Genomic DNA, 57,671 nt, shown 5'->3' with positions numbered 1-57,671 from the left:
TTTTGAATTCATTGCAGCAAAAAACGCTTGGCGACCACCTGGGTAAGTACGCGCTAAAGCTGCTGCAGCTGGATTTTCAGATTTCATCAATGCCACAAGTAACATTTCAGCACGATTCATGGTATCGCCAACTTTTAAAGTTGAACTTGAATTCTTACCACCAGCACCCGCAAAATCGATTTGTTGCAAAGTAATGTCTTCAGACATATTTAAACGGGCATCTGCGGTAATCACTGCTGTCATCAACTTGGTAATTGATGCGATAGGCAATGCCATATTGGTATTTTTACTAAACAGGACTTCACCTGTTTTTGCATCCATCACCAACGCAGCACGCGCATTTACCGATGGCTGGCTATTATAGGTATTGGTGTCATAAATCTGTACAGACTTATTGGTCAATGTTGTTGGTGCAGCATTTGATGCACGAATTGTTGTGGTTAACGTTGTTGAGCCTTTTGGAGAAATATCTTCGCCATCATCATCCAGAGAGTCACCATTGAGTAACTGGCTCGCATCTGAAGAAGACCAATTTACAGTTGCTTGTCCGCTCCCCCCCGATGAGTTCATAATGATTTCAGCAAAAGCTGTAGAACTCAAACTGAGTAGTACTGACAAACTCAGCACATGCATTAACGTTTTTTTTGGTTTTTTCACGATAACTTACTCACCTCAAGGAGGTATTCACAAACTTGCTAATTACCTCAAATATGACTTACATTTACACTCAAACGTGACTATATTAAAACAAATATTTCAATCACGCCGTATTATGCGTAAATATTGAATGGATATTAGGAATAGGATTGCCAATTTTGTTATGTCTTTGCAAGTCTTTTTTGCTTTATGTAACAAAAATGTCGATATTGAGAAATTTAAGGAGGTGTAAGTGATTACTGTTTTAGTGGTAGATGACCATGAATTAGTAAGAACCGGCATCTGCAGAATGTTAGAAGATCAGACCGATATTCAAGTCATTGGACAAGCAGAATCTGGTGAAGAAGCAATTACGATTGTAAGGCAACAACATCCCAATGTGGTTTTATTGGATGTCAACATGCCTGGAATTGGTGGTGTAGAAACTACCCGTCGTTTGTTACAAACCGCACCTGATACCAAAGTACTCGCTGTGAGTGGTTTGGCTGAAGAACCCTATCCATCGCTGTTATTGAAAGCTGGAGCTCGTGGTTACATTACCAAGGGTGCACCGATCACTGAAATGGTTCGTGCAATCAAAAAAGTCATGCAAGGCGGTAAATATTTTAGTGCCGATATTGCTGAACAACTTGCAAGTTCTTATCTGTCTGATACACAAACCTCACCTTTTGACGCACTATCAGAGCGTGAAATGCAAGTCGCCATGATGGTGGTAAATTGTGTCAGTGCACAAGAAATTTCTGACAAACTCTTTGTCAGTGTAAAAACAGTCAATACTTATCGTTATCGTATCTTTGAAAAATTAGGACTTGATAGTGATGTAAAACTCACCCACCTTGCGATACGTTATGGTCTAATTAAGCCATAAATTGATTAAAACAATAATTTATCTTGAGTACGATTTATGTCGCCTACGGTAACGGTTCCTATTTATCAAACAATTTACCGTCTAGGCACACTGTATTCAGGCTATAGATTGGTTATTGCCTTTTGCTTAGTCATTATTTTTCTGATTACCCTTGAACACCAACCCGTACATTACGAATATCCCAGCTTATATTTTTATTCTCTAACCGCATTTACGCTGGTCGCAGCATTACAAATGATGCTGCTCAAGTTCTACCCGCATGGGGTTGGACGGCAATTTATCGGTTTTTTTATTGTTGATATTCCCTTTCTAAGTACCTTGGTATTTGCCCTCAATGGGCCAAATTTAGCCATCAGTATTTTGTTCGTGATTGCCGTTTTTACCGCAAATTTTCTGCTGAGTAAAAATAAAGCGCTATTCGTAACACTGGTTTCTGTGATTGCAATTATTTACCAACAGTTTTTAGGCAGCTTCTTCGATTTTTCAAATTTAAATAATATTAGTAACAGTGCCTTATTGGCTTTTTTATTTTTTATGGTCTATGGCATTGGACAGATTGCAATTAATCGCTTCCAAGTTTTAGAGTCGTTAAATACCTATCAATCTCTTGAATTATTTAAGTTACAGAACATTAACCGCTATATTTTAGAACAGATTGAAGTCGGTTATTTGGTGCTCGATGAAAAATGCAAAATTATCGTCAGTAACCCAGCTGCCTGTTTACTTTTGGGTATTTCACCACTTTACGCACATGAGCAATATCATTTATCCAGCTTTCAACCGGACTTATATGAAATCTTAAAAGATGCCTTGTTACGTGATGGCGAACGCTTCCAATTTGAATCCCAACAGTCCTCGTATACAGTCGATATTCGCGTACAAAAATTGATTGTTCCGCATCAAGCACTCACGCTTTTAGTCCTCGAAGATGCACAAAAAATTAATCAAAAGGTACAACAACTCAAACTTGCCGCACTTGGTCAATTATCGGCCAGTATTGCCCATGAAATTCGCAATCCGCTTGCCGCCATTGCGCAGGCCAATGATCTCTTTATCAGCAGTGATCCAGAACAACAAATTATTTTAAATCAAATGATTACCAAACAGACCATCCGTATCAATAATATTATTAAAGATACCTTAGATATGGCAAAAAATAAAAAGATCCATACCTCAAAAATTAATTTTCAAGAATTTGTTGATGACTTATTACGCCATGATTTAGGGGATGCTCAGGAAAAAATCAAATTAGAAATTCAAGCTGATGTTTGGATCTATTTTGATGACTCCCACCTGCGACAAGTTTTAATCAATTTAGTGCGTAATGCATTACGTCATAATGATCAAAATGCTGAACACATTTTAGTGCAAACGTTTAAAAATGAATCACATGTATATATCGATGTGATTGATTATGGGAAAGGCGTCACAAAACAAGATCTTTCGCAATTATTTCAGCCATTTTTTAGTACCGAAATCAATGGAACTGGTTTAGGATTGTACCTATCGCAGACGATATGCGAAGCGAATCAAGCGAAACTAATTTACGTAGAGCAAAAACAACAAGGGGCGTGCTTCCGTATCGAATGCCCACTCATGGATTAGATTAGGTTTTTGGGGATATGACTACACGACAACCATTGGTTTTACTTGTAGATGATGAACAAGATTTATGTATGTTAATGCAAATGAGCCTTTCTCGAATGGGCATCAAAACGCATATGGCACACCATTTACAACAAGCCAAATATTTTTTTAGTGAATATAAATATGATGCCTGTATTACCGATTTAAACCTCCCTGATGGCAGTGGTTTAGATTTGGTTAAGCATGTATCACAGCATTATCCTAAAACGCCTATTGCAGTCTTAACTGCATATGGAAATATGGAAATTGCGATTGCCTCGCTGAAAGCAGGTGCTTTTGATTTTGTCAGCAAACCGATTAACCAATTACATCTGCAACAGCTTTTACAAAAAGCTTTGCATGTACCACAGTTAAGAGAAACTATCAGCGATGCGCCGCTTGAGGAATCAATGCTCATCGGTGATTCACAGGTCATTCGTAAGTTAAGAGAATCGATTAAAAAAATTGCTCGTTCACAAGCACCAGTATTTATCACGGGTGAATCTGGAACAGGTAAAGAAGTAGTTGCCAATCTCATCCATCTACTCAGCAACCGCAGTGATAGCCCTTTTGTTGCGATTAATTGTGGTGCAATTTCTGAAGAGTTGATGGAGAGTGAGCTATTTGGGCATAAGAAAGGCTGTTTTTCAGGTGCAACTCAAGACAAACAAGGCCTTATTCAAGCTGCCAATGGTGGCACCCTGTTTTTAGATGAAATTGCAGAACTTTCTTTGGCCATGCAAGCCAAACTGTTACGAGCTTTACAAGAAAAGAAAATTCGTCCTCTAGGCAGTGATACCGAAATCGAAGTTGATTTTCGTATTATCAGTGCAACACATCAAGATATTGAAGCATTCGTTGAACAAGGCAAATTCCGTCATGATCTGTTCTTTAGAATTCATGTGATGGATATTGTGCTCCCGCCATTGCGCGAACGTGATTGTGATATTTTGATTTTAGCCAATCATTTTCTTCAGCAAATTTGTACAGAGTGGCGTATTTCAACCAAGTCATTCACTGAACAAGCCAAAGCTTTTCTTTTGCAACAACATTACTCAGGCAATGTTCGTGAATTACGCAATATCATTGAAAAAGCCATTACCATGAGTGATGAAGACTATATTGATATTCAACAGCTACAACCAGCTCCACATCGTGGTATCAATAAAGTCGAACAGCATGATTTGATGCAAATTAAAGCCTTGCCTATCGTCATGCCGAATAAAGCACAAAACATTCCAGAAGAAGGTTTGGAGCAATATTTGGAAAAAGTCGAAAAAGAGGTGCTGTTATCTGCGTTAAATCAAACCCATTGGAATCGTACTTTAGCTGCGAAGAAATTGGGCATGACGTTTCGTTCTTTACGCTACCGTTTGAAAAAGTTTGGTTTAGATACCGATGATGATGAATAAAGGCAACCTATATTCTTCATCATAATATCAATTCAAACGCTTTTGCTTTTTACATGGTTACAGCGTGGCGATATGGATGTTGTCGTTGGGGAGGGAGGGTAGAACGCCTCCTTGCCCAACACAACATGATTTAACTGCCGAATGTCAGATGTAGCAGCATAAACTGCTACAGTGTTATAAATTCACTTTTCTGCACTCAACTTTATCTATCACGATGTTTTAATAATTGATCTGCAACATTATTTAAATAAGTTTCTTCTTTTTGATCCAAAGCCCATGGATATTCCAAATTAGGGCGAATGCCTTGTCCGTCAATCATATTGCCATTAGGCGTATAATAATGCGAAACCGTCATTTGTAATGCAGCGCCATTTGGCAATGGAAATAACTTCTGCACAACGCCTTTGCCATAGCTTTTTTCACCAATGACCCAAGCACGCTGATGCTCTTTCATTGCAGCCGTAAAAACTTCTGCTGCAGATGCCGAACGACCATTAATCAAAATACCTAATTTGGTATTGGACGACTCATCACCCGGTAAGGCTTGGAATTGTTGATTGCCTTCTGAACGGCTTTTGGTAGAAACAATCGTTCCCTGAGTTAAAAACAGATCAGCCGTTTCAACAGCCGCTGAGAGTAAACCACCGGGGTTATTGCGCAAATCGAACAACACGGCTTTTACTTTTTGAGTGCTATATTCTTCAATTAAACGTTTAATTTCATTGGCCGTATCTTGTTGAAAGACTTTGACTTTAAGAACCAAAACCTGATTATGCAACATAACCGGCTCTATATCCGCCACTTCCAATTTTCGATTTCTGACCACAGTGATTGCTGGACTTTTTTCATTCAGTTGCAACTGAAAAGTTGAACCAATTGAGCCATGTAATAAATCTTCGACTTGTTGGGCATTTAAATTTTTAAGTTCTTGATTTTCAATTTTAAAAATAGTGAAGCCATTTTTTAAACCGAGTTTAAATGAGTCTGAATTATCGCGTAAATTCTTCACTTTCCATTGATGAATATGACTATCAAAAGCCAATTCAAAGTCAGCAGTCGCAAGGTCACTTTCCGTATATTGCATCAACTGTTTATATTCTTCAGGACTTAGATAACGTGAATAGCGATCTAAACCACCTACCAGCCCTTTGATTGCCTGTAAAAACAAAACATCATCAGGTTTTTCCTGAACATAATTGTCTTTAACGATACCGTAAATTTGCACAAACTGCTCAATCGATTCAATTGGCACTTCCGCAATACTTTCTTCGACATCACCATCAAAATCAAGTGCGGCAGCATTTTCTGCCGCCCAAACTGAATGGCTCCCACAGGTCAACAATCCTGTTAATACAGCAATATATTTCCAAGCTTGAGCCATTCACACACCTAGTTCAGTTCTTAATAGAGATAATTTTATGCTTTCAATGTAATTAGATTACGGCCTTGCATTTCTGTCGGTACAGGGAGATGCATTAAACTTAAAATAGTCGGTGCAACATCTGCTAAAACTCCACCTTCAGCAATCGTCGCTGAGGTTGGTCCAACATAAATGAAAGGTACAAGTTCAGTGGTATGCTGGGTATGGACTTGACCACTCACATAATCCTGCATTTGCTCGACATTACCATGATCAGCGGTAATCAGCATGTGACCATGCTTTGCCATTACAGCTTCATATAAACGACCAAGGCTTGTATCAACCGCTTCAACTGCTTTCACTGCTGCATCAAACACGCCAGTATGACCCACCATATCACCATTGGCATAGTTCACCACCAAAAGGTCAAACTCGCCTGAATTGATCGCATCAACCAGCTTGTCGGTAACTTCTGGTGCGCTCATTTCTGGTTGTAAATCATAGGTCGCCACTTTAGGTGATGGGATTAGGATCCGTTTTTCACCTGGATATTCATCTTCACGACCACCACTAAAGAAGAAAGTCACATGAGCGTATTTTTCTGTTTCAGCAATACGTAACTGCGTTTTGCCTAAAGAAGATAAGTATTCACCAATTGAATTTTTTAAACCTTCTGGCATATATGCCACTGGTGCATCTATCGTCGCTTGATAACGCGTTAACATTACAAATTTAGATAGATGTGGTACTACTTTACGCTCAAAACCTGCAAAGTCTTGCTCTACAAATGCTTTGGTAATTTCACGGGCACGGTCTGCACGGAAATTCATAAAGACCACACTGTCGCCATCTTGGATTTTTGCAATTTCACCAATACGGGTTGCTTTAACAAATTCATCATTTTCATTGGCTGAATAAGCTTGCTCTAAACCTTCAACAGCTGAATCAACAACACGTAAAGCTTCTCCTTCAGTCATCAGACGGTAAGCTTGTTCCACACGATCCCAACGATTATCACGATCCATGGCAAAGTAACGTCCAATCATCGTGGCAATACGGCCTTGATTTGGATATTGTGCAAATACCGCATCGAGTTTTTCTAAAGAAGGTTTTGCACTCCGTGGTGGTGTATCACGACCATCTAAGAACGCATGTAAATAGACTTTTACCCCACGCTTCAAGGCAAGCTCACACATCGCAATAATATGGTCTTGATGAGAGTGGACACCACCCTCTGACAACAATCCCATGATGTGTAATGCACCATTGGCCGCTTTGGCTTTTTCTACCGCATCAATCAAAACTTCATGCTCGAAAAAATCGCCTGTACGGATGTCTTTGGTAATACGAGTAAAATCTTGATACAGCACACGACCTGCACCCAAGTTCATATGACCAACTTCTGAGTTACCCATTTGCCCATCTGGCAAACCGACATCTTCACCTGAACCTGAAATTAAACTATGCGGATGCTTTTCTTGCATCATGGTTAGATTTGGCGTTTTTGCTGCTAAAAACGCATTATCTTCGACCGCTTCACGATGACCCACACCATCCATAATCACCAGAACGTGAGGGATTTTGCCAGCAGTTGCATCCGTCATGATTTACACTCTTTACTGTTTACAAATTAATCGTTACATCTTACCGTTTTTTTACGGCAGACTCTATGCTATGACCATGGCAAAAACGGGTTGCCATCATCTAAATTTCTAATCTAGTTAAAATCCTACTAAACTAAGCGATTGATTCATCAGATTATCTTGCTCTATACAACAAATAACTGCCGATACCAAACATCAATACAATTGGCAAAAATACAAACCAAGCTGGCGATGGTGCATAGACCAAACTCGCATAACCCAAGAAGTCTTGTATGTAATAGAAGCCCAAACCAACAAATAATGCGATCACTAAACGAAAACCCATAGATTGTTGACGCAAAGGCCCAAAAATAAATGAACAGGCAATCAAGACCAAAGCAAGCAATGCAAATGGTGAACCGATATTTTTCCAGAAAGCCAACAGATACGTCTTAGGTACTTGGCTATATTCATGCATATATTGCATAAAACTCAATAACTGCGTAGGTGCTAAGTCCTCAGGATTGATGGTCACCATATGCACATATTTCGGTTGCAATGCGAGCGCTAGATCCTGTTGGTTTTTATTGACAACCTGAGCTTGACCATTGGCCAATAAATTGACTTGGGCACTTTGTTTTAAATTCCATTGACCTTCTTTTAAGAACTGCCCTTCTTCCGAATTTAACAATGATTTCATTCGATAATTTTCGTCAAAATCGACAACTTGAACTTGTTTTAACGTTCCTTGTGAATTGGCATAATCAATATAAATAAAGCGTTGCCCTTCACGTGTCCAATAGCCTTTAACTTCCCCAAGCGCCGCAACACTGCGATGGCTTTTAATACTTTTCGCCTGCTCATTGGTATAAGGAATCACAAATTGCGTCAATAAAAATGAAAGCACCACCAAAAGCATAGCAGAACGCATCACCCAACCGACAATACGCCAGAGACTAATACCCGCTGCTCGCATCACAATCAATTCACTGTTGGAAGCCATTGAGCCTAAGCCCAATACAGCGCCGATCAAGGCAGCAATTGGAAGAATCTCATACAAATAACGAGGTGCACCCCATAAAACATATTGCAATGCATTCCAAGCGGTATAGCCTTGTTTTAGATCACTTAACTCACCCAAATAGGTGAATAAGATCTGTAAGCTGGCAAGAACTGCTGTCGCACCTAACATGGCGAGCAAGGTGGTTTTCGTCACATGTTTTGCGACAATTCTACGTGCTAACATTATGATTTTACTCGCTGTATTTGCTTTTTAATCTTAGGTGCTAATTTCTGTTTTCTTGAAAATAGAGCGGCAGCAACAGCATAGAATAATAACACTGCAGGATATGCCCAAACACCCACCTCATCCTTACTGATACGAGTTCGTATTGCCATAAGTGCCACAATTAAACTGGCAAAAATCAATAATGCAGGGAAAAGTTTGAGATAGCGACCTTGTCTAGGGCTGACTTCACATAGTGCTGTTGCCAGCATTAAGGCGACAATAATAGAAAATGGAACAAATAAACGCCATCCCAATTCACTTGCCACAACGGGGTCATTTCTATTTTCAAGCAATTTGCCAAATGATAGCCCCTCGACTTCATCACTTTCAAACTTGGCTTCTTTATTATTTTCTAAACGCAAACGATATGATTGGAATTCAGTTTGACTATATTTGGGTGTTCCAGGATAAATTTCATAACGACGGCCTTGGACTAAATCGACAACACTGGCAGTTTCATTGGCAATTTCAATCCGTGTTGCTTCCTTTGCCAAAATCATGACATCAGGTTTACCTTCTTTTTCAGCACGTTGATAAAAGAAAATATCTTTTAGATTTTTACGATCTTCAGATAAAGAGCCAGCATAAATCGTATAAGCTCCCGAAGAAATAAACTCACGTGGCCGAACTAAATCAAAGCCCGTTCGTACCGCTTGTGTAGAGATCAGTTGCTCATATTGACGAATTCCCCATGGAGACATCCAGATCATTAAGACACTTTGTACACACAAGTAAATAACGGTCAGTGGGATCAATAATCTGGCGACTTGAATACGGCTAATACCACTCCCGTTCAGTACCGCCATTTCATGATCGACATATAAACGACCAAAAACCAGCATCAACCCAATAAAGAAACCCAAAGGAAGAATTAAAGTCAAAAACTCAGGTAAACGAAAACCGATAATACTCAATAGAATACTCGGATCTACACGCCCCATAGCAGCTTGGCCAAATCGTTTAATCAATTGCCCACCCATCATAATGACTGTCAGTAATGTGACAACCACAAGAGAGGTCGAAACGACTTGTTTGACAAGGTAACGTCGAATAATCAAATTAATCTTCCAAATAAGGGTAATATCGTGATGTAGCGCTAGTTTACCCGAAGTTAAAATTATAAAACTAGATTGAAATTCTACCATTTGAAGTGGTTCAATGGTTTAATGATTTGAAATGTACAAAAGGCACAAAGACAACACATGAAACTTACGATCAATACGTCATTTTCAGCGTCTACATCTAGCCAGTCGTTATTTATTCTGGTGGATTCTGAAAACGCTAAGCAAGCTCAAGAAACATATAAAATCAATGACTTGAGCAGCATAATTGAAGACACTCAATTCAAAGCAAGTTTAAACGAAACTCTACCACTTATCGGAAAGCTAACTCAAGTTACGCAATGTACTTTAGTCGGCATAGATAAAGCCTCCGAAATTAAAGCCGCGAAATTAGCAAAAATCGCACAAACCATTATCAAAGCTTCACAAAAAAAATTCCAAAAAATTAGCATTGATATTTCGGCTTTGCCGTCTGAGTTACATTATTTATTTGCATTAAATTTGACGCAAGCTGCGTATGCTTATGATGAATTCAAATCGAAGAAGAATGAATTTACTTTAGAAAATATTGAATTTATTGCAACGCAATCGAGTCTGAGTGCAGAGCAGATCACGCTTATTGAAGCTGTTCAAAAAGGACAAAACTTTGCTCGTGACTTAGGTAACTGCCCTCCTAATATTTGCTTCCCTGAATATTTAGCAGAACAAGCACATGCTTTAGCAGCTGAATTCCCTGAGCTTTTACAAGTGACTGTGCTTGAAGAACAACAACTTGCTGATCTAGGCATGCATGCTTTTCTTGCGGTAAGCAAAGGTTCTGATCGTCCAGGGCGTGTGATTACGCTTGAATATAAAGCCAATCCTGATCAAGCACCGATCGTGCTCGTGGGTAAAGGTGTGACTTTTGATACAGGTGGTATTTCATTAAAACCAGGCTTAGGCATGGATGAAATGAAATTTGATATGTGTGGTTCAGCATCTGTACTGGGTACGATTCGTGCACTCTGTGAAGCGAAACTCCCGATTCATGTTGTCGGTGCAATTGCCGCCGCTGAAAATATGCCTTCTGGTCATGCAACTCGCCCTGGTGATATTGTAACCACCATGAGTGGGCAAACGGTTGAAATCCTGAATACTGATGCCGAAGGTCGTTTAGTCCTTTGTGATACCTTAACCTATATTAAGCGCTTTAATCCTGCATTAGTGATTGATATTGCAACACTGACTGGTGCTTGTGTGGTCGCTTTAGGTTCAGTGGTTTCTGGTTTATTTACACCAGATGATGAACTTGCAGAAGAAATTACAGCAGCAGGACACACTGCATTTGACCGTGTATGGCGTATGCCCGTATATGACGATTATCAAGAACAACTTGATTCGCCATTTGCCGATATTGCCAATATTGGTGGCCCAAAAGCTGGTGCAGTTACAGCGGCCTGTTTCTTACAACGCTTTACCCGTGACTATCGTTGGGCACACTTAGATATCGCAGGTACAGCGTGGAATTCTGGTGCAAATAAAGGTGCAACCGGCCGTCCAGTACCATTATTGATGCAGTTAATCGCCAACCGTGTACAAAAGAATGGCTAAAATTAGCTTTTATTTGTTTGAAAAAAGCCCTGAACGGCAGGTCGAAAGTGCCTGTCGTTTATGTCGTAAAATTTTACGAAATGCAGCCAAAGTTTGGTTGCATTGCCCTGATGTAGACATGCAGCAACAACTGGATGAACGTTTATGGAGTTTTGATCCGACCAGTTTTATTGCGCATGGAATTGATCAAATTGATGCACCGATCTGTATTTCTTCAAGATTACCTGAGTCTTTAGACTGGATTGTGTTTAATTTTAACAATCAAGCACTTGAACAAGTGACACAATTTAGTCACATTATAGAAATTATTGAAAATGCTGAGTCAGCAAAACAAATTGGTCGAGAGAAGTATAAAGCCTATCGACGAATGGGTGTTTCGCCTCAAACATTTAAACTTTAATTCTTCATTCTCATTTTATATCAAGGAGATGCGTGGTGACATTAAATGTCGGTCAAGATTTTAAAAAGCGCTGGTTAGATACGCCTGAAGCGGTACGCCAAACTTTTGTAGATGACCTCAACCGCATCTGTGACCTTCTCAGCCCGACAACAAATGTACAGGACTGGCTAAGTAACGACCAACGCCAAATGCAAGTGGCGCAACTCCAAGTTGAACACGCCTATGCTGAGCTAAAAGCCCAGCTGATTGAAGAAGCGCGAATCCGTAGACAATTGGCTCTTGAAAAATCTTTAGCTGAAAAACGAGCATTACAGCACGCATATAATTTAGAACTACAACAAGATGAAATTCAGCAGTTTGAACATCAACAATTGACCTTACAAAATTTACGTCAACAAATTGATATTGAAATTTCAGAATATAGTGAAAAATACTCTAAAAATCCTGATTATCCAGCAATAGATTATGCCAATGGGCAATTCCGCATCACAGATGCGCAAATGACTTCAGAGTTGGAAAGTGTTCGCCTACGTCTTGAGTTAGAAGCAGAAACGCTCATCGAACAGAGCCTAAATGCTTTACGTAGCAAACTACAAACTGCGGCAAAAGAAGAGATTGAATATATTTTGGCAAATTCGAATTTTTCGGCAGAGAAAAAATAAAGTTTATTTATTTTAATCGGATATCCATGTTTACTTGTCACGAAAATGCAATATTAATGTCACATGATAGTCATCTCGGATGGCTTTAAAGCTTATGTGTACAGGTTAAAAATATTTTAAGTGATCAACTCAGTGAGTTTTTATTTTCAAGATAAAAATTTCCAATCACTTGCATCAGGATGAATAAAATGGATCTGCTTAACCACATTTCGAACCAAATTGCGCGACTACATTCAGGTGAAAAATGGACTGTTTCTATACAAGATTTACTGATTAGCCGTGTAGATTTTCAATCGCTTTCAGTATTTCTTTCTCGGGAATCTGAAAAAGGGACGTTCTCACTGACAGATACAGACAAACTAAAATCGCGCTTTGAACATACCTCTTTGACGATTATCAAAAACTAATTAAGCCTGATATTTTGTCTCCTTCTCAAAGCAATTTCTTAGATAAACCAAAGTCTCATTTCGGCTTTGGTTTATCTAAATGTAGTGTGGAAACACAAAACCTCAACAGATAATTTTTGAAATTAGCTTTGCTTCAACCCGCAAGGTCTCATTGTTGTTTTGATCAATTTCAACCAAATATTTTCCATTGGAATAAAAAATAGAATTGTCTTTTAAAGCAAAACTCATCACGCCCTTTTTTAATACGATCATCTCACCAGAAGCTGTCATCTTGATCAACTCCCAAGAGTTTGGAATCATCCCTGGATATTTTTCGCCCGCCTTCTGATTACGTTCTAAATTTTGCTGAGCCTTAATCAAATTACCTTCAACAAATAACTCTTCTTCTGACTTTTGTTGCGATTTGGCTGGATTATTTCCAGACGTTGTTTTTAACGATTCACCCGTATAGCGTTGAGTAAAGAAATCCAACCACCCCACAATCGCACGAATAATTTTAAAAGGCGCAAAAATAATATCTTTAAACGTTGTTAAAGGAGATTGGTGAGAACCATCACGGGAATATGGGCGCTTAATAAAGTACAAATTGCCCAGCCCATCCATTTTCGGTTTAAAGAAATCAAACTTTGGATTTGAAGCGATTGTTTGCAACTCGCCTGTTCCCATATCCAAATGAAAAATTTCTTTGGGACTATAGGCAATACGATGTTCACCATAGGCTAAACCACACGAATCATAATATAACTGCGCGGTATCTCGCGGATCAAAACATGGATTTGAATCCTGACAATCCCCTTCGGTCAAATACTGTGTTCGATTGGCGTCTAAAGGTAAAATACAAATATGTCGTTCATAGCCCTGTGTGTTGACGGATAGTGCTAAACGCTTTTTAGACTCATCATAAGCCATGTCCTGCACCACAAAATCATTCTTTCGTAATACTAAGCCTTCGGTTTCGTGTAAATCTGTCAATGATTTGATATTGATCGAAGTGCCTTCTTGCAAACAAGCGGTATAAATCATTTTACGATCAGTAGTCAGAGCAACATCTGTTGGGAAAATATGGGTTAAATCGACTTCATCATCTTGTGAAGATGTTCGCATGAACTGTGCACCCGTACCTTTGGTTTTCCAATCTTTACGTTGTTGAATCTCAACTAAATTCTTTTTATATAAGTCAATTGCTTGGCAAGGAACCGTAATACTTTTATTCCCATCCAATAAATACAGATTTTGATTCGATAAATAAAGCAATGCTGCCATGTGTATTCCTTAATTTTACCTGCAATGGCGTGTTTCTCAATATTCCAGTTACAGTGTTTCTTGTAATTTGATTGATTTTCAATATAGCACAAGATGGTGTTCAACGATTTGTATCGGTGTTCATCAATTCTCCCATTGTACTGACTTTCAAGCACAAAAAAAGCCTTTCACGAGAGAAAGGCTTTGATCTGTATACTGCTTTCTATTGCGCAGATTAAGGCTGTTTTAAATAAGGCCACGCTGCTTTTAAATAAATAAACATCGACCAGAGTGTCAAGATGACCGCGGTATATAGCAAAGCATAAGCCAGTATTTCAAGCGGCTGCCAATTCAATAAAAACACCGTGATTGCAATCATCTGAAAGGCTGTTTTATATTTACCCACCGTGGAGACGGCCACATTGGTACGCGCACCTAATTCAGCCATCCATTCACGTAGTGCTGAAACTGTAATTTCACGTGAAATAATCACAATTGCAGCAAATGCCATAGTGATTGATGGTTGCCACTGCACTAAAACAATCAGTGCTGCTGCCACCATTAATTTATCTGCAACTGGATCTAAAAACCGCCCAAAAGCTGAGGTTTGATTTAAAGTTCGTGCCAGATAACCATCAAACCAATCTGTGACTGCTGCAACAACAAAAATTGCAGTCAAGATAATATGACGCGTCATACCACCTGTATGTCCAGCCACACCAATTGCAGGTGGCCAATAGGCAATAATTAAAAAAACAGGAATTAACGCGATTCGAGCAAGCGTCAAGATATTTGGAATATTCAGGATACGACCTGTAGTCATAGACACCGCCAGTGAGTCCCCTACTTACCCGAATGAAGGTAAATAATAATTTAGAGTGAAGCTCTATTTCCTTAGTACTTTAAACGATTCACATGAAACTGTCGACTAGGTAAATACCGTAACCGTCTGTCTTGCAATCGCAATGAGTCGATTTTGTTCATCCCAAAGATAGGCATGTTCTGTTGCATATCCATGCTCAGCAAAGTCTGTAATCACTTTATACTTAAACCAATCATTCAACTGATTTTGTAAAGGATGGATAAATGTCACTTGCCACGTCAGTGTACTTGCAGGTGCTGGCAGTTTAAACATCGGCAATACACCGGGTGGCCAAACATCCATTAATGTCATGATATCTGAGACATTCATTGCTCGATTGGCATGTAGCTCAGGGTCAAAACGACACCAACCTGAAAAATCAGGTTGTTTACTGCCTGACATTGGATAATTCCCTTCAGTCCATGCCAGTTGGAAATTTTTTACACACTCTGGAAAAGGTAAATATTTAGGGACAATATTAATCTGATCAAGTGGCGGAAAATCAGGGGCTTGAGGTTCTAAAGACACTTGAATTTTAGAATCCCGTTGGCTACCAAAACTTGCAATTAAAATACTTTGCACAGCCTCATTTTGCCACAATCTGACTTCAATCGTCGTGACTGATTTACCCTGTCTCAGGATTTCAGCAGTCAATTTCACTGGCGTTTCTTCAACAGGCCCAACAAAAGTGACACTACAACTTAACAACTTTTTAACTGGATCATGAATGGTTGCAATTGCTTTATGAACCAACATACCTGCAACGAGACCACCAAAGATGGTACGCCCCTGCAACCATCCTTGAGGAATATCAATCCATTCTTCCTGTTCAATCTGCTGAAATAGCGATTCTAATGACATGATCTGTCCAATTTTTCGATCTTTGCTGTACTGTTTCATATTTGACACGAGATGAAAATGATCAGTGACTCATGCGTCAATGGTTGTTTTGGCAAATGCTACTCATCATCGAGAACAATAACGGCTTTACTCATGCAACACTTTATAAATCATTCGTGCCATAACATCGCCTAGACCGGGAACATTTTTTAAGTCATGTTCAGAGGCTTTAAGTACCCCTTGAATACCACCGAAATGGGTCAGTAAATCACGGCGACGTTTTGGACCCAAGCCCGGAATAGCCTCAAGTACCGACCCTCCACGACGTTTATCCCGCTTGGCTCTATGCTTGGTAATTGCAAAGCGATGTGCCTCATCACGGACTTGCTGAATCAAATGCAGAGCTTTATGGTCTTCAGGAAGCTGAATCTTCGTGCCATCGGTAAAATGCAGTGTTTCTAAACCGGGTTTACGCCCTTCACCTTTGGAAACACCCACCATAAATGCATCTAAACCAAGCTCTTGCATAACTTCCATCGCCATATGAAGTTGCCCTTTACCCCCATCAATCAGTAATAAATCGGGTAACATGGCTTTTTTATAACGGCGTGTTAAGGCTTGGCGCATTGCGGCATAATCATCACCGCCGATAATATCTTCAATCGCAAATTGGCGATAATCACGTTTACGTGCGCCACCTGCATCAAAAACCACACACGATGCAATAGTCGCTTCGCCCATAGTATGAGAGATATCAAAGCATTCAATACGATCAACAGGTCGCCCACAGACTTGTTCCAATTGATGAAAACGCTCATTTAATTCTAAATGATTGGCTAATTTTCCTTTAATCGCATGCTGAACATTCATTTCAGCCAACTCAAGCCATTCAGCACGAGTTTCACGAACATTGTGTTTAATCTGAATTTTCTTTTCAAACTGTTGATGTAAAGCTTCTTCTAGTTCTTTTCGGTCTGTCACATTTACATTGACAATCAGTTCAGCAGGAACTTCATCTGCGACCTGAAAATAAAAATTGGCGATAAAATCAGATAACATTTGCCCCAAATCATCATCCAACATATCGGGAAAATAACTTTTCCCACCCAGCATTTTCCCATTACGCACATGCATGATCTGTACACAGGTCACACCCGCTTGATAGGCAATGGCAAGAATATCAGCTTCGCCTTTGACTTTATAAATGGCTTGCTGTGCTTGGACATCACGCAGTAAGGCCATGCGATCACGGTAAAATACTGCTTTCTCAAATTCTAGATTTTCTGCCGCCTGCTCCATTTTTTGAATCAATTCCTGATTCAGTTCTTTGGTATCACCATTTAAAAAACGGATCGAGTTTTGGACATCTTCGTTATAGGCTTCAGCTGAAATCAACCCCACACAAGGCGCAGTACAACGCTTGATCTGATATTGCAGGCAAGGACGTTTACGCTGTGAAAAATAGCTGTTTTCACATTGGCGGACATTAAATAATTTTTGTAGAACTAAAAGTGTATCTCTTGCATTATAAGCACTTGGATAGGGGCCAAAAAATTTACCCACTTGATGTTTGCCTTTGCCTCGTCCTGAAGCAATACGTGGATAAGGTTTATCTGCGGAGACAAAAATATAGACATAGGATTTATCATCGCGCAACATAATGTTATACGGTGGGCGATGCAGTTTTATTAGATTCTGTTCGAGTAATAAAGCTTCCGTTTCAGAACGGACGACAAGGGTTTCAATATTATAAATACGTGCAACCAAAGCCTGTGTTTTCGGATGTTCAATGGTTTTGACAAAATAACTCAGTACGCGATTTTTTAGATTTTTGGCTTTTCCGACATATAATAATTCGCCCTCTTTTCCCAGCATTTTATACACACCAGGTAAAGTCGTCATATTGGCTAGAATCTTTTCGATATTTTCACGTGCGTTTTCGTTCACAGTAGACTTTTAACTTTGGACTATAAATGGATGATGTAGTTAGATCACCCATTTTTCAAGTCTACTTGAGTGAATTACTTGCGCTTTCAATTGGAAAATATCTTGATTTTTCATTTTTCATTTTTCATTTTTCATTTTTCAAAGGGCTGATTAACAGCTTTATAAGCGGTATGGTTCATCCAATTACACGCCAACTCATCAGATTTATGATAAAAAAATTCATTTTGAGGATGATATTTTCCTTGATAGTCTTTTCCATCTATTGTTAACTTTACATTGCTATATAGGGTGTTTTCCTTATCTTTGAATCGAGTCCAAACCACATTACTCCAATTTCCTGTTGCTTCTATTTCTAAATCTGCAAATACCTTTGCATCAACGATATACGGTAAGAACTCAATATATTCCTGATTACTATTGGCTGACAAACTTTGCCAACAAATAGAGCCTTTGGGAAATACTTCATTTGGCGAATAACCTAACCCTAAGATTGCAACTAAAATCTGACCTGCCGCACTACTATTCATTTGACGGATTGGATTATAAATATCATTAGTGATCAATTGCCCTGAGACATCAATTTTCTTATATTGATAAGATAAAACCAAAGGTCGTTCAGCAATATAATTACTCACTGAATATTGTAATTTCTTTCCATCAAATGTTGCAGACTCACTCAGCAAGTATGTATTTTGATCTAATTGTGGTGAGCTAAATGTCGAAATCGCATTTTGAGTTAGATAATATTTTGAAGTTTCTTCTATAGAGGCATCTTGAACCAAAAGATTTTTATTCTCCTTTATATGGTAAGTTTTTGCTTTCGGTAGTAAGTTAGAACCTCCACCTTGAAATGAATATAGGGTATCAAATTTATCTGATTCGCTTTTTGAATCATCCGATCCACCACCACACGCTGTTAAAATTAAAGCATTGATTATAAAAAATATTGTTTTTTTCATTATAGCGGTTCACTCGACTATTTATTTTGAATCATTATTAACCAATATTTGATAAAATCACAAGTGTAAATCGCTTAAATTTCGACTGTTTTTTATTTTCACTTAGTTGATTATTAAAGTAAATTTCAAGAGACTCTCGTCTCAGTTAGGCCTTGTACTTTAAGCTTCTTTTATAAATCCCTTTTAAAACCATAAATCAACATAAAAGCCCCTCATCCTAGCCTTCTCCCAATGGGAGAAAGAACTTTCAATAGCAGTATGATTCACTTCTTATGATGATTCTGAAATATTTATCACACAGGATCGCTATTATCTGTTTATTTAAATCTGAGAACTATTTACTTCTACTGCCTGACGAAAGGCCTGCTGATCTCTTGGAGAAACCAAGACCTGTTTGATTTTTCCGTCTTTCATATATTCGATTTTCAAACGATCTAAAGATAATGCAGGTGATGAAATTGAATTATTGGTTTTGCTGATCTTTTGAATATTTGCCAATGGGATACGCCATTTTAAAAATAGACTATGAATGATCAAAGCTTCATCTTCAACGATATAGCGTGTATTGAAAACTGGCCACCAAATCACCGCAATAGTTAAAATATACACCGCTGTATGCTCAGGATATTCAACCATAGTGCCTTTTGCATACATGGTATAAAGCAATTGAATCAGCAGACCTGTCATTGCGATTAAAAAGCCTAAAATCCACCAATCAATTTTAGTATGAAATTTTTGCATCACGCTCTTCAAAGTTTCCCCATACAAAATATTATTCTATCTGAATTTCGAGTTAAATATGACTATAAAATCATCAATTTACATAATAAAAAACGCCCTTTCGAGCGTTTTAATTTTTGACTAAATGTCTAAACATCAATTTTTTAAATAGCGATCAAAAATTTCAGAAAAATCATAATTCTCAATTTGTCGAATACGCTGGTTGGCATAATCTTCAACTTGTTGCGCAGTCTGATTGATGATTTCAGGTAAATTTAAAATTGCCTGTTCACTGAGCTCTCGTAAGTTAAACATTTTCTGCACATTGTCAGTGCTTTGTAATAGCACATTACGTTTACGATTGATCTCTTTGCAGGTTTCACCAATGGTAAATAATGCTTTATAGAGATCGCGAATTTTCTCGATTTGTTTTTTATCAATATCGATAGAGAAATGCTGTTCACCTAATTGGAACTTGATTTCAGCATCTAAATCCACGGTACCAGCGGTTTCTAAAAGTACATTTTTAATTGGGTTGTGCTTATACAAGTAGCGGTACAACATGCGTTTTTTACTGATCGCACTTTTACCATCTAGGTGCATAAAGGCCACATTGGTGAAGCAATATTCATCTGTTTTGCTTTTGATGACAAAGAAAATTTTCTCGTTATCTTCATGAAAAATATAATCATCAATATCTGTTTTATTGAAATCATGCGGCTCAATAATTGTTCCAATATCACTCATACCCATCATTTCTGAAGCTAAATTTTTAAACATTTTGTGTTTTCCAGCGCTTTTATAAATTATGAAAGTAAATTAAAAAAATCGAGCGTTAAACTCAAGTCAAAATTTGTTATTAAAAAAAACGCCCTGACGGGCGCTTTAAATCAAATCATTTTTTCAAAAAATGCAATGATCTGTGACATATATGGTCGAATAAAAATCAGGAAGAAAATCCCTAACATCAAGAACCACTTTAAAAAGTAATACAACTGCCGATTGGTTTTTTTCAAGGCTTTGGCTTTAATACGGATTTGGTACACATAACCAAAAACTTTGTTTAACCCCCCTGTTTGATCGCCCGCCTCATTTGGAGAGCTGGCAGCTGTCATCACTTTTTTACCAAACCAGTGGTTAAAGCGCTGCATAAACCTTGTTTTTAATGGGCGCTCTACATCAGCAAAGAAGATAATACGATTTTGGTCTGTGGTATTTTCAGCATAATGAATATAGGTTTCATCAAAAACCACGCTTTCACCATCTCGCCATGAATAACGCTGACCATCTACGTCAATAAAGCAACGATCATCATTTGGTGTAATGAGCCCCAAGTGATAACGCAATGAACCTGCATAAGGATCACGATGGCGCACTAATCGACTATCAGGTGCAAGCTCTGTAAACATTGCCGCCTTAATACTTGGCAAATTTTTCAGCAATTCAGTTGTTTTTGGGCAAAGTTCTGCTGCTGATGGATGCGCTGAGTCATACCATTTTAGGTAAAACCGTTTCCAACCTGTTTTAAAGAATGAATTAAAGCCTAAGTCATCATATGTACTTGAAGCCTTAATTCCACCTTTGGCATATAACGCTTGCGCCTCTTCACGAATCATTTCCCAGTTTTCATCTAACACTTTTAAATCTTTAAAATGTTGTGTGTCGATATACGGCTGATTCGGCACTTTTGAAAACATATACATGAGAAAGTTAATTGGCGCGAGTATCGTTGAATGGTCAAAAAATTGACGATAAAACGAATGTCGCACTTTACCGCGATTTTGGATATACAAAGCAGAAATCACAAAAATCGCCAATATGATCCATTTAATCATACAGCACTCTTTTCATTAATCAGGTTAATCAAGCAACATGTGCTGATAGAATTTTAAATCTCAAAAGGGAGAATGTTTCTACAAATTATAACAAATCTATAAATCAAAAAGCCACAATGATCTAATTATATGTTTTTATTAATTATTATTAAAAAACCAAATTTGTAGAGGTGACTACAAATTTGGTTCAAGTTTTATTTACAAGCTTTTAAGTTATTTTCTTAATTATTCCAATCAATAAGTCTTAAAGAAGCCAAAGCTGATGCAGCCTTTGAATTATATACAGCGCACCCTTTCTTAAGCTGTTCAATATTTAACTTTGCTGTTCTTGTTTGTTTATCTGTTGTGGCTATTCCGAGCAATTTTTCCCATTGTTTTATGCCTTTGGCATTCGTCCATTCAATTTCACTATTGTAATCGGCCAAATATGTTTTATTTTGATATTTAACTGCAACATAATCATCATTAGCTGCACCTGTATCAGTTTCATAAACAGTCGTCCACGGAATATTCTGCCAACTACCGCTTGAATAACGATAAGTTACGCCCAATGGTTTAAGTTGTTGATTTAAATAATCGACATAGTCAGAACTCGTTTCTTTGAAATCTTCAAATGTTTGATTAAATTCGTTATCTGTCTTAAAGCTAAAATAGTCTTGGTTATTCTTTCGAGAAATAAAACGATAACAGTTACTTCCTTGTGGGAAACTATCCTTGCCATATGAAGCTAGTAATTTTCGTGCTTCATCATAACTATTTTCACTATCGAAACCTAAACTACGATAACCAGGTAAAACCGTATCAAAAATATTTTTCCCTGAAATATCAATTTTTTCTAATTTAAGATCAGTTTTAACATTACCAATTAAGGTTGAGGTCCATGAAGTCATAGAATTCAATACTACTGTATTCACAGCAATTTCACGCGGAGTATACAATTTGTTGGCTGTTAATATATATTCACCTAGAAACTTGTTAGCTTCAGAATTCTTAAATTGTTTATTGAATATTTCAAAATATTCCATAGTCAAATTATCAGAGCCATCATCTAATTCATAGTCAACAAAGTAATAGCGTGTTCCATTATCCAAACTGTCTTGTGTTGTTGAAGTGTTCGAATTATCTGATGAAGAGTCACCACCGCCTCCGCACCCAATCAAAGAGAGGGATAAAAAAATAGCTGTAAATGCGAGTTTTTTGTTTTGTATAGTCATAACGGGTTCTTTTTGTGATTAAATACCAACCAAATATTACATATATAATACAAAACATTCAATAGATTATAAAGATTTTCTAAACAGATAATTAAACTTCACACCAATTGACCTAAATGACAAAAAAAATGAATCACTATGGATGGCTATTCTTATTCATTTTTCTAAAGAAAGGCACAACGAAATTTACATTAAATCAATAAATTTCAAACATTTATATAATTAACCTATAAAATTCTTTAAATTTAAAAGCTTAATTTAATCTTCTACTCAAAAAAAATTGATGACCCTTGCGTCACGGCTTGATACAACTTGTTAGGTTATTTTTAGATATAGTTATCGTAAGATTAGTGAAGTCGAAATGTGTGCGGGAATTGCATACACACTTCAAAACATCAACTTAAGAAGTCCTCCAAAAAAGGAGATCAGGGCATGATCCACGCTGGCAATGCCATTACCGTCCAATTGCTTTCGGACGGAATTGCAGAATTCCGCTTTGACTTACAAGGTGAGTCGGTTAACAAATTCAACCGTGCAACGATTGAAGACTTTAAAGCTGCTATTGAAGCTGTAAAAAATAACAGTGAAGTGAAAGGTCTCATCGTTACCTCTGGTAAATCAACATTTATCGTTGGTGCAGACATTACTGAATTTGGTGAAAACTTTAAGCAAGGTGAAAGTGCGATTGTAGAATGGGCAATGCCTGTTCACGAGATTTTTAACGCTTTTGAAGATCTAGAGATTCCTAAAGTTGCTGCGATCAATGGTATTGCATTGGGCGGCGGTTTTGAAATGTGTTTGGTATGTGACTACCGCGTAATGTCAAATGCTGCAACAGTAGGCTTACCAGAAGTTAAACTGGGTATCATTCCTGGTTTCGGTGGTACTGTTCGTCTAAGCCGTTTGATTGGTATTGACAATGCAGTTGAATGGATTGCGACTTCAGCAAACAAACGTCCAGATGCTGCGCTGAAAGACGGTGCTGTAGATGCAGTTGTTGCGGCTGACAAACTCCAAGAAGCTGCGATTGATCTTGTTAAACAAGCAATCTCTGGTCGTTTAGACTGGAAAGCAAAACGTCAAGAAAAATTAGAGCCTGTTAAATTAGACATGCTTGAACAAATGATGGCGTTTAACTCATCTAAAGGTGTGGTCCTTGCGAAAGCAAACCCTGCTCAATACCCTGCGCCAAAACTTCTGCTTGATTCACTTCAAGCAGGTGTAAGCCAAAAACGTGATGAAGCGTTAAAAATTGAAGCTGAAGCATTTGCTAAAGCTGCGATTACACCACAAGCAGGTGCATTGATCGGTTTATTCATCAATGACCAAGTTGTGAAAAAAGCCTCTAAAAAACATGAGAAAGGTGCTCACCCTGTTAACCAAGCAGCTGTTTTAGGTGCGGGTATTATGGGTGGCGGTATTGCTTACCAAGCGGCAAGCAAAGGTACACCAATCATCATGAAAGACATTGGTAACCCACAGCTTGCTTTGGGTATGTCTGAAGCGAATGGCTTGTTGACTAAACAAGTTGAACGTAAAAAGATGACGCCTGCAAAAATGGGTGAAACACTTGCACGCATCCGTCCTACTTTAAGCTATGACGAGTTTAAAGAAGTTGACATCGTGATTGAAGCAGTCACAGAGAATCCTAAAATCAAGGAAGCTGTGTTACGTGATACAGAAACAAAAGTTCGTGACAACACAATCATTGCTTCAAATACCTCTACGATTTCAATCACGCGTCTTGCAAATGCATTGACTCGTCCTGAAAACTTCGTGGGTATGCACTTCTTTAACCCAGTTCACATGATGCCTTTGGTTGAAGTGATCCGTGGTGAGAAAACATCTGAAGAAGCAATTGCGACAACTGTTGTTCTTGCTCAGAAAATGGGTAAAACACCAATCGTTGTAAACGACTGCCCTGGCTTCCTTGTAAACCGTGTATTGTTCCCTTACTTTGGTGCGTTTGACCTTCTGCTTAAAGATGGCGCAGACTTCCAACAAGTTGACAAAGTCATGGAAAAATTCGGCTGGCCTATGGGACCTGCTTATTTGATCGACGTTGTGGGTATCGACACTGGTGTACATGGTGCTGAAGTTATGGCTGAAGGTTTCCCAGACCGCATGAAGCCTGACTATAAAGGCGCGATCGAAATCATGTACGAAAACAAACGTCTTGGTCAAAAAAATGACATCGGTTTCTATAAATACGAGCTTGATCGTAAAGGTAAGAAAGCGAAATCTATTGATCCAACTGCGTATGAGCTTGTTGCAACGATGGCAACCACTGAAAAGCACGAGTTTGATGCTCAAGAAATTATTGACCGTATGATGCTCGCGTTCTGTAACGAGACTGTTCGTTGCTTAGAGGACAACATTGTTTCTACTGCTTCTGAAGCAGATATGGCAATGATCATGGGTGTAGGTTTCCCTCCATTCCGTGGTGGTCCAGCGCGTTACATCGACCAAACAGGTGTTGCTGAATATGTTGCGCTTTGCGACAAATATGCACACTTAGGTAAGGCTTATGAAGCGCCACAAATGTTGCGTGACATGGCTGCAAACAACAAAAAATTCTACGGTTAAGGAGCAACGTGAATGGCTACTTTAAATCCACGTGACGTTGTCATCGTTGATGGCGTACGTTCTGCAATGGGTAAAACCAAAAACGGTATGTTCCGCAATGTACGTGCTGACAGCTTATCTGCTGAATTGGTTCGTGCTTTAGTTGCTCGTAACCAGTTTGATGTCAATGAAGTTGAAGATTTGATCTGGGGTTGTGTTAACCAAACCCTAGAACAAGGTATGAACATTGGCCGTAACATCGTGTTATTGGCTGACTTGCCGAAGACTGTTGGTGGTCAAACTGTAAACCGCCTCTGTGGTTCTTCTATGCAGTCAATCCATACTGCTGCGGCGCAAATTGCAACCAACCAAGGTGATGTATTCATCATCGGTGGTGTAGAGCACATGGGTCACGTTGGTATGATGCACGGCATCGACCTTAACCCAGAAGCATCTAAGCATTATGCGAAAGCATCTAACATGATGGGCTTAACTGCTGAAATGTTAGGTCGTATGAACGGCATTAGCCGTGACGAACAAGATGCGTTTGGTGTTGAATCTCATCGTCGCGCTTGGGCTGCAACTCAGGAAGGTCGTTTCAAAAACGAAATCGTGGGTGTTGAAGGTCATGACGCCAATGGCTTCAAAATCCTTTGCGACATCGACGAAGTAATCCGTCCAGATGCAAACCTTGAAGCATTCAAAGCATTACGTCCAGTATTTGATCCTAAAGGTGGTACTGTAACTGCTGCGACTTCTTCTGCATTGTCTGATGGTGCATCGGCAATGTTGTTAATGTCTGCTGAACGTGCTCAAGCTTTAGGTCTTAAGCCACGTGCTGTGATTCGCTCTATGGCGATTGCAGGCTGTGATGCTGCGATCATGGGTTATGGTCCTGTTCCTGCAACACAGAAAGCGCTTAAACGTGCTGGCTTAACGATGGAAGACATCCAAACCATCGAGTTAAACGAAGCATTTGCTGCTCAAGGTCTTTCTGTAATGAAAGGCTTGAACATCTATGACAAGCAAGACAAGATCAACTTAAACGGCGGTGCGATTGCATTGGGTCACCCATTGGGTTGTTCTGGCGCACGTATCACCACTACATTGCTGAACGTAATGGAACAACAAGATACTCAAATCGGTCTTGCAACGATGTGTATCGGTCTTGGCCAAGGTATCGCGACAATTATTGAACGTGTTTAAGTTTTAAATACGTAAAAAAAGAACCCCGCTTAGTGCGGGGTTTTTTACCTTAAGAATTTACTTCTAAAATTTAATTCATCAATTTTTTTATCAATCAAATTCGAAAAAATTTTATACTCATGCTCTATTAAATCTAAATTAGTTTCATCTTTATAATAACCAATAAAATTTATTAAGGATTTTAAATCCGTATATTGTAGAAAACCATTTTGATTAAATTGATATGGGCTAATAATTTTTTTCTTACCCTCGAAATAAATAAATATATTTTTAAAATTACTTATCAAATCTATATTATCAAAAAATAAATATGATTTTTTCTTACTATTCAATAATTCAATATGAGAATTTAGTGTTACACCAATAGGATCATTTTCATTCAATTCTTCATCAATATACTCTTTAATATGTACCTTATTCCAACTATATATATATTCTTCAAATTCATCTATAGGTTTAGAACCATTTGTTGAAATAAATAATATATCAAAATATTCTGTATTATGTGCTTCAGTATCAACACATTCATCCAAAGTATATATTTCAACATTTTCATTAAGTTCGTAAAAGTATTCTGAAAGTTTTTCAATTTGCCTATAAGTATGATTATTCACTTGTAATATTGATTTACCGTCTACACCATCAAAATATATTCTTAACATATAGTCTGATGTTTTTCTATAAATATAAATTTCACCAAATTCCAACATATCACGACATGAAATTTTTTTATTATTTATATCAAATTTGAAACCTCCCCATTTTTTATTTTTAGTTTTGTTTTTTAGCAACATCTTTTCAAAGACACTTTTCTCATAAGTTTCATCACTTCCTGATTTAATATAACTTAATAGAATTTCATTTATATCGCTAACAATACTGCTTCTAAAATCTCCCCTCCAATTATCTCTGTTTATTTCTAATGACTTATTAGCTTTTAAACCATAATAATCCAAAGCCATATAAAATGGGAAATTTCTCCAATCAGAAATAATAGAATTCTTTGCATTCTGCCCTCTAAAGCCAATTATTTCTTGGTAGTCACTAGGTTTATTTAAAGAAAATCGATATGCTATATTTTTAGTCTCATACCAATCCATCTTCTGTCTACTATTATTAGAATCTTTTAAAAAAATTGGTGAGTTATTACATATATTAAATAATGAATCTTGTAAAAAATATTCTTTAGCTTTTTCAAATCTAAAGTCAATATTCCAAATTCTATTAAACTCTTCAGTTCCACATATTTCCTTTTTTAGTAATAATTCATCATCTTGAATAAAAAACGATAATTCCGTTCCAATTTTTTCTTGTACATCATCTATTTTTGTAATAAAACAATAACCATTTTTCATACCAAGTGGAGAATTCATCTGTATTTCTAGACAGTCATTGGAAAGTAAACTTCTAGTTTTAAAATTTATACTTCTATACTCTTCAGGCAAATTTTCTGTTAATAAAAAAACACTATGTAGTCCTATTCCAAACTCTCCAGAAGGTCTCATCCAAAGAGGCATATTATTGATAATTCTTTTCTTTACTAAATTTTTGTTAGAACCTGCCATATAAGTCATATAAGTAAGATCATTACAGCTTATACCTACCCCACTATCAGATAATACAAATCGCCAAATTTTTTTTGGAGAACACTCACTTTTTATTTGTTCAATAGAAAGGGATAAAGGGTATTTTTTTAAAATTTTTTTAAAGTCTTCATGATAAGGATTTAAACCTCTTAATTTTTCTTGATCTTCTTCTAACCAAATTCGGAGCATGGTTGCATCAATAGAGTTTTGGATCAATTCTCGATAAATACTTAAATGGCTACTGTATAAATTTGCTCCTTGTAATAATTCCATACCATTTTTTTCATCAATAGTGAATTTCATTGGTTTATTATTTAAAAGTATTTTTTCTTTTTTTACACCATCTTGATACTTCACCTCCATTCTTACATCTAATTGTTCAATAGTAGGTAATGAGCCAAATTTCAAACTTGGCACAATTAAATTCCATTGAGACATTTGATTTTGGAATTCTTCACGTATCCAACCAAACCAGTTTTGGGTTTCTACATAAGACATTTCATCAGGACATTCTGCTACAAGTTTCACTGTCCGCTTATCTAGCTGAAATTCACGTAAAGATAAATGCTTATCATGATGGTGTTTACTTACAGAAGGCATATTACTGACGTGCTTCGCCATGACAGGGCAAAAACGATTGTCATCTAAATCAAACAAATCACCTAAACGGAGTAAACATCCTATAAACCTTGGATGGCAATCTTCTGTACCTAAACCAGTTTGCTTATAAGGAAGTGTTCCCATTAAAGTATCAAAATTCATCCCATGAGAAACACAAATTTGTCCTAAATAACGATAAATTCGATTTGGTAAAAGTTCTGTTCTTGGTGAAGTTATTCCTAAATCTTTAAAAGGATCTTCTACGATTTTACCAACACGCTTGTCATGCCCACGTCTAAACCACTCAGCCACTAATTGACGATACTTTTCAATACCATCAAAAGGGTGACTTTCAGTACCAACAGCCGATAACCAATTTTGCTCAACATAGGCTTGGCAAAATTTTTGCAGATCATGTCCTTTTTCATTCGCTATAGTTTGAATCATGAAATTGAAATCAGAATTTGTATGCACTGCTTTGGCATTTTTAGCATCAACCAACATGCCTACATCATGCCAATACGCTGCCTCAAGAATTAACCATGTATCAGTAGCACTGAGTAAATCAATATCATTACCTAAAATACGCTCAATATTGACTAAAATTTGCTGTGAATGTGAAGCGTTATGATTACTAAAATGTGGATAAAAACCACCAATATTTTCTAATGCCTTGCCTACAAGTTTCTGATCAAACTCCCATTGTGCAAATAGAATTGCTACGTTTCCATCTTCTTCACATTTCTTTTTTAAATGCGCAATTAAGTTCGTACTCATAAGCATTCATCAATTATTATAAAGTTATTGATATAATAACAAATTTTTATTGTTAGCCAAGTTACTTATTTTCTTACCTATTATTCCTCATTACTTCATTAGCCATTTATTATCTGTTAACTGTTTCAATAAATTGGGATCTACATTCAATTTAATTGTTCCATTACGAAGAGCATCGACATTATTACGATCAATATCAAATTGTTTAAGCATCTCAAAAATACCACTGGTTGGGTCTGAAGATTGCAAACCAGTCGCAACTGCTAAGACATATTGTTGCAACGCAGGCGAAAGCTGGGTCATGTCAGGTATAGGCGCTGGTGGTTGAATCTCAACCACAGAAAAATTATCACCAATAACAGTATTCTGTATATCTTGCTCACTTTTAATCATTTGATGCTGCAATGCTTCACGCACATTTTTATCTTCTTGATAAGGAACAACACCTACAGCTTCTTGACGCAGTTCAGAATCCGCCATCACTTTAATGGTAGGCAATGAGGCAACTTCTTCTGCCTGTACAGTGGGTAACCAAACAGAAAGAGCCGTTGCAAGTATCGAAACTTTGATAAAGTTCATACATTTCACCTAAAAAATAAATCATCCTATAAATTCAATAAAATGATTCAATACATTTAATATTGTCTATTAAATAGGCTATAACAAATTATAGCGAGATTCACTAAAGCTCAGATAAACGGTAAATACTGTTAAAATTCTGAAATAAAGATTAAATAGGTTTTGCTCATTCAACAGCTTGAATAGAGCCACCGATAAATTTTTTCAACTGATCCATTTCAGTTTATAAGAGGTCTATTATGAATCTTGCTAAAGTTGCTGAAATAACTCAAGTCAGCCCGCGTATGCTCCGTTATTATGAAGAGCTAGGATTAATTCGTCCGCAACGAACAGCGAATCACTATCGAGATTATAATCAAGCAAACATCGAGGATATTCAAAAAATTAAAGTTCTCAATGATGCCGGCATGCATTTAAAAGACATTAAATTATTATTGCCATGTTTCGATTTGGCTGAGGAAAAACTTACCTTATGCCCAGTTGCCAAAGAGACATTAGAAATGGAGTTAGAACATATTTCAGAAAAGTTAGTCAAACTCAAAAAATCTCAAAGCTTATTAGCATCTTTTTTAATGCAAGGAAAAATTGAAGAAACCAAGCGCTAATCGAGATCAACCTCATTGAAGCGCTTTGACTCGCTCTTTTTCTTCACTATTCATATCCTTCCAAGCTTTTCGATCATTCCAAAACCAATAGCCATTTTTATCCTGTGCAATACATCCCGCATCAGATTTAGTTTTAAAACTTGCATAATCAGCATCGTCAAGTTTGCCAAAACGTTCTTCATAAATATTGTGTTTGTCTTTTGCATAGCAATCTCCGAGCAACTCAAAACTACTGGCATCTGCACCCTCTAAAATAGAAAAACTGCCCCCATCCAGCATGCTAAAGTAGCGATAAACATGCCGTTTATCTTTATACAAATTAGAAGGGTTTAACTGCTTGAAGCTCGCTAAATCTATAGTGTCATTCAAAGAAGGCCCATCTTCACCACCAAAACCCAAATGTCGATAAAAACGCTCACCCATGATCGACAGGCTTTTGCTGGGCAGAACATGTTCAGATAGAAACATGCTACAACGATTTGCATAAGGAAACTTTAAAGCCAATTCTCGTTGAGGATTGATATATAAATTGTCCCGCACAAGGCTCCATTGCTGTTTTTCCTGCTCAGCATTTAAAGCCGCTTGCTTTTCCTCCACGACACATTGGTCATACTCAATTTGTTCAGCACATAAAATAGGGGCTAAGCCTAAAAAATGCTTCCATCCATAAACCTTTTTATAAGTATCGGCATCCAGAATTGTGTCTTGATCAATTTGATAAACACCAAAATGATAGCGATATAAAGCAACACTTTTACAATCCTGCTGAACGAGAATTGGCGTCTGGTAGACATAGCCAATCCCACCCAGCAATAGCAGTATAAACATTGTAAAAAACAACCATATTTTTATATTTTTCATTCATCTACTTCTAAAATTTACAAGGCTTCTTCTAATACTTCCGCATTTTGCTCTTTTTTCTGATTGATTTGGCTATTCAATTTCAGTACATCCTGAAACAACTGGTTAAACTGTTTTACTTGAGCATCTTCCTTAAACAAAATTTGATTGCCCTGCTTCTGCCACTCATATTTTTTTAACAAATCAAACATGGTTTCAGCTTTACCTAAAATTTGTAGCTCATTTAAGATTAAGGTATTTTCAGGGTCAAGTTCAGCATTCTGTTCAAGCTTATCCTGTAAGGGTTTCTTGAGGTCTTTACGCAAATCTATTTTTTTTAATTCGTTTAAAGCCTCGGTTTTATTTTGTCTATTTTTTTGCTGATATTGCTGCATTGCTTGTCGTACAGTCACCAGCATCTGTGTTGTTTCTACATAGTTCTGTTTACGGTCTGCATCCAAACGATTTACATCTAAAAAATGATCCCATTTGGCCGCTGCGAGCTGATTTAAATAAGTGTTTCGTGTATCAACATTCTTGGCCCAATATTTCAATAAAAACTCAGACATGGTTTTGTAATCACCTTTGAGCCGATTATCATGGATATCAATATTTACTGGTTTAGAACGGTCTTGAGCTTGTTCAGAAAGTTGCCGCATTTTTTCAGTCATCACCAAATCAAATGCTTGGCGATTGGCTTCTTCATTCTTTATTGAACTATGGTCATAGTAGAAAAATCCAATAACAGCCAGAAAAATGATACCGAAAACAATCAAAAGTCGACGCATACCAAACCCCGAACATCCTTATAGATTACTTAGAATATCCTAAGCAACTCTTTTTTGTATATTAATTATGCAAAATAACAATAAATAACCTTCGCTGAATAAGCTTAAAATGAGCATCGCTTAAAAGTTTCACTTTAAATTTATGCAAACAAACCCCATCATAATCCAGAATTAGATTGTAGAGATTTCCCATGCGCGTAGATATTTGGTCAGATGTGGTTTGCCCTTTTTGCTATATCGGTAAAAAACGTTTAGAAGCTGCTGCTGAACAAGCAGGTATTGAACTTGAAGTCCATTGGCACAGTTTTGAACTTGATCCTGAAGCACCTACGCGTCAAGAAGTTTCAAATTCTGAACGTCTTGCGCAGAAATATGGACGTAGCATCCCTGAAGTTGAAGATATGCAACGCAATATTGCAGCAATGGCAAAAGAAGAAGGCATCCAATTTAACTGGGAAAATGCCAACTCAGGAAATACCTTTAATGCCCATCGTATCATTCACCTTGCACAAAGTAAGGGTTTAGGTTCAGAAGCAGAAGAAGCTTTTTTCTATAGCTATATGACACAAGGTCTACCGATTGGTGAGCGTGAAACAATTGAAGATGTCGCATCTCGTATTGGTTTAAATCCAATAGAAGTTGATGATGTTCTAGACTCTGAAGAATATGCTGACTTTGTAAAATTCGATGAACAAGTTGCTCATGAACAATTAAAAGTAACAGGTGTACCATTCTTTGTCTTTGATCAGCGGGTGGCTTTAGCAGGTGCTCAACCACGTGAAGTCTTTGTACAAGTGTTAGAAAAAGCCCTTGAAACTGCGAATGATGCTGAAATCGAGCAACAGGATGGCCCTGTTTGTGCTGATAACTCTTGTGAAGTTCCCAACAAATAAAATCAGCTACTGGAGAAATTCCTTGAAGGAGTTTCTTCAGTATTCAATAAGCATAGTAATATTTAAGAAAATGGTTAAAAAACCAACATAAACTGATCATAAAAATATATTGAATGATTTCTATGCCTTATTTTTAATAGGTCATTTTTTAAAATTTTACGTGCCATTTTTGCAATACAGCGTTGCAGAAAAGGAACTATTCATCGTGTTTTTCTTAGACTAAGATCTGTAAATATTTTTCGTTCCCACGAAATTCATGCGCTGTAGTTTCTTTTTTTAATTTTCTTATTTTTTAAGACACAACACCTCCTCTTTTGGAGGTGTTTTTGTTTATGCTACAATAAAATCGGCCTTGAGGATAAAATTAAAGTTATCCACAACAGCGTATAATTTTTCTTCATTCTCGATTTTCAAACGTGCATGACAGCTATAGTCAAACCACCTAATTATTAATACAAGTGATTTGCATCAAGTGATTGATCAGAAATGAAGCTTATATTTTTGTATGAGCTTTTTAAAACTATTAGTTATCAATTCTTTTTTTGTGCTTTTGAATCATAGATGGTTATCCTATCGTGGGGCGACAGGGATGTCGCTGTTGGGCGGGGGTATAGGACGTACCCCTCGCCCAGCAAAAGATTTAAACTTTGAATGTAAGGTGTGGCATTGCAAGCTTTTTATAATCAAAAAATTTTCCATTCAATTGATTTTACTAAAAATATTAATTAAGAGAAATTATATTCTTTTGTGTAAATTTTTTGATAGATTGACTATATTAGGCTTCTTTCATAAGTCCTTTTTAAAACTATAAATCAACATAAAATCCCCCTCATCCTAGCCTTCTCCCAGAGGGAGAAGGAACTTTCAATACGCAAAAGAATTTTTAGCTTAAAAGCTTTACTACAATTGGGCTGTGGATAATAAAAGCACTGATCTATTAAAAAACAGCTTAAACTGCGCTTTGGTTCGCGATATCGCTGATAGAATGCGTTTCATTTTAAATAAATTTATGTTTTTTGTACTTAAAATAGCGATTCCATTGAAATTCAGTGTTTTTTTAAGGCATAGTTATACTGAAAATTAAAAACTGAATGATTCAAAGTTTAAGAAGTGTGCATATGAATAAAATATCAATCTTCTCAAAACTACCTTATGTCTTAATATTAGGCGGTTTTTTTGGGAACGCTGCATTTGCAGAAGTAAATAGCAGTCTTGAAGCGAATGCTAAAACGGGGAAAGTCGATCAGCAACCTTCTTTAGCCACCACCAAAGACAATGAGATCGGCTTGCTCAACTATATTCCAAAAATTGTTGACTCAACACCGACCATTTTCCCAGAACAATCTAATCAGGTTATTGTTCCTCCAACTGATGCAACAGAAGATCAAACCTGGGCCGACAAAAAGCAGAAAAAAATTAGCAACTGGGCAGACCGTACAGCCAATAAAATGGACAACTGGTTTGGAAAAACTGATCCTGCACATCCAGCATCAGCAACGTTGCGGATCATTGTTGATAATCAATGGAACAAACATGATGGTTATGATGTCAATCCACGTATCCGAGGCAAAGTAAAATTACCCACACTTGAAAACCGTTTAAGTGTGGTCTTTGGTGATGATTCATTAGATGATGAAATTTCCAATAATATTGCGATCAATAATAATCATGCTGATGGTGATCCAGATAAACGAGTGGATGGTAAACAAATTCGTGATGATAACAGCTCGATTGCTTTACGTTGGTCACAGCTTTCTAAACGCTTACCTTTTGACTTAGATGCAGATCTTGGTATTCGTTCAGGCGATGATATTTATGCACGTTTAAAGGCTCAAAAAGATTGGAAACTGGGGAATGATTTTACTTTTCATGCAGAACAAATTTATCGCTATGGAATCGACAGTGAAAACTATTTAAGAACCAACTTAGAGCTAACCCATGCTCGCCCCAATCAGCCCTTTATTTCTAACCAATTCTATGTGACGTATGCAGATGAACAAGACGATGATTTAACTTGGGATAACCGTACTTATCGTCAACATCAGTTCTTTAAAAACAATCGCTTTAACTACGGTATCTACACTGGCGGTTATTATAATGATAATGATCTTAAATTAAACAGTTGGGGGCCTTTTGTGTCTTGGCGACAACCTGTTTGGCGTGAATGGTTTTACGTACAAGGTGATTTAAATTATTTTAATGATCGTCGTGAAGATCGTAGCCATTTCCCAAGTGCTTTGGTCCGTTTAGAAGCGTTATTTTAAGCATAAGCTGAATCTTTAAGCTGAACTGTGGATAAGTTTCGACTTATCCACTGCTGTTTATAAAACGCCTGCTATATCCTTTTAATTCAATGAGGCAATTGAAAAAAATTCAAAAGTAAAACTATAAGCGGGACCAAAGTCGCTTGAATTTGGCATATACATTGTTTCGTAAGTCATTCGCCCAATCGCCCTAACTTCTTTATCGACTAAAGCATCGTCTATTTTAAGGCTTGGATGTACTGCTATAGGTAGCGCCATTCCCCCTTTCCCATCGCTAGCTGCAAGTTCATAGTTCTGACCATTTTTTTTCAATATACCAATCACAGCTGCCTGTGTGTTTTGTCGTAAGAACATGGCGTTATGTACTGAAAGATCTGTGGTATTTGCATTGCGCTTTTCAACAGCTGGAAGTTCATATGCCATCACTACTGTTGTAGCTAAACTGAGTAATACAGAACAGCCTATACATTGAATTCTTTTAAATTTATTCATTTAATCTTATTAATAAAAAAGCCTATCTCTAAGATAGGCTCTGTTAAAACAAATGACGACTTATTTAAGCAATAAATTGTTAATACGTTTTACATATTCCGCAGGATCATCAGGTAAACCACCCTCAGCAATTACGGCCTGATCAAAGATCACATTGGCTAAATCATCAAACTGTGCCGAACCTTCCAATTTTTTCACTAAAGGATGTTCTGGGTTAATTTCCAGAATTGGCTTAGATTCAGGTACAGCCTGACCCGCTTGTTTTAACATACGAATCAATTGTGGAGAAAGCTCACCATCGCTGGTCACTAGACATGCTGGTGAGTCCACCAAACGCGTTGTCACACGCACTTCTTTGGTCTTGGCTTTTAATGAATCAGAGAGTTTTTCAACCACAGGTTTAAACTGTTCTGCGGCAGCTTCAAGTGCTTTTTTCTCTTCAGCATCTTGTAAATCACCAAGATCGACTGCACCCTTTGCGACATTTTGCATAGGTGTACCATCAAAGTCATGCACAAACTCCATCGCCCATTCATCAACACGGTCTGCCATAAGCAAAACTTCAATGTCTTTTTTACGGAACAATTCAAGTTGTGGTGAGTTTTTTGCAGCCGCTAAGCTATCGGCAGTCACATAATAGATGGCTTTTTGCCCTTCTTTCATGCGTGCTTTATACGCTTCCAATGATGTTGAAACTTCATCATTGCTCGAAGTAGAGAAGCGTAAAAGTTTTAGAATACGTTCACGATTACCAAAGTCTTCACCTAAACCTTCCTTGATTACTGAACCAAACTCAGCATAGAAGGTTTTAAATTTGTCTTGGTCAGCCTGATCTTCTGATTTTGCTAAAGCATCCAATGTTGTCAATACACGACGTGCATTTCCTTCACGAATGGTTTTCACATCACGGCTTTCTTGTAAAATCTCACGGCTTACGTTAAGCGGCAGATCAGCACTATCCACCACACCTTGTACAAAACGTAGATAATTTGGAATCAGATTGTCTGCATCATCCATAATAAATACACGTTTTACATAAAGTTTGATGCCTGCTTTAGCTTCACGTGTGAAAATATTACTTGGTGCTTTACTTGGAATATAAAGCAATTGGGTATATTCAGTGCTGCCTTCAACTCGGTTATGTGCCCAAGCCAATGGTGCATCAAAGTCATGAGTTAAATTCTTATAGAATTCTACATACTGCTCTTCAGTAATTTCGCCTTTGCTACGTGTCCACAAAGCACTTGCTGAGTTAATCGCTTCCCATTCATCTGTTTTAACATAATGACCTGGTTTTTTCTCTTCGCCTTCAGCAGCTTCTTCTTCCTGCCAAACTTCCTTCTGCATTTCGATAGGTAAGCTGATATGGTCAGAGTATTTATTGATAATTTGTTTAACTTTATAAGATTCTAAATAATCCAGCGCATCATCACGTAAATGCAAAATAATCGATGTTCCACGTGAAGTCTTCTCAATTTGTTCAACTTCAAAATCACCTGTACCGCCACTGATCCAACGTACACCTTCTGAGGCATCTAAACCTGCACGACGAGATTCAACGGTAATCTTATCAGCAACGATAAAACCAGAATAAAAACCTACACCAAACTGACCAATCAGTTGCGCATCTGCTTTTTGGTCACCAGATAGCTTTGACATAAAGTCTTTGGTGCCTGATTTAGCAATCGTCCCTAAGTTATCAATTGCTTCCTGTTGGCTTAAACCAATACCATTATCTGAGATGGTGATTGTTTTAGCATCTTTATCTAGGCTTACACGAACATGTAAGTCTGGATCATTCTCATAATATTCAGGATGGTTAATTCCTTCAAAACGCAACTTATCACATGCATCTGAAGCATTTGAAATCAGCTCGCGTAGGAAAATTTCAGGGTTAGAATAAAGTGAATGCGTCACTAAATGTAAAAGCTGAGCCACTTCTGCTTGAAAGCTATGCTTTTTTGAACTGTGTTGTACGTTCTGTTCACTCATAAAATCACTCCGTAAATTCATAACGCTTTTTTATTGAATGCATTAGAAATGGAGTGGTTTAAGCATATTTCAATAGGCAAATTTATTTTTTTTTAAAATGGGCCTTGTTGGTAAACTCGATTCATATAAATCTCTAGTTTTTGCTGGCGCATCTGATACGCATCGGTTAAACAACGTAGATTGTCCTGACATTGATTGCGCAGTTGTAACCATTTCACTTGCTGATCCTGTATCACGCCCCGTGTTCCCATCGGAACGAGTTTACGGATAATGGTATAGGTGGTCGCCATTTTGACATCTGCATCGTTTAAACTGCGATGCTCACAAATGGCATGTTCGCTTTTGGTCTGGGCACGCTCACAATTAAAACTTGCAGCATTGGCTATAGTGCTACTGCTTAACCCTACAAATATTATAAAAATTAAATTTTTCATATCATGTCAAAGTCTTATTGATGTTCTGATAGATTAAATGGATTTAATCGGCGCTTATATAGCTAAAAATAACTATTTTTTATTGCTTCTTGTTTCAATATATAAGGCTCTGTAAAAATAAAAAAACTCGGTAAATTTACCGAGTTTTTTATGATTCTAAAGCGAACTTAGAATCTATAGCTATAACCCAAAGTATAGATAACTGGATCAATATCTAAATCAAATTTTGCAGCAGTGGTATTACCCGCTTTAACAGTCACTTCTGGGCTTAATTGAGCATAACGGGCATCAAAGAAAACACCCCAATTTTTTGCATCAGCAGGTTGGAAGTTAAAACCGATTTGACCAGCAAAACCAAAATCTTCTTTAACTTTAACCTTAGTGCCCGCCAATGCCCCAGATGATTCCTCATCCCATGCAAGGAATGCTGTACCACCAACACCAATATACGGTGTAAAACGTGTAGAGTTTTTAAAGTTATATTTAAACGTTACAGTTGGTGGTAAGTGTTTAAGGTTAACTGCTTTTTCACCATCTAATTTCACATCGTGGCTAATTGGTGTAGCTAATAAAACTTCCGCAGAGAAAGGTGTTTCACCAAAGATATATTCTACAGAAGGTGTAAAAGCATATTCATGGTCTGCCTTCACAGTCCCAACACCAGCAACTTTGGTGTCTTGTGTTGGTGCAATCACCGAACCACCAACTTTGACTTGCCAATCTGCAAATGAAGCAGAAGAAATTGCCATTAATGCAATAAGAGCAGTTTGCTTTAACATTATAAATACCCCAGCGTTGTTATTAATAAGCATTAAACATAGGTATTAATAATATTGCAACATTTATTTAAATCAAAAATTATCATATATTTTCAAATAATTGTTATATAAGTAAATTTATTTTAACCATATCAATATGGTTGGTTTTTAAACCCAACTTAATTAATCAAGTTTATTTAATTAAAACCAAGTATTTTAATCAAGATAATATTATCAATTGGTTAGTTATTTTAAATAAATAAAATCATAACTATTATTTTATTTTTTAATATTTATAGGAAATTTCTCGCAAACACAAGTTATTTCAGACTAAATAACCATAAAAAAAGGAGATTCATCAATCATTTAATGAATCTCCTTATGTTTGATCAATGCCGGCTTATAAAACCATCGCTGCAATCCAGCCAAACACCAATAATGGAATATTAAAATGGATAAATGTTGGAACAACTGTATCCCAAATATGATCATGTTGCCCATCTACACCCAAACCAGCAGTAGGTCCTAAGGTCGAATCTGAAGCTGGTGAACCCGCATCTCCTAGTGCTGCCGCAGTACCAATTAAGGCAACAGTTGCAAGCGGAGAGAAGCCGAATTGTACACATAAAGGAACATAAATGACTGCAAGTACAGGCACACTTGAAAATGATGAACCAATTCCAATCGTCACAAATAATCCAATAAATAACATCAAGAAAGCAGCCAGCGCTTTATTGTCACCAATCAAATGAACAACACCGTTAACCAACTGATTTATGTCCCCAGTATGGGTCATCACAGATGCAAAACCCGCGGCAGAGATCATAATAAAACCGACCAATGCCATCATACGCATCCCTTGTACAAAAACATCATCCGCTTCTTGCCATTTAAAAATCCCTGCGGCAGAAAGAACAGAGAATCCAACCAATCCACCAAGAATCATCGAGCCTGAATACAATTGAGAGATCAGGGTTAAAATGATTGCCAGCAATGCCATAAGAATAGTTTTCTTGGCAATCACAGGAGCTTCTTGTTTGGCTTCTTGCTCTAAGGCAATGCCATCAGCTTTTAATACCTCAACATTTACCGCACGAAGTGGTTTATCTAAATCAATCGTGGTAATTGGCGCAACATTACGATCAACATAAATACGCGGTTTACGATAACTGACAAAAACGGCAAATAAAGTACCAATCACCATACCCAATACAGGAATAGCCATTCCCATAGGCATCATGCTTCTTTCAACATGCAAATGATAAGCAGCGCCAATTTTGTTGATATTCCCCATCAGAATTTGTTCAAGAAAAATTGCACCAAAGCCTACAGGCAAGAAGATATATGTGCCGACCAAACCTAAGGTCAGTACACATGCTGCGGCACGACGGTCGAGTTTCAAGTGATTCATCACTTTTAATAACGGTGGAACAAGCACAGGAATAAACGCAATATGCACAGGGATTAAGTTTTGTGAACAAATCGCGGCAATCAGTAAAATACCCAATAATAAGAATTTTACTTTGGTTGCTTGTTTCTGCGTGGCTTCCATACCGAGTAAGCCAATCAGTTTATATGCCAATAAATCGGGCAAGCCTGACTTTGAAAGTGCCAAAGCGAAAGCGCCTAATACCGCATATGCCAAGGCAACTTCTGCACCATCACCTAAGCCCGCATTAAATGCTGTAACTGTATCTGACAGACTTAAACCTGCAACCAACCCACCTATAATTGCTGAAATAACCAATGTTAAAACAACAGAAACTCGTGCCAGTGACAAGATAAACATCACGGCAATCGCAATAACGACAGCATTCATGGAGAAATTTACGAAAATTTGAAAGCCGATATTTTATCAGATTCACTACAATGAAGCTGTAATTTAGTCGAACTGGTCATAAAATGAATAGGCCATGTGAAAACATGGCCTATTTTTATAAGAGCTCACATCATTTTAAGCGAATCAACTCTCACTATTTTTGAGTGCAAATGTTTGAATATATTGTGCAATGTCTTGTGGTTGGCTAAGTACTGCCCAATGGTTTGCATCAACTTCTACACGTTCAAAATCTGTTGCCCATTTAGGCACTTCATCAATCAATTCTGGGCTTACAAATTTATCTCTTAACAGTACAACAGCCTGTACAGGACATACTGCATAACGCTCACGTGGTCGAGTTAAACGTGGAAGAAAGTTAGCACGGTATAGTCCGATACCATGTTCACCATCTTTTGCAATATTTTGGTTTAACGGTAAGCCTTTCTTTTTCTCAAGTTGCGTTAAAATTGCGCCCCAGCGTTGTGGACTAAAGAAATGCCAAACGGTCGGTGCAAGAAATGGTAACTGGAATGCAACGATATACCAAGATTTAAATAACTGCTTAAAAAATTTAGGCTTTTCATGCAAGAACTGTTCGCGCATCCAAAAAGCAGCATGATCTAAGCAAGGTCCAGACATGGTGGTATAAGACAAAATACGATTTTTAAATTTAGGTTCAGTCACAGATTCCCACGACTGAATCGAGCCCCAGTCATGCGCTGCAAGATGAAAATTACGATTGGGCAGTAGCTCATTTACCACGCACTCTAAATCCAGAGATAAGCGTGCTAAGCCATAATCACGAATTCGTTTCGGTACAGAAGACTGTCCTGCCCCACGCACATCATAAGTAATGATGTAAAATTTTGAGATCAATTGTTCAATAATCGGTTCCCAAACTTCCTGATTATCAGGATAGCCATGCACCAAAACCAATGCAGGGTTTTCAGCATTACCCCATGTTTTTGCATAAAGTTTTTGCTTATCTTGTGTGGATATCCAATAAGTTTGCACTTGCATTGAGTCACCTTTTATTGTTTTACCATTGGCTGTGATTTCGTTGTAGAGGGCATTTGGATCAATGCCACATTCCATTCAGTTCTTTATTATGGTTTAAAAATCGATAACTAGAATTGACCATGAATGCGCTAATCAAAAAACTACAGACAATCCCATTTGTTTCCAAGTTTATGTTGAATCATTTTTCTCCATATAAAGGTGCAGGGATTGAAATCGAAAAAATTGATCTAAAAAACTATCATGTTCGGGTCAAAATGCCACTGACACATAGCAATCAAAATATTGTTGGTGTGCACTTTGGCGGTAGTTTGTATTCAATGGTTGATCCATTTTATATGCTTCTTTTAATGCATCATCTGGGTCCGAAATATATGGTTTGGGATAAAACCGCAAGCATCAATTTCCTTTCCCCTGGACGTAGTACGGTTTATGCAGATATTCGTTTAGATGCGATTGAAATCGAACATGTCAAAGATTTAGCGGAAAACTATAATCCAGTCTATCGTAACTATACCGTGAATATTTTTGATGATTCTGGTTTAAGAATTGCTGAGGTACAAAAAACCGTATATATCCGTCGTAAAAACCCCCACCCCTTAAAACGCTAAACAAGATTAAAATCAGTCTTGCTAATGCGAAATATCAATAGGATGCCGCAATAGTACTAAGATGGTCAGATCTTTTAAGCTTAGATATGAATAGGAATAAAAAAATAAGCGCATCACGTAATCAGCAATGCTAATACGTTGCGCTTATTTTTATTGAGTCTTGGGTTTAGACGCTTACTTATTTTGCTCAATAGCAGCACCAGCACCACCACCGATCGCGCCACCAATTGCAGCACCAGCATCACCGCCAAGAACACCCTTACCAAGGACTGAGCCAATACCCGCACCAATACCACTATAGGTTGCATTGCGATTTGAACCATTATTGGCTTTGCTTCCTACAGCAGCACCACCGCCTGCACCAACAGCAGCACCAACGCCATTACCTGCATGATTACCTACACCGCCACCAACAGCACCACCAAGGGCCGCTGAAGCAATACGCTTATCATTTGCTGACATGTTTTCACAACCTGTAAGCATCACAATAGGTAAACTCACACACATCATAGTCATTACTATTTTTTTCATGTTATTCATCCTTTCTATCTGAACTTACAAATGCAATTGATTACCACTGATTGTATGAAAACACTAATTTATGGATTAAATTAAATTTTCATGTTGCCATTTGTAGTCTTTGATTATCAAAGATGCACCATCTAATTTAAATAACATTCATGTTAATAAGAAATTATTAGGTCGCTTTCATAAAGCAAAAGATAATCATGTTGAGTGAATTATATTGGTATTGAAGTCCCTTCTCGCTTTGGGAGAAGGCTAGGATGAGGGAAATTTCATGTTGATTTATCGTTTTAAAAAGGCGTTATGAAAAAAGCCTATCTTTGAGTAACCGCTTTCTAGTTAAAATTTTAAAAACAAGGGGTTAACCATCAAATACCTCATACTGAATTTTAATTTTGTTTATTTAATTTTTTCTTTGAGAAAATGATAACTTGCATAAACAAGCATCAAGATTGCCAGCTGGCTGAATACCAAGAAAAGCATAAAAAAGAGTTCAGCAAAGACAATACCAAGTTGATAGTGATACAAGGATTGGAATAAATAGCCATTTCGACCTAAACCTATGGTCATATCTTGTTTCGCGAAATGCCATTGCATCATCGAAAAACTAAACCAGATAAACCCAAGAATACATACAACCACAAGCACTCCATCCCACAACTTAAACTGCGCTGTCTGGGGCGTTGTTTGAAGTGTAGTTTCACGCTCTTCTTGCCAAATCATGCAAAATAAAAAAACGGCCCAAATGCTGCTCAATAGTGAAAAATATGCAGTCACCGATACAGTATAAAAAGCCAAGGGACCAAACCTTCCCGTTTGAATCTTTAATTTTTCTGTGATGAATTGAAATACATCGTGCTGCCAATTCATTTCTGGCTGAGCAGGTAAAAACATCAACAAACAGACGGGAACGAACATGACTGCCAGTAAAACTACCCATATATTTCTAATTTTAACTGCCATTTTTAATGTTTGTGACTGAGGTCTACTCAGTATATAAAAAAAGACGCCCTAAGGCGTCTTCTTCATTTCAAAAGCTGTTTAACTTAGAAAGAATCTTCGTTTAAAGCTTGAGAGAATGCTTGATCTACTTCAGAGAAGTCATTTACAAGCTCATGCTCTGCAGCCTCTGCTTCTTGACGACGACGCTCTAAGTGGTATGCAAGACCAGTACCTGCTGGAATCAAGCGACCTACAACAACGTTTTCTTTCAAGCCACGTAAATCATCTTCTTTACCTGTTACAGCCGCTTCAGTTAACACACGTGTTGTTTCCTGGAACGATGCAGCAGAGATGAACGAGTCAGTAGAAAGCGATGCTTTGGTAATACCCATCAATTGACGTTCATACTTCGCAGGGAACTTGTTCTGAGCCAATACCGCTTGGTTTTCGCCCACAACGCGGATGTAATCCACTTGTTCGCCTTTGATAAAGCTTGTATCGCCACCGTCGGTAATGTCAACTTTACGCAACATTTGACGAACGATTACTTCGATATGCTTATCGTTGATTTTTACACCTTGTAAGCGGTAAACGTCTTGAACTTCGTTCACGATGTAGTTGGTTAATGCAACTTCACCTTTCAAACGCAAGATGTCATGTGGGTTTTGTGGACCATCAGAAATGGTTTCACCACGGTTCACATGCTCACCTTCAAACACGTTAATGGTACGCCATTTTGGAATCAACTCTTCATAAATTTCAGAGCCATCATCTGGTGTAATCACTAAACGGTTCTTACCTTTGGTTTCTTTACCAAAGCTTACAACACCTGAGATTTCAGCAAGAATTGCATGTTCTTTCGGCTTACGTGCTTCGAACAAGTCAGCTACACGTGGCAGACCACCGGTAATATCACGAGTACGTGAAGTTTCTTGTGGCACACGACCAATAACGTCACCAACACCGATCGTCTCACCATCACGAACAGTTACGATCGTGTTTTGTGGCAAGAAGTAGAACTGTTCGCCGCCATCGGTTGTATCCAACACGATTGCAGGACGCAAATCTTTACCAGAAGCAGGACGTGCTGTTACAGGTAAAATTTCAACAGTGGTCATACCCGTTGCATCATCAGTTTTCGATGTTGCAGTTACGCCATCCGAAATTTGGCTGAAGCGTGCTTTACCAGCAACTTCTGTAACTAATGGATGTGTATGCGGATCCCAAGTTGCAACAATACCGCCGCCTTCTACAGGTTGACCATCTTTAATCAAGATAGACGCACCGTATGGAAGTTTATAACGCTCACGTTCGCGACCTAAATCATCAGCGATACCGATTTCACCTGAACGTGAAACAGACACCAAGTGACCTTTGGCATGTTGAACAGTTTTAACGTTATGGAAACGAACTGTACCTTTGTTACGTACTTGTACGCTATTTGCAGCAGACGTTCGGCTTGCAGCACCACCTACGTGGAATGTACGCATGGTTAACTGTGTACCAGGTTCACCAATTGATTGCGCAGCCATAACACCGACAGATTCACCTGGATTTACCAAGTGACCACGCGCCAAGTCACGACCATAACATTTAGCACATACACCGAAAGTCGAAGCACAGTTTACAACTGAACGTACTTTAACTTCATCGACACCCGCATCTTCAAGATACGCCGCGATTTTTTCGTCAATCAATGTGTTACGTGGAAGAACAACTTCATCTGAACCCGCTTTTTTCACGTCTTCAGCAGTTACACGTCCTAATACGCGTACACTTAATGGCTCAATGACATCGCCACCTTGAATGAACGGAGTCATTACAAGACCTTCCAGCGTACCACAATCTGGCTCAGTAATAACCAAGTCTTGCGCAACGTCGACCAGACGACGTGTCAAGTAACCAGAGTTTGCTGTTTTAAGTGCTGTATCGGCCAAACCTTTACGCGCACCATGTGTTGAAATGAAGTACTGAAGTACTGTCAAACCTTCACGGAAGTTTGCTTTAATCGGTGTCTCAATGATCGAACCATCTGGTTTCGCCATCAAACCACGCATACCTGCAAGCTGACGGATCTGAGCTGCCGAACCACGGGCACCTGAGTCAGACATCATGTAGATACTGTTGAATGATTTTTGCTTCTCGTCTTCACCCTGCTTGTTTTTAACAGTCGTGAATGACAAGTTGTCCATCATCGCTTTGGCAACTTGGTCGTTAGTACGCGCCCAAATATCGACAACTTTGTTGTAACGCTCACCCGCAGTTACGAAACCTTGCTCGAATTGTTGTTCAATTTCACGAACTTCAACTTCTGCTTTTTCGATAATTGCTTGTTTTTGTGGCGGAATCAACATGTCTTCCATACCCACAGAAACACCAGAACGTGTTGCTTGACGGAAGCCCAAGTACATCAATTGGTCAGCAAAGATAACTGTATCTTTCAAACCTAATTTACGGTAGCAAGAGTTAATCAACTTAGAGATGTTCTTTTTAGTCATCTCAACGTTGATTTGTTGGAAATCCATACCTTCAGGAACAACTTCCCAAAGTAAGCAACGACCAGGTGTCGTATCTACAACAATAGTTTGATGCTCACGGTTACCGTTTTCATCAATCACTGTTTGGTGTACACGTGCTTTTACACGTGCATGTAAGTCAACTTGACCTGTTGCAAGTGCACGGTTTACTTCGTGAGTATCCGCAAACACCATACCTTCACCTTTGGCATTGATTGCATCACGTGTGATGTAATACAAGCCCAAGACAACGTCCTGAGAAGGTACGATGATCGGCTCACCGTTGGCAGGTGACAAGATGTTGTTGGTCGACATCATTAACGCACGAGCTTCTAATTGAGCTTCAAGTGTTAATGGAACGTGAACCGCCATTTGGTCACCATCGAAGTCGGCGTTAAACGCAGCACAAACGAGTGGGTGTAAACGGATCGCTTTACCTTCAATTAGAATAGGTTCAAATGCTTGAAGACCTAAACGGTGAAGTGTTGGCGCACGGTTCAACATCACTGGATGTTGACGAATTACAGATGCAAGAACGTCCCAAACTTCAGGAGTTTCACGCTCAACCATTTTCTTCGCAGCTTTAATGGTTGTTGCTTGGCCAGAAGCTTGTAGCTTAGCAAAGATAAACGGCTTGAATAATTCAAGTGCCATTTTCTTCGGAAGACCACATTGGTGTAAACGTAAAGTTGGACCTACAGTAATTACCGAACGACCAGAGTAGTCAACACGCTTACCAAGTAAGTTTTGACGGAAACGACCTTGCTTACCTTTGATCATATCAGCCAAAGATTTAAGCGGACGTTTGTTCGAACCGGTAATAGCACGACCACGACGACCATTGTCCAATAACGCATCTACAGACTCTTGTAACATACGTTTTTCGTTACGTACGATAATGTCTGGTGCAGCAAGGTCAAGAAGACGTTTTAAACGGTTGTTACGGTTGATCACACGACGATAAAGATCGTTCAAGTCAGAAGTCGCGAAACGACCACCTTCAAGCGGTACCAACGGGCGAAGATCAGGTGGAAGTACTGGAAGTACATTCATCACCATCCATTCTGGCTTGTTGTTCGACTCTTTGAACGCTTCCATCAACTTCAAACGTTTAGAGGCTTTTTTAAGCTTCGTTTCTGAAGTTGTGTTTGGAATTTCTTCACGTAAACGAGAAATTTCAGCTTCAAGATCGATGTCTTTCAACAAATCTTGAACTGCTTCTGCACCCATTTTCGCGCTGAATTCGTCACCATGTTCTTCTAACGCAGTGAAGTATTCTTCATCGTTAAGAAGTTGGTACTTTTCCATTGGCGTCATGCCAGGATCAGTAACCACATAAGATTCGAAGTACAATACACGTTCGATATCACGTAAAGTCATATCAAGTAATAAACCGATACGGCTTGGTAATGATTTCAAGAACCAAATATGCGCAACTGGAGAAGCAAGCTCGATGTGACCCATACGCTCACGACGAACTTTTGCAGTTGTTACTTCAACGCCACATTTTTCACAAATGACGCCTTTATATTTCATACGCTTGTATTTACCACACAAGCATTCGTAATCTTTTACTGGACCAAAGATTTTGGCACAGAATAAACCATCACGTTCTGGTTTAAACGTACGATAGTTAATGGTTTCTGGCTTTTTAACTTCACCGTGAGACCATGACTTAATCATTTCTGGTGACGCAAGACCAATACGGATACGGTCAAACTCTACTGGAGCATGACCATCTGAATCCGTCTTTTTGCGCATGATATCGAGCAAGTCTTTCAATTTTTTTCTCCGTGTGTCGAAGCGCTTTTCAGGCTACGACTGGGTCACAAATATTGTTTTTTCACTGAATTTTAATCCCCCTTGATCCCCCTTTTTCTAAGGGGGAAAGTCCCTCTTTCATAAAGAGGGATTTAGGGAGATTCAATGGTGAAGTTTAGTCACCATTTTTCAGTTCAATGTTGATACCTAAAGAACGGATCTCTTTGGTCAATACGTTAAACGATTCAGGCATACCCGGATCCATATAATGGTTACCATCTACAATGTTCTTATAGATGCGAGTACGACCTTCAACGTCATCCGACTTCACAGTAAGCATTTCTTGAAGTGTATAAGCAGCACCATAAGCTTCTAGTGCCCAGACTTCCATCTCACCGAAACGCTGACCACCGAATTGTGCTTTACCACCAAGCGGTTGTTGAGTTACAAGTGAATAAGAACCAGTAGAACGTGCATGCATCTTGTCATCAACCAAATGGTTCAACTTGAGCATATACATATAACCAACAGTTACTGGGCGGTCAAAACGCTCACCTGTACGTCCGTCATACAATACTGTTTGACCTGTACGTGAGATACCACCAAGCTCAAGTAACTCTTTGATCTGACTTTCTTCTGCACCATCAAATACTGGCGTAGCTAAAGGAACACCTTTACGCAAGTTACCTGATAACACCAAGATTTCTTCATCAGTTAAGCTATCAAGATCTTCTTGCTCGCCACCAACTTTGTTATAAATCTTGTCTAAGAAATCACGAAGCTCAAGAACGGTACGTTGCTCTTTCATCATCTTGTCGATCTTATCGCCAAGACCTTTTGCAGCCATACCTAAGTGAGTTTCAAGAATCTGACCCACGTTCATACGTGATGGTACACCCAATGGGTTAAGTACGACATCAACTGGAACACCATGGATGTCATGCGGCATGTCTTCAACAGGCAAGATGTTTGATACAACACCTTTGTTACCATGACGACCCGCCATTTTATCACCAGGCTGGATACGACGTTTTACAGCTAAGTAAACTTTAACAACTTTCAAGACACCTGTTGTAAGCTCATCACCTGTAGAAAGTTTGCGTTTTTTCTCAGCAAATTTCTCATCAATCTCGTAGCTCTTCTCTTTCAAGAACACTTGAATTTGAGTTAAGCGTTCAGCGATACCTTCGTCTGTTGGTTGAACTTCTAAAAGATCAACAAGCTCTAAACCAGACAATACATCTTCAGATAGCTTATCACCGCGCTTGGTCGTACCGCCGCCATTCGACTCTTGGCCTTTTAACAAACGGATAATACGTTCACGAGCAGCTTCTTCGAAGATTTTGAATTCTTCTTTCAAGTCTTTACGATAAGCATCAAGTTGCGCTTTCTCAATCGCTTGAGCACGTTCATCTTTCTCGATACCGTCACGTGTAAACACTTGAACGTCGATGACTGTACCTTTAACGCTTGAAGAAACACGTAAAGATGAATCTTTAACGTCTGCCGCTTTCTCACCAAAGATTGCACGAAGTAATTTTTCTTCAGGGGTTAATTGTGTTTCACCTTTAGGTGTCACTTTACCAACAAGAATATCACCCGCTGCGACTTCAGCACCGATATAAACAATACCTGATTCATCAAGTTTAGATAACGCTGCTTCACCTACGTTAGGAATATCGGCAGTGATTTCTTCCGCACCTAACTTCGTATCACGCGCAACACATGATAATTCTTGAATATGAATTGACGTTAAACGATCTTCTTGAAGAACACGTTCAGATAATAAAATCGAGTCTTCGTAGTTATAACCGTTCCAAGTCATGAACGCGACACGCATGTTCTGACCCAATGCTAATTCACCACCATCAGTTGATGGACCATCAGCAAGAACGTCACCACGGCCAACTTTATCGCCCATGCTCACAAGCACTTTTTGGTTAATACATGTGTTTTGGTTTGAACGCGTGTATTTGATCAAGTTGTAGATATCTACACCTGCTTCACCCGCGATCATTTCATCTTCGTTGACACGAATAACCACACGTGATGCATCTACAAACTCAATGCGTCCGCCACGTTTCGCGATCACACATACACCAGAGTCGTGCGCTACGTTTGCTTCCATGCCAGTACCCACAAGTGGTTTATCAGCAAGCAATGTAGGAACAGCCTGACGTTGCATGTTTGAACCCATCAATGCACGGTTGGCATCATCGTGTTCAAGGAATGGAATAAGTGATGCAGCGACAGATACAACCTGTTGAGCAGATACATCCATATGCGTCACTTTTTCAGGTGGCATACGAACGAAGTCACCTTGGTGACGTACTGAAACGAAGTCTTCTGTTAAATGTCCATCTTTATCCAATGCAGAATCGGCCTGTGCAATAACAGTACCTACTTCTTCAATTGCAGATAAATATTCAACATCATCTGTTACACGACCATCAACAACGCGACGGTATGGTGTTTCCAAGAAACCGAAGTTGTTCGCTTTTGCATAAACAGAAAGCGAGTTGATCAAACCAATGTTTGGTCCTTCAGGTGTTTCAATTGGACATACACGACCATAGTGAGTTTGATGTACGTCACGTACTTCAAAGCCCGCACGTTCACGTGTCAAACCACCAGGCCCAAGCGCAGATACACGACGTTTGTGTGTAATTTCTGACAATGGGTTGTTTTGATCCATAAACTGTGACAATTGGCTTGAACCAAAGAATTCTTTGATTGCAGCAGCAACTGGTTTCGCATTGATCAAATCTTGTGGAGACAAGTTATCTGTTTCAGCTTGGTTTAAACGCTCTTTAACAGCACGTTCAACACGAACTAAACCAACACGGAATTGGTTTTCTGTCATTTCACCAACAGAACGTACGCGACGGTTACCCAAGTGATCGATATCGTCGACTTCACCTTTACCGTTACGAATTTCTACCAGTGTTTTCAGTACATCAATGATGTCATCGTTAGAAAGAATACCTTCTACTTCACGAGACTTCTGATCTGTACCTACTTCGTAAGGACGACCCAAACGACGGTTAAACTTCATACGACCCACAGGCGATAAATCATAACGCTCTGTAGAGAAGAATAAGTTATTGAATAAGTTTTCAGCCGCTTCTTTCGTTGGTGGCTCACCTGGACGCATCACTTTGTAGATTTCTACAAGTGCTTCTTCACGACCAGATGTTGTATCTGCACGTAAGGTGTCAGCAACAAAAGAACCACGATCGATGTCATTGGTGAACAGGATATTAAATTGTTTAATACCGCCTTCAGCAATTCTGACCAAAATCTCATGACTTAACACAGTGTTAGCAGTAATCACTTCACCGTCTTTAAGTACGATATCTTCAGCAGTAATACGCTCATACAAATATTCATCTGGAACTGGAAGTTTAGTTAAACCAGCAGCTTCCATTTGACGTACATGGCGAGCATTAATACGTTTACCTTGTTCAACAATGGCTTTACCATCATTGTCCACGATATCAAATTGAGCCATTTCACCACGAAGACGTTCAGGCACAAGATCAATCTGATAGCTACCCATATCAAGATATACAGGTACTTTTTCGTAGAACATATTGAGAATTTGTTCATTGCTATAGCTCAATGCACGTAACACAACAGTCGCAAGTAATTTACGACGACGGTCAATACGTACAAAGACTAAATCTTTAGCATCAAACTCAAAATCTAACCATGAACCACGATAAGGAATAATACGTGCTGAATAAAGCACTTTACCGCTTGAATGCGTTTTACCTTTATCATGGTCAAAGAATACGCCTGGTGAACGGTGTAATTGAGATACGATTACACGCTCAGTACCATTGATCACAAAGGTACCATTCTCAGTCATGAGTGGCATTTCACCCATGTACACTTCTTGTTCACGTACGTCTTTAATAGATTTCGTTTCACGATCTTTGATGATCAAACGAATTTTAACGCGCATTGGTGCCGCATAGGTTGAGCCACGAAGAATACATTCGCGAACATCAAACTCTGGTTTACCAAGACTATACTCAACGAATTCTAAAGCAGCATTGCCCGAATAACTTTCAATAGGAAAAACTGAACGAAATGCAGCTTGGAGACCGATATCTTCGCGATTTTTTGGTGTTTTGCCGTCTTGCAAGAATGTTCTGTACGAGTCGACTTGAATCGAGAGCAGGTACGGAGCATGCATGACTTGGGGCAATTTACCAAAATTCTTACGGATCCGTTTCTTTTCGGTATATGAGTATGCCATCTGGAGTCCTCGGAAAGTAAACTAAGTCCGCCTGCAGAACGAACTTAGAAGGAATTACGCAGGTCGATATGACCACCACTTTTATACAAATGCTGCAAATTTCAGTGGTACAAAACGCTTAGCAATATTTTTAAAATGGAAAAATATTGGTAAGCGTTTGATTGTGTTTATTTATTTTTAAAATTGATGGTTTTTCTACCAATCAATCTAAAATCGAGCCGATTATTGTAACGCAAAAAGGCTGATGACCCAAGAGCCATCAGCCAATTTTTGGGGTCAAATTAAAATTCGACCCCTAGCGAAATTACTTAACAGTAACTGTAGCACCAGTTTCTTCAAGTTTTTTCTTAAGTTCTTCAGCTTCTTCTTTAGAAACGCCTTCTTTAAGATTTGAAGGAGCGCCTTCTACTAAGTCTTTAGCTTCTTTCAAGCCAAGACCAGTAACTTCACGTACTGCTTTAATTACAGCAACTTTGTTAGCACCGAAAGAAGTCAATTCAACATTGAATTCTGATTGCTCTTCAGCAGCAGCAACAGCAGGACCTGCAGCTACAGCCACAGCAGCAGCTGATACGTTGAATTTCTCTTCGAAAGCAGAGATAAGTTCAACAAGTTCAAGAACAGTTTTTTCAGCAACTGCGTTTAAGATTTCTTCGTTAGTTAAAGCCATGAGAATAACTCCAAATGGATATTGAATGGTGTGTGAAATTTATTAAGCTTATGCAGCTTCTGACTCGTTTTTCTCTTTGAGCGCTGTAATAAGGCGACCCAATTTCGAAATAGGAGCTTGAAGAACATTGGCAAGCATAGTAAGTGCTTTTTCTTGGTTCGGAAGATTCGCGATAACGCTAACGTCAGCACCTTGATAAAGTTTGCCGTCAAATGCAGCAGCTTTAAGTTCAAATGCTTTGTTAGTTTTAGCAAATTCTTCAAACAAGCGAGCAGCTGCGCCCATGTCATCTTCAGAAGTTGAAAAAGCTAGAATAGTTGGACCAACAAGGTTTTCGTCTAAGATATCAAATTGAGTACCTTCGAAAGCACGTTTAGCCAAAGTGTTACGCACGATACGTGTCTTAACACCTAACTTACGAGCTTCAACACGAAGTGTAGTCAATTGTTCAACTGTTAAACCTTGGTAGTCAGCAACAACAGCAGCAAACGCGGTAGAAGCAACTTCATTTACTTCCGCAACGATCTGTTTTTTGTCTTCGATAAGAAGAGCCATTGTAAAACCTCCTAACGGTGATTTATGCAATCCACGGACTGCACTCCCAATTCGTAAATCAATCTCTTGACTTACACGCGGAGGAGGAATCAATCACACCACCGCGTCTACTCAGACTGGTATTTTAAGAAGCGAATCCGAAGACTCCCCTCGCCTGAGGTCTTTGACGCTGATAAATTTACATCTATCAATTCAAAGTCCGCCTGATGATCAACAAAGCAATGCTTTATCAATCCACAAGAAGAAAAGCTCAACCTCAATAGAAGTCATCACTCTTTCTTGCGTAAAATTTGAAGTAACACTTCAAATTTTACTCAGGACTTTAAAATTCTTTTATCGCAATATAATTATTGAAAAATAATTATTTAGAAACGTTTTGTACATCAACAACAAGACCAGGACCCATAGTTGAGCTCAAAGTGATCTTTTGGATGTAGATACCTTTAGAAGTCGCAGGTTTTGCTTTCTTAAGGTCAGCGATAAGCGCTTCAACGTTTGAACGAACAGCTTCAGCAGTGAAACCTACTTGACCGATCGCAGCGTGGATGATACCCGCTTTGTCTACACGGTAACGTGCTTGACCAGCTTTTGCATTTTTAACTGCAGTTGCTACGTCAGGAGTTACAGTCCCCACTTTAGGGTTTGGCATTAAGCCACGTGGACCAAGGATCGTACCTAACTTACCAACAACACGCATTGCATCTGGAGCAGCAATCACAACATCGAAGTCTAAGTTACCCGCTTGAATGCTTTCAGCAAGATCATCAAAACCAACGATGTCCGCGCCTTCAGCTTTAGCAGCTTCAGCAGCAGCGCCTTGAGCAAACACAGCAACACGTACAGTTTTACCAGTACCTGCAGGAAGTGTAGTCGCGCCACGAACAACTTGGTCAGATTTACGAGGATCAACACCTAGGTTTACCGCAACATCCAAAGATTCTTTGAATTTTGCAGCAGGTAGGCTGCTAAGAACTTGTACTGCTTCTTCCAAAGTGTAAACTTTGTTTGCTTCAATAGCTGCAGCAATGGCTTTTTGACGTTTAGTTAACTTTGCCATGTCTTATAGCTCCACTTCCAAGCCCATAGAACGCGCAGAACCAGCAATGGTACGTACACGTGCGTCTAAATCAGCACCAGTTAAATCTGGTTCTTTAGTAGTCGCAATTTCTTCTAACTGAGCGCGAGTCAACTTACCAACTTTAGTTTTGTTTGGTACAGCAGAACCCTTTTGGATACCAGCAGCTTTCTTAAGAAGAATCGCAGCAGGTGGAGTTTTCATGATGAATGTGAACGACTTATCGTTGTACACAGTGATCACTACAGGAATTGGAAGACCTTGTTCAACTTTTTGTGTAGCAGCATTGAATTCTTTACAGAATGCCATGATGTTAACACCACGTTGACCTAGTGCAGGACCAATCGGTGGAGATGGATTCGCTTTACCAGCTGGAACTTGCAGCTTGATATAGCCGTCAATCTTCTTAGCCATTTCAAATTACCTCTGGGTACAAACGCCTTTTAGAGCTCCCCAACATTTCAAGTAACGATACCGTTACAACAACAATGCCCGATCCATAACAAATCGGGCGCTTTCAAACAGTGCAAATTAAATTGTTTTTTCGACTTGGCGAAATTCCAATTCAACTTGAGTTGGTCGATTAAATACATTAATCGTCAACGTTAAACGTGATTTTTCGTACTGAACTTCTTCCACCACACCTTTAAAGTCTGTGAATGGACCGTCAGTAACAAGTAATTCTTCACCCGGCTCAAACATCGTCTTAGGACGAGGTGCTTCACCTTTATTGTGTACACGTGCAAGAATCGCATCAGCTTCTTTTTGCGTAATTGGTGCTGGCTTTTCAGCTGTACCACCAATAAAACCTAATACTTTTGGACATTCTTTAACAATGTGCCAAGTTTCATCATTCATTTCCATTTCGACTAACACATAGCCAGGAAAGAATTTACGCTCTGATTTACGCTTCTTACCATCCTTCATCTCTACCACTTCTTCGGTAGGAACAAGGACTTCACCAAAACTATCAGCAACAGCGCTACGCTGGATTCGATCATTAAGTGAACGCATCACTTGTTTTTCATAACCTGAATAGGCATGAATAATGTACCAACGTTTCATAGCTCTCTTACCCGATAATAAACTTCATAAACCAACCGATGATATAGTCAAAACACCACAAAATAATTGCGGCAACTACAACAACGAGGAGAACTTGCCATGAAGTGGTTACTGTTTCATGTTTCGTAGGCCATGTAACTCGACGCAATTCGATACGAGAGTCTTTAAGCAAACGAACAAAGCCTTTGCCTTGATGGGTGGCGTATAATAAACCTAAAGCTACGATGATACAAGCTAAAATTACCCCAATACGCACCCAGACACTATTTGCAGGTGCCCAATACGCTGGAAGATATTGATTTGTCATCAACGCACCGCCAAATAAAGCCAATGCTATGATCCACAAAATAAAATCAAATGGAGAACTTGTCTTCACCATTTCAGCAGAATTGTTGCTTTGAGGAATTGCCGCGCCGCCCATTGCGTCACGTGATTTATCATTCGACATTTTTGTACTCGTCGTAGGTTTCGCGACTTATTATATGACCAGTTTAGCCGACATCAAGTTTTTTATTTAAAAAATGGCAGGTCAGGAGGGACTCGAACCCCCAACATTCGGTTTTGGAGACCGACGCTCTACCAATTGAACTACTGACCTATAAACAAACCGAGAGCCTAAACTCTCGGTTAGAACAAACATATTAGCGGTTATGCAGTTACTTTAGCAACTACACCAGCACCAACTGTACGACCACCTTCACGGATCGCAAAACGTAGACCTGGGTCCATTGCGATTGGGTGAATTAGNTTATGCAGTTACTTTAGCAACTACACCAGCACCAACTGTACGACCACCTTCACGGATCGCAAAACGTAGACCTGGGTCCATTGCGATTGGGTGAATTAGTTCTACTGACATTTCAACGTTGTCACCYGGCATAACCATTTCAACGCCGTCTTGTAATTGGATTGCRCCAGTTACGTCAGTTGTACGGAAGTAGAACTGTGGACGGTAACCGTTAAGGAACGGAGTATGACGACCACCTTCTTCTTTAGAAAGTACATATACTTCTGCGTCGAATTTAGTGTGCGGCTTGATTGTACCTGGTTTAGCAAGTACTTGACCACGTTGTACGTCTTCACGCTTAGTACCACGTAAAAGAACACCACAGTTCTCGCCCGCACGACCTTCGTCAAGAAGTTTACGGAACATTTCTACGCCAGTTACAGTTGTTTTAACTGTATCTTTGATACCAACGATTTCAACTTCTTCGCCGACTTTAACGATACCAGATTCTACACGACCTGTTACCACTGTACCACGACCAGAAATAGAGAATACATCTTCRATTGGCATCAAGAATGCTTTATCGATAGCACGTTCTGGTTCTGGAATATAAGARTCAAGCGCTTCAACAAGTGAAAGTACAGCTGATTCGCCATATTGACCAGCATCACCATTMAGYGCAGCAAGTGCTGAACCACGGATGATAGGYGTGTCATCACCWGGGAAGTCATAAGTAGAAAGAAGTTCACGAACTTCCATTTCTACTAATTCAAGTAATTCTTCATCATCAACAAGGTCACACTTGTTAAGRAATACAAGAATATAAGGTACACCTACTTGGCGAGAAAGAAGGATGTGTTCACGAGTYTGTGGCATWGGACCATCAGTCGCAGCACATACAAGGATCGCACCGTCCATCTGAGCAGCACCAGTRATCATGTTTTTAACATAATCGGCGTGACCTGGGCAGTCTACGTGAGCGTAGTGACGAATTGGAGAATCGTATTCTACGTGTGAAGTATTAATTGTAATACCACGTGCTTTTTCTTCTGGTGCAGAATCGATTGCTGCGTAGTCTTTAGCTTCACCGCCGTAAGTTTTTGCACAAATTGTTGCAATTGCAGCAGTTAAAGTTGTTTTACCATGGTCGACGTGACCAATTGTACCCACGTTTACGTGTGGCTTATTACGTTCAAACTTAGCCTTAGCCAT

At 38.6% G+C, this 57,671-nt stretch carries 49 protein-coding genes and 1 tRNA gene (1 of these 50 running past the window's edge); 13 read left to right on the top strand and 37 right to left on the bottom strand.

Translation table 11 applies throughout. The features are described from left to right. Window positions 1-657 carry the 5' portion of a D-alanyl-D-alanine endopeptidase PBP7/8 gene (gene pbpG, locus ASC84_RS15970; protein ID WP_056516579.1) on the bottom strand. Its footprint begins 399 nt before the window's first position, so 657 of the gene's 1,056 nt are visible here — the first part of the coding sequence; its start codon is at window positions 655-657; its stop codon lies beyond the left edge, outside the window. Window positions 658-889: 232 nt separating this feature from the next. Between pbpG and ASC84_RS15965 the strand changes: the two genes are divergently transcribed. Genes ASC84_RS15965 through ASC84_RS15955 form a run of 3 tightly spaced genes read left to right on the top strand, consistent with a single transcriptional unit; the run spans window position 890 to window position 4,563 of the window. Then, entirely contained in the window at window positions 890-1,525 is a 636-nt protein-coding gene (locus ASC84_RS15965; RefSeq protein ID WP_004718392.1) for a response regulator, read from the top strand. A gap of 36 nt (window positions 1,526-1,561) precedes the next feature. Beyond that, window positions 1,562-3,130, top strand: coding sequence for a PAS domain-containing sensor histidine kinase (locus ASC84_RS15960; RefSeq protein ID WP_056516576.1), 1,569 nt, complete (start codon window positions 1,562-1,564; stop codon window positions 3,128-3,130). Window positions 3,131-3,147: 17 nt separating this feature from the next. Beyond that, complete coding sequence (locus tag ASC84_RS15955; RefSeq protein ID WP_056516575.1) at window positions 3,148-4,563, top strand: sigma-54 dependent transcriptional regulator; 1,416 nt, start codon at window positions 3,148-3,150, stop codon at window positions 4,561-4,563. Between the two features lie 202 nt (window positions 4,564-4,765). Here ASC84_RS15955 and ASC84_RS15950 read toward each other — a convergent pair whose 3' ends face one another. The 4 genes from ASC84_RS15950 to lptF all read right to left on the bottom strand — a co-directional run bounded on the left by ASC84_RS15950 (window position 4,766) and on the right by lptF (window position 9,852). Beyond that, window positions 4,766-5,944 carry a S41 family peptidase gene (locus tag ASC84_RS15950; RefSeq protein ID WP_056516572.1) on the bottom strand — a complete coding sequence of 393 codons (1,179 nt, stop codon included), beginning with the start codon at window positions 5,942-5,944 and terminating at the stop codon, window positions 4,766-4,768. A gap of 35 nt (window positions 5,945-5,979) precedes the next feature. Then, window positions 5,980-7,527 (bottom strand): 2,3-bisphosphoglycerate-independent phosphoglycerate mutase, encoded by a 1,548-nt coding sequence (gene gpmI, locus ASC84_RS15945; protein ID WP_056516569.1) that lies wholly within the window; start codon window positions 7,525-7,527, stop codon window positions 5,980-5,982. 154 nt (window positions 7,528-7,681) lie between these two features. Continuing rightward, window positions 7,682-8,752: an LPS export ABC transporter permease LptG gene (gene lptG, locus ASC84_RS15940; RefSeq protein ID WP_056516566.1), complete on the bottom strand. Its 1,071-nt coding sequence runs from the start codon at window positions 8,750-8,752 to the stop codon at window positions 7,682-7,684. Beyond that, entirely contained in the window at window positions 8,752-9,852 is a 1,101-nt protein-coding gene (gene lptF, locus ASC84_RS15935) for an LPS export ABC transporter permease LptF (RefSeq protein ID WP_035371793.1), read from the bottom strand. The genes lptG and lptF overlap by 1 nt, the downstream gene beginning before the upstream one ends. Window positions 9,853-9,996: 144 nt before the next feature. Here lptF and ASC84_RS15930 point away from each other — a divergent pair, with 144 nt between their 5' ends. The 4 genes from ASC84_RS15930 to ASC84_RS15915 all read left to right on the top strand — a co-directional run bounded on the left by ASC84_RS15930 (window position 9,997) and on the right by ASC84_RS15915 (window position 12,914). Then, the gene (locus tag ASC84_RS15930) at window positions 9,997-11,445 is read left to right on the top strand and encodes a leucyl aminopeptidase (RefSeq protein WP_056516564.1); all 1,449 of its coding nucleotides are present in this window, start codon (window positions 9,997-9,999) and stop codon (window positions 11,443-11,445) included. Next, window positions 11,438-11,845: a DNA polymerase III subunit chi gene (locus ASC84_RS15925; RefSeq protein WP_004818553.1), complete on the top strand. Its 408-nt coding sequence runs from the start codon at window positions 11,438-11,440 to the stop codon at window positions 11,843-11,845. Before ASC84_RS15930 ends, ASC84_RS15925 begins: the two co-directional genes overlap by 8 nt. 35 nt (window positions 11,846-11,880) lie before the next feature. Beyond that, the gene (locus ASC84_RS15920) at window positions 11,881-12,507 is read left to right on the top strand and encodes a hypothetical protein (protein WP_056516561.1); all 627 of its coding nucleotides are present in this window, start codon (window positions 11,881-11,883) and stop codon (window positions 12,505-12,507) included. 188 nt (window positions 12,508-12,695) lie between these two features. Beyond that, a complete protein-coding gene (locus ASC84_RS15915) occupies window positions 12,696-12,914 on the top strand; it encodes a hypothetical protein (protein ID WP_056516559.1) in 219 nt (72 codons plus the stop codon). 102 nt (window positions 12,915-13,016) lie between these two features. Here ASC84_RS15915 and ASC84_RS15910 read toward each other — a convergent pair whose 3' ends face one another. From ASC84_RS15910 to ASC84_RS15870, 9 genes are all read right to left on the bottom strand, one after another. Beyond that, a complete protein-coding gene (locus ASC84_RS15910) occupies window positions 13,017-14,177 on the bottom strand; it encodes a hypothetical protein (protein ID WP_056516556.1) in 1,161 nt (386 codons plus the stop codon). 214 nt (window positions 14,178-14,391) lie between these two features. Next, complete coding sequence (pgsA, locus tag ASC84_RS15905; RefSeq protein ID WP_004718416.1) at window positions 14,392-14,979, bottom strand: CDP-diacylglycerol--glycerol-3-phosphate 3-phosphatidyltransferase; 588 nt, start codon at window positions 14,977-14,979, stop codon at window positions 14,392-14,394. A gap of 105 nt (window positions 14,980-15,084) precedes the next feature. Beyond that, window positions 15,085-15,879: a thioesterase family protein gene (locus ASC84_RS15900; RefSeq protein ID WP_056516553.1), complete on the bottom strand. Its 795-nt coding sequence runs from the start codon at window positions 15,877-15,879 to the stop codon at window positions 15,085-15,087. A 126-nt stretch (window positions 15,880-16,005) separates the two neighbouring features. Beyond that, window positions 16,006-17,805, bottom strand: coding sequence for an excinuclease ABC subunit UvrC (gene uvrC, locus ASC84_RS15895; protein WP_081409380.1), 1,800 nt, complete (start codon window positions 17,803-17,805; stop codon window positions 16,006-16,008). A gap of 131 nt (window positions 17,806-17,936) precedes the next feature. Beyond that, window positions 17,937-18,764: a hypothetical protein gene (locus ASC84_RS15890; protein ID WP_056516547.1), complete on the bottom strand. Its 828-nt coding sequence runs from the start codon at window positions 18,762-18,764 to the stop codon at window positions 17,937-17,939. Window positions 18,765-19,085: 321 nt separating this feature from the next. Next, entirely contained in the window at window positions 19,086-19,505 is a 420-nt protein-coding gene (locus tag ASC84_RS15885; RefSeq protein WP_056516545.1) for a PH domain-containing protein, read from the bottom strand. A 135-nt stretch (window positions 19,506-19,640) separates the two neighbouring features. Further along, complete coding sequence (locus ASC84_RS15880) at window positions 19,641-20,264, bottom strand: PH domain-containing protein (protein WP_004718435.1); 624 nt, start codon at window positions 20,262-20,264, stop codon at window positions 19,641-19,643. 110 nt (window positions 20,265-20,374) lie between these two features. Beyond that, window positions 20,375-21,319, bottom strand: a complete 945-nt coding sequence (gene lpxO, locus ASC84_RS15875; protein ID WP_056516540.1) for a lipid A hydroxylase LpxO — start codon at window positions 21,317-21,319, stop codon at window positions 20,375-20,377. A 221-nt stretch (window positions 21,320-21,540) separates the two neighbouring features. Further along, window positions 21,541-22,533: a hypothetical protein gene (locus ASC84_RS15870; protein ID WP_056516537.1), complete on the bottom strand. Its 993-nt coding sequence runs from the start codon at window positions 22,531-22,533 to the stop codon at window positions 21,541-21,543. Window positions 22,534-22,965: 432 nt separating this feature from the next. Here ASC84_RS15870 and fadB point away from each other — a divergent pair, with 432 nt between their 5' ends. Next, entirely contained in the window at window positions 22,966-25,119 is a 2,154-nt protein-coding gene (gene fadB, locus ASC84_RS15865; protein WP_056516534.1) for a fatty acid oxidation complex subunit alpha FadB, read from the top strand. Between the two features lie 12 nt (window positions 25,120-25,131). Then, window positions 25,132-26,304 (top strand): acetyl-CoA C-acyltransferase FadA, encoded by a 1,173-nt coding sequence (gene fadA / locus ASC84_RS15860; RefSeq protein WP_004718442.1) that lies wholly within the window; start codon window positions 25,132-25,134, stop codon window positions 26,302-26,304. A 44-nt stretch (window positions 26,305-26,348) separates the two neighbouring features. Here the strand turns inward: fadA and ASC84_RS15855 are convergent, their stop codons facing one another. Together ASC84_RS15855 and ASC84_RS15850 are read right to left on the bottom strand one after the other, a co-directional pair. After that, on the bottom strand, window positions 26,349-29,267 hold the full coding sequence (locus tag ASC84_RS15855) for a hypothetical protein (protein ID WP_056516532.1): 2,919 nt from the start codon (window positions 29,265-29,267) through the stop codon (window positions 26,349-26,351). A gap of 90 nt (window positions 29,268-29,357) precedes the next feature. Beyond that, window positions 29,358-29,846 carry a hypothetical protein gene (locus tag ASC84_RS15850; protein ID WP_056516529.1) on the bottom strand — a complete coding sequence of 163 codons (489 nt, stop codon included), beginning with the start codon at window positions 29,844-29,846 and terminating at the stop codon, window positions 29,358-29,360. Window positions 29,847-30,085: 239 nt separating this feature from the next. Here ASC84_RS15850 and ASC84_RS15845 point away from each other — a divergent pair, with 239 nt between their 5' ends. Beyond that, window positions 30,086-30,451, top strand: coding sequence for a MerR family transcriptional regulator (locus tag ASC84_RS15845; RefSeq protein WP_056516526.1), 366 nt, complete (start codon window positions 30,086-30,088; stop codon window positions 30,449-30,451). 12 nt (window positions 30,452-30,463) lie between these two features. Here ASC84_RS15845 and ASC84_RS15840 read toward each other — a convergent pair whose 3' ends face one another. Both ASC84_RS15840 and ASC84_RS15835 read right to left on the bottom strand, forming a co-directional pair. Further along, entirely contained in the window at window positions 30,464-31,279 is an 816-nt protein-coding gene (locus tag ASC84_RS15840) for a DKNYY domain-containing protein (protein ID WP_056516524.1), read from the bottom strand. 50 nt (window positions 31,280-31,329) lie between these two features. After that, window positions 31,330-32,079, bottom strand: coding sequence for a hypothetical protein (locus tag ASC84_RS15835; RefSeq protein WP_056516521.1), 750 nt, complete (start codon window positions 32,077-32,079; stop codon window positions 31,330-31,332). Between the two features lie 191 nt (window positions 32,080-32,270). Here ASC84_RS15835 and ASC84_RS15830 point away from each other — a divergent pair, with 191 nt between their 5' ends. Further along, on the top strand, window positions 32,271-32,972 hold the full coding sequence (locus tag ASC84_RS15830; RefSeq protein WP_056516519.1) for a DsbA family protein: 702 nt from the start codon (window positions 32,271-32,273) through the stop codon (window positions 32,970-32,972). 1,118 nt (window positions 32,973-34,090) lie between these two features. After that, window positions 34,091-35,236 (top strand): hypothetical protein, encoded by a 1,146-nt coding sequence (locus ASC84_RS15825; protein ID WP_056516515.1) that lies wholly within the window; start codon window positions 34,091-34,093, stop codon window positions 35,234-35,236. An 81-nt stretch (window positions 35,237-35,317) separates the two neighbouring features. Here the strand turns inward: ASC84_RS15825 and ASC84_RS15820 are convergent, their stop codons facing one another. From ASC84_RS15820 to ASC84_RS15795, 6 genes are all read right to left on the bottom strand, one after another. Next, complete coding sequence (locus ASC84_RS15820; protein WP_056516511.1) at window positions 35,318-35,728, bottom strand: hypothetical protein; 411 nt, start codon at window positions 35,726-35,728, stop codon at window positions 35,318-35,320. 60 nt (window positions 35,729-35,788) lie between these two features. Next, window positions 35,789-37,720 carry a molecular chaperone HtpG gene (htpG, locus tag ASC84_RS15815; protein ID WP_056516508.1) on the bottom strand — a complete coding sequence of 644 codons (1,932 nt, stop codon included), beginning with the start codon at window positions 37,718-37,720 and terminating at the stop codon, window positions 35,789-35,791. A gap of 92 nt (window positions 37,721-37,812) precedes the next feature. Continuing rightward, the gene (locus tag ASC84_RS15810) at window positions 37,813-38,154 is read right to left on the bottom strand and encodes a lysozyme inhibitor LprI family protein (protein WP_004718461.1); all 342 of its coding nucleotides are present in this window, start codon (window positions 38,152-38,154) and stop codon (window positions 37,813-37,815) included. Window positions 38,155-38,321: 167 nt separating this feature from the next. Beyond that, window positions 38,322-38,933, bottom strand: coding sequence for an OmpW family protein (locus ASC84_RS15805; protein ID WP_016539694.1), 612 nt, complete (start codon window positions 38,931-38,933; stop codon window positions 38,322-38,324). A gap of 379 nt (window positions 38,934-39,312) precedes the next feature. Next, the gene (locus ASC84_RS15800) at window positions 39,313-40,731 is read right to left on the bottom strand and encodes a Na+/H+ antiporter family protein (protein WP_004818515.1); all 1,419 of its coding nucleotides are present in this window, start codon (window positions 40,729-40,731) and stop codon (window positions 39,313-39,315) included. Window positions 40,732-40,875: 144 nt separating this feature from the next. Then, a complete protein-coding gene (locus ASC84_RS15795) occupies window positions 40,876-41,751 on the bottom strand; it encodes an alpha/beta fold hydrolase (RefSeq protein WP_056516962.1) in 876 nt (291 codons plus the stop codon). A gap of 119 nt (window positions 41,752-41,870) precedes the next feature. Here ASC84_RS15795 and ASC84_RS15790 point away from each other — a divergent pair, with 119 nt between their 5' ends. After that, complete coding sequence (locus tag ASC84_RS15790) at window positions 41,871-42,359, top strand: PaaI family thioesterase (protein ID WP_004718468.1); 489 nt, start codon at window positions 41,871-41,873, stop codon at window positions 42,357-42,359. Between the two features lie 174 nt (window positions 42,360-42,533). On the opposite strand, the gene ASC84_RS15785 is transcribed toward ASC84_RS15790, so the two are convergent. The 13 genes from ASC84_RS15785 to tuf all read right to left on the bottom strand — a co-directional run bounded on the left by ASC84_RS15785 (window position 42,534) and on the right by tuf (window position 57,671). After that, a complete protein-coding gene (locus ASC84_RS15785) occupies window positions 42,534-42,890 on the bottom strand; it encodes a hypothetical protein (protein WP_004718470.1) in 357 nt (118 codons plus the stop codon). 393 nt (window positions 42,891-43,283) lie between these two features. Continuing rightward, window positions 43,284-43,847: a hypothetical protein gene (locus tag ASC84_RS15780; protein WP_056516505.1), complete on the bottom strand. Its 564-nt coding sequence runs from the start codon at window positions 43,845-43,847 to the stop codon at window positions 43,284-43,286. An 83-nt stretch (window positions 43,848-43,930) separates the two neighbouring features. Further along, complete coding sequence (gene rpoC / locus ASC84_RS15775; RefSeq protein WP_004718473.1) at window positions 43,931-48,124, bottom strand: DNA-directed RNA polymerase subunit beta'; 4,194 nt, start codon at window positions 48,122-48,124, stop codon at window positions 43,931-43,933. Between the two features lie 154 nt (window positions 48,125-48,278). Continuing rightward, a complete protein-coding gene (rpoB, locus tag ASC84_RS15770; protein ID WP_056516502.1) occupies window positions 48,279-52,367 on the bottom strand; it encodes a DNA-directed RNA polymerase subunit beta in 4,089 nt (1,362 codons plus the stop codon). A 304-nt stretch (window positions 52,368-52,671) separates the two neighbouring features. Further along, window positions 52,672-53,037 (bottom strand): 50S ribosomal protein L7/L12, encoded by a 366-nt coding sequence (gene rplL / locus ASC84_RS15765; protein ID WP_004818508.1) that lies wholly within the window; start codon window positions 53,035-53,037, stop codon window positions 52,672-52,674. A gap of 48 nt (window positions 53,038-53,085) precedes the next feature. Further along, on the bottom strand, window positions 53,086-53,592 hold the full coding sequence (gene rplJ / locus ASC84_RS15760) for a 50S ribosomal protein L10 (RefSeq protein ID WP_004718479.1): 507 nt from the start codon (window positions 53,590-53,592) through the stop codon (window positions 53,086-53,088). A gap of 361 nt (window positions 53,593-53,953) precedes the next feature. Beyond that, the gene (gene rplA / locus ASC84_RS15755) at window positions 53,954-54,649 is read right to left on the bottom strand and encodes a 50S ribosomal protein L1 (RefSeq protein ID WP_004718482.1); all 696 of its coding nucleotides are present in this window, start codon (window positions 54,647-54,649) and stop codon (window positions 53,954-53,956) included. A gap of 3 nt (window positions 54,650-54,652) precedes the next feature. After that, entirely contained in the window at window positions 54,653-55,081 is a 429-nt protein-coding gene (gene rplK / locus ASC84_RS15750; protein ID WP_004718484.1) for a 50S ribosomal protein L11, read from the bottom strand. Window positions 55,082-55,198: 117 nt separating this feature from the next. Beyond that, the gene (gene nusG / locus ASC84_RS15745) at window positions 55,199-55,732 is read right to left on the bottom strand and encodes a transcription termination/antitermination protein NusG (protein ID WP_004718486.1); all 534 of its coding nucleotides are present in this window, start codon (window positions 55,730-55,732) and stop codon (window positions 55,199-55,201) included. Window positions 55,733-55,739: 7 nt separating this feature from the next. Next, a complete protein-coding gene (gene secE, locus ASC84_RS15740) occupies window positions 55,740-56,180 on the bottom strand; it encodes a preprotein translocase subunit SecE (RefSeq protein ID WP_004718489.1) in 441 nt (146 codons plus the stop codon). A 74-nt stretch (window positions 56,181-56,254) separates the two neighbouring features. Further along, window positions 56,255-56,330, bottom strand: a tRNA-Trp gene (locus ASC84_RS15735). Between the two features lie 50 nt (window positions 56,331-56,380). Then, window positions 56,381-56,467, bottom strand: coding sequence for a hypothetical protein (locus ASC84_RS22465; RefSeq protein WP_227508788.1), 87 nt, complete (start codon window positions 56,465-56,467; stop codon window positions 56,381-56,383). Between the two features lie 13 nt (window positions 56,468-56,480). Next, entirely contained in the window at window positions 56,481-57,671 is a 1,191-nt protein-coding gene (gene tuf, locus ASC84_RS15730) for an elongation factor Tu (RefSeq protein WP_004723653.1), read from the bottom strand.

It is taken from the genome of Acinetobacter sp. Root1280, from assembly GCF_001425285.1.
GTDB lineage: Bacteria > Pseudomonadota > Gammaproteobacteria > Pseudomonadales > Moraxellaceae > Acinetobacter > Acinetobacter guillouiae.
This window is presented reverse-complemented; position numbering and strand designations above follow the sequence as displayed.

Bases quoted from the DNA above. Each gene is read 5' to 3' on its own strand.
- secE (WP_004718489.1), bottom strand. From the start codon at position 56,180: ATGTCGAATGATAAATCACGTGACGCAATGGGCGGCGCGGCAATTCCT.
- ASC84_RS15800 (WP_004818515.1), bottom strand. From the start codon at position 40,731: ATGAATGCTGTCGTTATTGCGATTGCCGTGATGTTTATCTTGTCACTG.
- rplK (WP_004718484.1), bottom strand. From the start codon at position 55,081: ATGGCTAAGAAGATTGACGGCTATATCAAGCTGCAAGTTCCAGCTGGT.
- ASC84_RS15855 (WP_056516532.1), bottom strand. From the start codon at position 29,267: ATGAGTACGAACTTAATTGCGCATTTAAAAAAGAAATGTGAAGAAGAT.
- ASC84_RS15880 (WP_004718435.1), bottom strand. From the start codon at position 20,264: ATGTTTAAAAATTTAGCTTCAGAAATGATGGGTATGAGTGATATTGGA.
- ASC84_RS15795 (WP_056516962.1), bottom strand. From the start codon at position 41,751: ATGCAAGTGCAAACTTATTGGATATCCACACAAGATAAGCAAAAACTT.
- ASC84_RS15820 (WP_056516511.1), bottom strand. From the start codon at position 35,728: ATGAATAAATTTAAAAGAATTCAATGTATAGGCTGTTCTGTATTACTC.
- rplJ (WP_004718479.1), bottom strand. From the start codon at position 53,592: ATGGCTCTTCTTATCGAAGACAAAAAACAGATCGTTGCGGAAGTAAAT.
- ASC84_RS15845 (WP_056516526.1), top strand. From the start codon at position 30,086: ATGAATCTTGCTAAAGTTGCTGAAATAACTCAAGTCAGCCCGCGTATG.
- ASC84_RS15885 (WP_056516545.1), bottom strand. From the start codon at position 19,505: ATGCAAAAATTTCATACTAAAATTGATTGGTGGATTTTAGGCTTTTTA.
- ASC84_RS15900 (WP_056516553.1), bottom strand. From the start codon at position 15,879: ATGTCATTAGAATCGCTATTTCAGCAGATTGAACAGGAAGAATGGATT.
- fadB (WP_056516534.1), top strand. From the start codon at position 22,966: ATGATCCACGCTGGCAATGCCATTACCGTCCAATTGCTTTCGGACGGA.
- ASC84_RS15915 (WP_056516559.1), top strand. From the start codon at position 12,696: ATGGATCTGCTTAACCACATTTCGAACCAAATTGCGCGACTACATTCA.
- rpoB (WP_056516502.1), bottom strand. From the start codon at position 52,367: ATGGCATACTCATATACCGAAAAGAAACGGATCCGTAAGAATTTTGGT.
- ASC84_RS15805 (WP_016539694.1), bottom strand. From the start codon at position 38,933: ATGTTAAAGCAAACTGCTCTTATTGCATTAATGGCAATTTCTTCTGCT.
- ASC84_RS15925 (WP_004818553.1), top strand. From the start codon at position 11,438: ATGGCTAAAATTAGCTTTTATTTGTTTGAAAAAAGCCCTGAACGGCAG.
- ASC84_RS15790 (WP_004718468.1), top strand. From the start codon at position 41,871: ATGAATGCGCTAATCAAAAAACTACAGACAATCCCATTTGTTTCCAAG.
- ASC84_RS15955 (WP_056516575.1), top strand. From the start codon at position 3,148: ATGACTACACGACAACCATTGGTTTTACTTGTAGATGATGAACAAGAT.
- ASC84_RS15890 (WP_056516547.1), bottom strand. From the start codon at position 18,764: ATGAAAAAAACAATATTTTTTATAATCAATGCTTTAATTTTAACAGCG.
- pgsA (WP_004718416.1), bottom strand. From the start codon at position 14,979: ATGACTACAGGTCGTATCCTGAATATTCCAAATATCTTGACGCTTGCT.
- ASC84_RS15840 (WP_056516524.1), bottom strand. From the start codon at position 31,279: ATGTTTATACTGCTATTGCTGGGTGGGATTGGCTATGTCTACCAGACG.
- rplL (WP_004818508.1), bottom strand. From the start codon at position 53,037: ATGGCTTTAACTAACGAAGAAATCTTAAACGCAGTTGCTGAAAAAACT.
- rplA (WP_004718482.1), bottom strand. From the start codon at position 54,649: ATGGCAAAGTTAACTAAACGTCAAAAAGCCATTGCTGCAGCTATTGAA.
- ASC84_RS15950 (WP_056516572.1), bottom strand. From the start codon at position 5,944: ATGGCTCAAGCTTGGAAATATATTGCTGTATTAACAGGATTGTTGACC.
- ASC84_RS15930 (WP_056516564.1), top strand. From the start codon at position 9,997: ATGAAACTTACGATCAATACGTCATTTTCAGCGTCTACATCTAGCCAG.
- ASC84_RS15825 (WP_056516515.1), top strand. From the start codon at position 34,091: ATGAATAAAATATCAATCTTCTCAAAACTACCTTATGTCTTAATATTA.
- ASC84_RS15960 (WP_056516576.1), top strand. From the start codon at position 1,562: ATGTCGCCTACGGTAACGGTTCCTATTTATCAAACAATTTACCGTCTA.
- ASC84_RS15810 (WP_004718461.1), bottom strand. From the start codon at position 38,154: ATGAAAAATTTAATTTTTATAATATTTGTAGGGTTAAGCAGTAGCACT.
- ASC84_RS15830 (WP_056516519.1), top strand. From the start codon at position 32,271: ATGCGCGTAGATATTTGGTCAGATGTGGTTTGCCCTTTTTGCTATATC.
- ASC84_RS15870 (WP_056516537.1), bottom strand. From the start codon at position 22,533: ATGACTATACAAAACAAAAAACTCGCATTTACAGCTATTTTTTTATCC.
- ASC84_RS15835 (WP_056516521.1), bottom strand. From the start codon at position 32,079: ATGCGTCGACTTTTGATTGTTTTCGGTATCATTTTTCTGGCTGTTATT.
- fadA (WP_004718442.1), top strand. From the start codon at position 25,132: ATGGCTACTTTAAATCCACGTGACGTTGTCATCGTTGATGGCGTACGT.
- htpG (WP_056516508.1), bottom strand. From the start codon at position 37,720: ATGAGTGAACAGAACGTACAACACAGTTCAAAAAAGCATAGCTTTCAA.
- lptG (WP_056516566.1), bottom strand. From the start codon at position 8,752: ATGTTAGCACGTAGAATTGTCGCAAAACATGTGACGAAAACCACCTTG.
- lpxO (WP_056516540.1), bottom strand. From the start codon at position 21,319: ATGATTAAATGGATCATATTGGCGATTTTTGTGATTTCTGCTTTGTAT.
- ASC84_RS15850 (WP_056516529.1), bottom strand. From the start codon at position 29,846: ATGAACTTTATCAAAGTTTCGATACTTGCAACGGCTCTTTCTGTTTGG.
- gpmI (WP_056516569.1), bottom strand. From the start codon at position 7,527: ATGACGGATGCAACTGCTGGCAAAATCCCTCACGTTCTGGTGATTATG.
- ASC84_RS15780 (WP_056516505.1), bottom strand. From the start codon at position 43,847: ATGGCAGTTAAAATTAGAAATATATGGGTAGTTTTACTGGCAGTCATG.
- nusG (WP_004718486.1), bottom strand. From the start codon at position 55,732: ATGAAACGTTGGTACATTATTCATGCCTATTCAGGTTATGAAAAACAA.
- ASC84_RS15910 (WP_056516556.1), bottom strand. From the start codon at position 14,177: ATGGCAGCATTGCTTTATTTATCGAATCAAAATCTGTATTTATTGGAT.
- ASC84_RS15785 (WP_004718470.1), bottom strand. From the start codon at position 42,890: ATGAAAAAAATAGTAATGACTATGATGTGTGTGAGTTTACCTATTGTG.